The following is a 57,671-nucleotide window of genomic DNA, read 5'->3' on the forward strand; positions in this document are numbered from 1 at the left end:
CAGGTCGAGCACGGTTTTGACTTTACTGGCGATTTCGGCGGCCGGCACTTTGCGCATCTTCAGGCCGAAGGCGACGTTGTCGCGCACGGTCATATGCGGGAACAGCGCGTAGCTTTGGAACACCACGCCCAGACCCCGGGTGGCGGGTTTGGCGTGGGTGATGTCACGCCCGTCGAGCAGAATCTGCCCGCCGCTCACGTCGACGAAGCCGGCGATCATTTGCAGGGTGGTGGTCTTGCCGCATCCCGAAGGGCCGAGCAGGGAAACGAACTCGCCTTTTTCCACCGCAAGGTCGGTGGCGACCACCGCGTCGACGGCGCCGTAGCGTTTGCTCAAGGCGTTGAGTTGGAGAAATGCCATGTCTGCGTTCCACCTTTTTTGAGTCGCGTCGAAACGCGCTTTTTTGTTTTGGGCAGATGCGAAAAGAGTGTTGCGGGTGCGTTGGCGCTCGATCTCGAGTCGGCTGCCATTTGTTGTTCATTTCGCCCCTGTGGACGCAGATTAGGACGAAGACTAGGATGGGCGGAAGATAGGATTTCACTGAATGGACTATTATTTTCAGTTTTATTCATTCACTAGAATTTATGCCAGGGTTGAGTGTTATGGATTCCACTGAGCGGAATGAAGCGAGTAAAGAAGTCGGCGCGGGCGGGGTGTCTCGTCTGTTCGCGCTGCTGCGTACTCTGGGCGAGGTGCCGGAAGGCGGCGAACGCGTCACCCAGCTCGCGCAGCAGGTCGGCCTGTCGCAACCCACCACCCACCGCCTGCTGCGCAGCCTGATCGACGAAGGCATGGTCGAGCAGGACGCGCGCAGCAAACGCTATCGCTTGAGCCTGGAGTTCTTCGCGCTGGCAGCGAACGCGGGCAAGACCGGCAACCTGCGCGACCTGGTGCGGCCGAGCATGTTGCGCCTGAGTGCTTACCTGGGCGATTCGCTGTTCCTGCTGGCGCGTAGCGGCTTTGATGCGATCTGCCTGGACCGCAGCGAGGGGCCGTACCCGATCCGCACGTTTACCGGCGATATCGGTGGGCGCGTGGCGTTGGGCGTGGGGCAGGGCAGTTTGGCGATTCTGGCGTTCTTGCCGGAGGAAGAGCGTGAGACGGTGATTCGCTACAACCTGCCACGGCTCAAGGATTTTCACCTGTATGACGAAGTGCTGTTGCGCTCGGAGGTCGAGAACGTGTGGCGCCTGGGCTATGCAGCGCGCAATACCGGCGTGTTGGAAGGCATGGCGGGGGTGGCGGTGCCGATCCTCAATCGGGACGGGCATGCGGTGGCGGCACTGAGTGTGGCGACCATCAGTGATCGGTTGGGGCCGAGCCGGTTGCCGATGGTGGTGGAGTTGCTCAAACGCGAAGCGGCGGCGATCGGGCCGAGGATCAACCCGTTTGATCCGACGTTGCGCAGGCCGTCGCAGACCTTTGGTGGGTAACGTATCTGCGCCACGATGAAGAACCCGTGTGGGAGCGGGCTTGCTCGCGAATGCGATAGATCAGTTATGGATAGGTCAACTGACACACCGCTTTCGCGAGCAAGCCCGCTCCCACATTTTTCAGATTGCGGCCAATGCTACTGACGTGGCGGCCGTGCGAGTCTCCACCCCCAATTTCACATACACATGCTCCAGGTGCTTGTTCACCGTCCTGGGGCTCAACCCCAAAATATCGCCGATATCCCGATTGGTCTTGCCGCACGCCACCCAGCGCAGCACTTCCACCTCGCGCTCGGTCAGTTGGAACCTGGCCGACAACAGCCGCTGCGCCGGTGCGTCTTCCAGGGTCAACACACTCGGCTGCGTGGCCGCCCGTGCCGAGAGCAAAATGCGTGACGTGCGCAAATGCGCTGCCACCCGTGCCAATACCTCATCGGTCTGGATCGGCTTGGTCACATAGTCGCTGCCGCCCACTTCAAAGCCCTGCACCACATGCTTGCTGTCGGTCAGCCCGGTCATGAACACCACCGGGATGTCTGCGCTGGCGGGCTGCGCCTTGAGCCGGCGGCAGGTTTCGAAGCCATCCAGGCCGGGCATCATCGCGTCCAGCAGGATCAGGTCCGGGCGCCGTCGTTGCACGCGGTTCAGCGCGCTGAGGCCGTCGAGGGCGACCAGCACCATGTAGCCGGCGTCGTCGAGGGCATCGGAGAGCATGGCGAGGTTGTCCGGGGTGTCGTCGACGATCAGCACCACGCCGGGTTCAGTGCTGCGGGTGAGTGCATTCATCTTCGGCCTCCTTGAGGGTTCGGTTGAGTTCATCCAGGCGGAAACCCTTGAGCAAACCGCGGACTTTGCCGATGAAAGGTTCAGTGTCCGGGCGGTGTTCAAGGATCATGTCGAGTTTGTCGTGCAGGCCACGCACATAGCCGATGGCACTGAGTTCGGCGAGCGCGGCGAGGTCTTCAGGGCTGGGCAGCACACTGGGCGGCGGCGGTGCCTTGGAGGTCTTGGTGCGGCGCAGCCACTGCAAACCCAGATGCTGTTGCAGGCGCCCAAGCAGCTCCGGGGTGCGCACCGGCTTGGCCAGGTAGTCATTGCAGGCGGCGGCGATGCTGCGTTCGCGATCGTCGGTAAAGGCGTTGGCCGAGATCACGATGATCGGCGCGCTGGACAGCGCATTGCGGCGGATCAAGCGGCTGGTTTCCAGGCCATCAAGGGTCGGCATCGACAGGTCCATCAGGATCAAATCCGGCGCCAGCAACGCCACCTGGCGGATCGCGTCCTGGCCGTTACTGGCCTGGATCACTTCAAAACCCAAGGGTGTGAGCATGCCGCTAAGCACCTTGCGATGGTCAACGTGGTCGTCTACTACCAGGATGCGTCGGCGTTCACCTTGATAGCCGATGATGTCGTGCTCCACATGCACCACCGCTTGCGGCGCGCGCACCTGGGAGAGGAACAGCCGCACCTGGAAGCACGTGCCCTTGTCCAGTTCGCTGGTGACCCGCAGTTCGCCGCCCATCAACGAGGTGAGCATGCGCGTGATGGTCAGGCCCAGGCCCACGCCTTTGTCCTGGCGCATCAAATCGCCGCGTTCGAACGGCTGGAAAATCCGCTCGATCTGCTCCGGATCAATACCGATGCCGGTGTCGATGATTTCAAAATTGGCGGTCTCGCGCATGTAGCTGACCCGCAGGCACACCTCGCCGCTGTCGGTGAAATTCACCGCGTTGCCCAGCAGGTTGATCAGGATCTGGCGCACGCGTTTTTCATCACCGCGCACCACTGCCGGGATCTTGCCCACGCAGTCGAGGCGAAAGCGCAGGCCCTGGTCCTGCGCCTGCGGGGTGAACATCTGTTCCAGGTCGTGGATCAATTCCGGGAAGGGGATTTCAGTGAGTTCCAGGCGCAGCTTGCCGGCCTCGATCTTGGCCACGTCGAGCAGGCCGTCGATCAGCGACAGCAAATGCGAGCCGCTGCGCAGGATGGTCGCCAGGGCGTCCTGATGTTGTTCAGGCATGGCGTTGTCGCGCTGCAGGATTTGGGTGAAGCCGAGGATGCTGTTGAGCGGCGTGCGCAGTTCGTGGGACAGCCCGGTGACGTAGCGGCTCTTGGCGGCATTCGCGGCTTCCGAGGCTTCCTTGGCCTGTTGCAGGGCTTGGTCGGTGAGGCTGTGGGCGTCGATTTCCTGCATCAGGAGCAGGGTCTGGCGGTCGGATTCTTCCTGGGCGACACGCCGGCTTTCGCGCGTCAGCACCACCCACCAGGCGAGCACGGCGGCCAGCACCGAGAGCGTGAGAAACGCCTTGAAGAACGCCTGATACAGGGTCTCTGAATGGGGCAGCCCTTGGGCAGCCTGAACGTAGATCAGTGCCAGGGCCCCCGCGAGCAGCAGCACCAGGACCAATAACAACCCCAAGTAGTGGGCCAGCCGGGTGTGCAGGCGTGGCATCAAGGCGTTCGGCAGCAACCAGCGCAATGCACTTTCAAACTGGGTAACCAGCCGGGCGTGGGGTTTGCAGCGATCACCGCAACGCGCGTCCAGCGAGCAGCACAGTGAGCAGATGGGCGTGCTGTAGGCCGGGCAGAACGCCATGTCGGCGGTTTCAAACGGGTTGCTGCACAGGCCGCAGACCGCGTGGGTGGCGGGGGCGACCGGGTGAATCAGCTGTACATCACTGGTGCGGGCGATGTAGTACTTGCCCCGGGTCAGCCAGGCCAAGAGCGGCGCCATGATCAGCGCCGTGCCCAGCGCAACGAAGGGCGGCGCGGCGTGGGCCAGTGCGCCGAACAGGCCGAAGTGGGCGAGGATCGACAGCAATGAAGCGATCAGCATTGAGCCGACGCCCACCGGGTTGATGTCGTAAAGGTGCGCGCGCTTGAACTCGATGTGTTTGGGCGACAGGCCCAGGGGCTTGTTGATGACCAGGTCGGCCACCAGCGTGCCGATCCAGGCAATCGCGATGTTGGCATAGAGCCCCAGCACCTGGTCGATGACATCGAACACGCCAAGCTCCATCAGCATCAGCGCAATCGCCACGTTGAACACCAGCCATACCACGCGCCCGGGGTGGCTGTGGGTTACGCGGGCGAAGAAGTTCGACCAGGCCAGGGAACCGGCGTAGGCGTTGGTCAGGTTGATCTTCATCTGGGAAATGAACACGAACAGCACCATCGCGCCGAGTGCCCATTCCGGCGAGCTGAACACGTAGCGGAACGCGACGAGGTACATCTGCGTCGGCTCAGCGGCGCGCTCCATGGGGATTTCATGTTGCAGGGCAAGGAAGGCCAGGAACGCACCGGCGAACATTTTCAACGCCCCGGGGATAATCCAGCCGGGGCCGGCACAGAGCAGGGCGGCCCACCAACGCTTGCGGTTGGCGGCGGTTTTTTCCGGTAGAAAGCGCAGGTAGTCCACCTGTTCGCCAATCTGCGTCACCAGCGACAGCGCCACCGTGCAGGCGGCGCAGAACGCCAACAGGTTGAACCCGCCGCCGTCGCCACTGCGCCCGAGGAAACTGGTCCAGTCGCTGAAGGCATCGGGGTTTTTCCACCACACGAAGCCGTAGGGCAGCACCAGCAACAGCAGCCAGACCGGTTGTGTCCACAGTTGCAGGCGGCTGATCAGGGTTACGCCGTAGGCCACCAGCGGAATCACCAGCAGCGAGCAAATGACATAGGCGATGGCCAACGGGATATGAAAATACAGCTCCAGTGCCAGGGCCATGATCGCCGCTTCCAGGGCGAAGAACAGGAAGGTGAAGCTGGCGTAGATCAGCGAGGTGATGGTTGAGCCGATGTAACCGAAGCCGGCGCCGCGGGTCAGCAGGTCCATGTCCACGCCGTAACGTGCGGCGTAATAGCTGATGGGCAGGCCGGTGAGGAAGATCACCAGGCTGATCGCGAGGATCGCCCAGAAGGTGTTGGTGAAGCCGTAACTCAAGGCCAGTACACCGCCGATGGCTTCCAGCGCCAGGAACGACACGGCGCCCAGGGCGGTGTTGGCGATGCGCAGCTCCGACCATTTGCGAAAGGATTTTGGGGTGTAGCGCAGGGCGTAGTCTTCCATGGTCTCGTCGGCGACCCAGGTGTTGTAGTCGCGGCGGATCTTGACGATGCGCTGAGTGCCAGAGGTGGGGTGCACGGTGGGTGGCTCCGCAGAGTGGGCGAGTTTAAATGAGCAAGTTCCATGCCCCGATTCAAAATGTGGGCGCTGGCTTGCCTGCGATAGCGGTGGGTCAACCTCTGCAGATGCCGCCTGATATAACGCCATTGCAGGCAAGCCAGCTCCCACATTGATCGAGGCTGTTTGGGCGGGCGGGATCCTGCTCGAAAATGGTGCGCAGCGGCATACGTCAAATGACGTACACCGTTACGTCAGGCTGCGTATACCCGCGCTGGCCGGGTGCCGCCATGCTGGACCCCTCATTGCAGAGGAGTCGCCCCATGGCACCACGATTGATCCGCTCCACACCGCTGTTGGCCCTGTCATTGCTGGCGGCCGCTCTGTTCAGCCAGGGCGTACTGGCCGATAACGAAGGCCTGGCCGTGACCCCTACCGAAGTGACCGTCGGCCAGTTGCACTCAGCCACCGGCACCATGGCGATTTCCGAAACCGGCTCGATTCAGGCCGAGCGCCTGGCCATCGAGCAGATCAATGCCTCAGGCGGGATTCTGGGACGGCAGATCAAGGTAATCCAGGAAGACGGCGCCTCTGACTGGCCGACCTTCGCAGAAAAGGCCAAGAAGCTGCTGGTCAACGACAAGGTCGCCGCCGTGTTCGGCTGCTGGACCTCGGCCTCGCGCAAAGCCGTGCTGCCGATCTTCGAGAAAGAAAACGGCTTGCTCTACTACCCGACCTTCTATGAAGGCCTGGAACAGTCGAAAAACGTGATCTACACCGGTCAGGAAGCTACCCAGCAAATCCTTGCCAGCCTCGATTGGATCGCCAAGACCAAAGGTGCCAAGACGTTCTACCTGGTCGGCTCGGACTACATCTGGCCGCGCACCTCGATGAAAATCGCGCGCAAGCACATTGAAAACGTACTGCACGGCACCGTGGTCGGCGAAGACTATTACCCGCTGGGCAACACCCAGTTCGGCTCGCTGATCAACAAGGTCAAGCTGAAGAAACCGGACGTGGTGTTCGCGGCCGTGGTCGGTGGCTCCAACGTGGCGTTCTACAAACAACTGAATGCGGCGGGTGTGAACGCGTCCAAGCAAACCTTGCTGACCCTGTCGGTGACCGAGGATGAATTGCTCGGCATTGGCGGCGAAAACATGGCTGGTTTCTACGCCTCGATGAAGTACTTCCAAAGCCTGGACAACCCGAACAACAAAGCCTTCGTCGAAGCCTTCAAGGCCAAGTACGGCAAGGATGCGGTGATCGGCGACGTGACCCAGGCGGCCTACCTCGGCCCATGGCTGTGGAAAGCGGCGGTGGAGAAGGCCGGCAGTTTCGACGTGGATAAAGTCGTGGCCGCTTCGCCGGGCATCGAGCTGAAAACCGCGCCGGAAGGCTACGTGAAGATCCACGAGAACCATCACCTGTGGAGCAAGTCGCGTATCGGTGAAGTGCAGCCCAACGGCCAGTTCAAGGTGATCTACGAGTCGGATCTGATTGAGCCGAACCCGTTTCCTAAAGGCTACCAATAACTCCGGGGCTGGCACTGATCCAACTGTGGGAACTGGCTTTGTGTGGGCGCTGGCTTGCCTGCGACGCAGGCGACTCGGTCTTGCAGCCAGACCGAGGTGATGCCATCGCAGGCAAGCCAGCTCCCACATAAATCAACAGCAGATTGCATTTCAACCTCCCGCTCAGGAGACCATCATCATGGAATGGCTATCGGAATTTGGGGCCATCGCGGCAATGCAGGGGTTCAACGGCTTGTCCGTGTTCTGCGTGCTGTTGCTGATGGCATTGGGGCTGGCGATCATCTTTGGCCAGATGGGCGTGATCAACATGGCCCACGGTGAGTTCCTGACCATCGGCGCCTACACCACCTACGTGTGCTCCAGCCTTACGGCGCACTTTGCGCCGAGCTTCCAACCCTATTACTTCTTCTTTGCCATCGCCCTGTCATTCCTTGTCGCCGGCGCCGTCGGCTGGCTGGTGGAGTGGGCGATGATCAGCCGCTTGTACAAGCGGCCGCTGGACACGTTGCTCGCCACGTGGGGCTTGTCGCTGGTGATGCAGCAAACCTTCCGTTCGGTGTTTGGCGCCCGTGAAGTCAGCGCCGAGCCACCGGCCTGGCTGATGGGCTCGGTGAACTTCACCGATGCCATCGAAATCCCGCGCAACGGTTTGTTCATGATGGGCCTGACCTTGCTGCTGACCGCCGCGATCTTCCTCATGCTGTACCGCTCGCGCTGGGGCTTGCAGGTGCGCGCCACGGTACAGAACCGCCTGATGAGCCGCGCCGTGGGCATCAATACGCGCAAGGTCGACCGCATGACCTTTGCCCTCGGCTGCGGCGTCGCCGGTGTGGCGGGCGCGGCCTTCACCACCATCGGTTCCACCGGGCCTACGGCGGGCTCGCAGTACATCGTCGACACCTTCCTGGTGGTGGTGTTCGGCGGCGCGCAAAGCCTGTTCGGCACCATCGCCTCGGCGTTCGTGATCGCCCAGACCCAATCGCTGTCGGAGTTTTTCCTCAGTGGCTCGATGGCCAAGGTGCTGACCTTGTCGTCGGTGATCCTGATCCTGATGCTGCGCCCGCAAGGGTTGTTCTCCATCAAAGTGCGCAAGTAGAGGCGAGCAGATGAAGGCTTTAGACAAGCTGCTGGGCGGCCAGCAAAACCTGATCGGCATCGTGCTGTTGGCGCTGCTGATCCTGGTGGTATTCCCCCTGACCCTGGATGCGTTCCGCCTGAACATGGTCGGCAAGTACCTGACTTACGCGTTCGTCGCGGTGGGGCTGGTGTTGTGCTGGGGCTACGGCGGCATTCTCAGCCTGGGGCAGGGCGTGTTCTTTGGGGTGGGCGGCTACTGCATGGCGATGTTCCTCAAGCTGGAAGCATCGGACCCCGAAAGCACCAGGATCCAATCCACACCGGGCATTCCGGACTTCATGGACTGGAACCAGATCACTGAGTTGCCTTGGCTATGGCAGCCGTTCCACAGTTTCAGTTTTACCCTGGTGGCGGTGATCGCGGTGCCGGTGCTGCTGGCGTTCATCATCGGCATGGCGCTGTTCAAGCGACGCGTGGGCGATGTGTATTTCTCCATCGTCACCCAGGCCATCGCGCTGATCCTTACGGTGCTGATCGTCGGCCAGCAAGGCCTGACCGGCGGCGTCAACGGCATCACCGACCTCAAGACCCTGCTCGGCTGGGACCTGCGCACCGACAGCGCGAAAATGATCCTGTACTTCATCAACGCCGGCCTGCTGTTCGGCTGCATCTTTATTGGCCGCTTCATTCTCGCCTCCAAGCTCGGCCGGCTGCTGATGGCCATGCGCGACAAAGAGGAGCGGGTGCGTTTCTCCGGGTATGACGTGGCCAGCTTCAAGATTTTCGTGTTCTGTGTAGCTGCCGCGTTCTCGGCGATTGGCGGGGCGATGTTTGCCTTGCAGGTGGGCTTTATGTCGCCGTCGTTCGTCGGCATCGTGCCGTCGATCGAGATGGTGATTTTCGCCGCCGTGGGCGGGCGCATGTCGTTGCTCGGCGCGGTGTATGGCGCGCTCCTGGTGAACTACGGCAAGACCTACTTTTCCGAGTCCTTTCCTGAGCTGTGGCTGTACTTGATGGGCGGGCTGTTTATCGCCGTGGTCATGTACTTCCCCAATGGTTTGGCTGGCTTGTGGGACAGTCATGGTCGCCAGGCCCTGGCGAAATTGCTGCGGCGTAAACCGGTGATGAAAGTCGCCGCAACTGTGGCCAAGCCCAAGGCTGAAACCAAAATCCTGGAGACCCAGCCATGACCGCCGTCGGTTTTGAAATGAAGAAACCGGTGCTGGCCATTGAAGGCCTCACCGTCTCGTTCGACGGCTTCAAGGCGGTCGATAACCTCAACCTGTACATCGACCGCAATGAAGTGCGTGTGGTAATCGGGCCCAACGGCGCCGGCAAGACCACGGTGCTCGACCTGATCTGCGGCAAGACCCGCGCCACCAGCGGCAGTATCCAGTTCGACGGCCAGGAACTGACCAAGATGCGCGAGTACAACATTGTGCGCGCCGGGGTCGGGCGTAAATTTCAGAACCCGTCGATCTACGAAAACCTCACGGTGTTTGAAAACCTTGAGATGTCTTATCCCGCCGGTCGCAAGGTTTGGGGCGCACTGTTTTTCAAGCGCAACGCGCAAGTGATCGCGCGGGTGGAAGAGGTGGCGCGGGAAATCTTCCTCGGTGATTTGCTGCAACAACAGGCCGACCTGTTGTCCCACGGGCAAAAGCAATGGCTGGAGATCGGCATGCTGCTGATGCAAGACCCCGAGCTGCTGATGCTTGATGAACCGGTGGCGGGCATGAGCGTCAACGAACGCGCGCAAACCGCCGAGCTGCTCAAGCGCATCAGTCAGGGGCGTTCGGTGCTGGTGATCGAACACGACATGGAATTCGTCAAAAGCATTGCCCACAAGGTCACGGTGCTGCACCAGGGCAAGGTGCTCGCCGAGGGCAGTATGGAGTCGGTGCAAAGCAACCCTAAAGTTATCGAAGTGTATTTGGGCCACTGAGGAATCCGGCATGTTCAAGATTGACCAGTTGTCCTGCGGCTACGGCCAGAGCCAGATCCTCCACGACCTCGACCTGAACGTGGCCAAGCGTGAAATCGTCGCAGTGATGGGCCGCAACGGCATGGGCAAGACCACGCTGTTCAAAAGCCTGATGGGCATCCTGCCGCAGTGGAAAGGCCAGGTCAGCGTGGACGGGCAGGATGTGTCGGCACTGGAAACCCATGAGCGGGTGGCGCGCGGCATCGCCTATGTGCCCCAGGGGCGCATGATTTTCCCGAGCATGACGGTGCTGGAGAATATCCAGACCGGTTTGCCGGCGTCGGCGCGGGGCAAAGTGCCGGAGGATTTGTATGCCCTGTTTCCGGTGTTGCACGACATGCAGTCGCGCAAAGGCGGCAACCTCTCGGGTGGGCAGCAACAGCAGTTGGCGATTGCGCGGGCGCTGGCGACGAACCCGAAGGTGTTGTTGCTGGACGAGCCTACGGAGGGCATTCAGCCGTCGATCATCAAGGACATAGCACGCACGCTGAAAGAGATTCGCAACCTGCGGGACTTGACCATTGTGGTGTCCGAGCAAGTGCTGTCGTTCACGCTGGAAATCGCCGACCGATTCCTGGTGATTGAAAAGGGCCGCTTCGTGGTCGAAGAGACCCGGGATCGGGTGGATGAGGCGATCATAAGCCGCTACCTGTCTGTCTAACCAATACCGATCAAATGTGGGAGCGGGCTTGCTCGCGAATACGGTGTACCAGTCGACATATCTGTTAACTGACACACCGTATTCGCGAGCAAGCCCGCTCCCACAGTCGTTTTGCGTCCGCCCTGAAAAACTCATACGTCATCCAACGTATTCCCCGTTTCCCCCGGCTCCACGAGACTGGATCGAACGCACCAAGCCATCCGTCCAGGAGCCAGTCCATGACCGAAACGCTGATCAAAGTCGACCTCAACCAGCCTGTCACCGAAAACGAAAATATCCATAACCGCTGGCACCCGGATATCCCGATGGCCTGTTGGGTCAAGCCCGGCGATGACTTCATCCTGGAGACCTACGACTGGACCGCCGGCGCGATCAAGAACAACGACGACGCCAGCGATGTGCGTGATGTGGACCTGTCCACCGTGCATTACCTGTCAGGCCCGGTGGGCGTGCACGGCGCCGAACCGGGTGATCTGCTGGTGGTGGACTTGCTCGACATCGGCGCCAAGGCCGATTCGCAGTGGGGCTTCAACGGTTTCTTCTCGCGGCAGAACGGCGGTGGTTTCCTCACCGATCATTTCCCCAGCGCGCAAAAAGCCATCTGGGACTTCAAGGGTATGTTCACCAGCTCGCGGCACATACCAGGGGTTAACTTTGCCGGCCTGATCCACCCTGGCCTGATCGGTTGCCTGCCCGACCCGGTGATGCTCGCCGACTGGAACCGCCGCGAGCAGGAACTGATCGACACCAACCCCACCCGCGTGCCGCCGCTGGCGAATGCGCCGTTGGCGGCCACCGCGCATATGGGCAAGCTCAAGGGCCAGGCGCGTGACGCCGCCGCTGCGACCGGCGCGCGCACAGTACCGCCGCGTGAGCATGGCGGTAACTGCGATATCAAGGATTTGTCCCGCGGATCGAAGATCTTCTTTCCGGTCTACGTCAACGGTGCCGGGCTGTCGGTGGGCGACCTGCACTTCAGCCAGGGCGACGGTGAAATTACCTTTTGCGGCGCCATCGAAATGGCCGGCTGGGTGCATATGAAGGTCGAGCTGATCAAGGGCGGCATGGCCAAGTACGGGATCAAGAACCCGGTATTCAAGCCGAGCCCGATCACCCCGAACTACAAGAACTACCTGATTTTCGAAGGCATCTCGGTGGACGAGCAAGGCCAGCAACACTACCTGGACGTCAACGTCGCGTACCGCCAGGCCTGTCTGAATGCGATCAACTACCTGACCAAGTTCGGCTACTCACCGGCCCAGGGTTACGCGTTGCTCGGTTCGGCGCCGGTGCAGGGGCACATCAGTGGCGTGGTGGACATTCCAAATGCCTGCGCCACCTTGTGGTTGCCGACGGAAATCTTTGAATTCGACATCAACCCCAATGCCAATGGCCCGACGAAATTCCTCGACGGCAGTATCGACCTGCCCATCGCCCCGGACCTGTAGCCATGCCGACCTACGAATACGCCTGCCCAACGTGCGGCACTTTCACGATGCTGCGGCCAATCGCCCAGCGCAACGAACCCAGCCAGTGTCCCTACTGTGAGGGGCCGGGCGGGCAACTGAGGGTGTCGGCACCGGCGCTGCAAACCCTGTCGGCCAACCAGCGCAAGGCTATGGCCGGCAACGAGCGCAGCGCCCACGCGCCGCAAACCGTCGGTGAGTATCAGGAAAGCCGAAAGCACCCAGCGGGTTGCAGCTGCTGCAGCACCAGCAAGCAGGTGGAACCGAGTAAGGCCAACCCTTTGGGCCTCAAGACCAGGACCGGGCCACGGCCGTGGATGATCAGTCACTAGACCAGGAGCGTTGTTATGCGTCATGGCGATATTTCCAGCAGCCCGGACACCGTTGGTGTCGCGGTGGTGAACTACAAGATGCCGCGCCTGCATTCCAAGGCCGAGGTCATCGATAACGCAAAGAAAATTGCCGAGATTATTCTCGGCATGAAGCAGGGCCTGCCGGGTATGGACCTGGTCGTGTTCCCGGAATACAGCACCATGGGCATCATGTACGACCACGATGAGATGATGGCCACCGCCGCAAGCATTCCTGGCGAAGAGACGGCGATTTTCTCGGCGGCGTGCCGTCAGGCAAATACGTGGGGCGTGTTTTCCCTGACTGGTGAGCGTCACGAAGAACACCCGCACAAGGCGCCTTACAACACGCTGGTGCTGATAAACAACCTCGGGGAAATCGTGCAGCGTTACCGCAAGTGCATTCCCTGGTGTCCTATCGAAGGCTGGTACCCAGGGGATCGCACCTACGTGTGCGAGGGGCCCAAAGGCATGAAGATCAGCCTGATCATCTGCGACGACGGCAATTACCCGGAGATCTGGCGCGACTGCGCGATGAAGGGCGCCGAGTTGATCGTGCGCTGCCAGGGCTACATGTACCCGGCCAAGGAGCAGCAGGTGCAAATGTCCAAGAGCATGGCCTGGGCGAATAACTGCTATGTGGCCGTGGCGAATGCGGCGGGGTTCGACGGGGTGTATTCGTACTTCGGCCACTCGGCGATCATCGGGTTTGATGGGCGCACATTGGGGGAGTGTGGTGAGGAGGAGATGGGCATTCAATACGCCCAGCTTTCGGTGTCACAGATCCGCGATGCGCGGGCCAACGACCAGTCGCAGAATCACTTGTTCAAGCTGCTGCACCGTGGCTACACCGGCATGCACGCCTCGGGCGATGGCGACAAGGGTGTGGCCGACTGCCCCTTCGAGTTCTACCGCACCTGGGTGCTGGACGCGCAAAAGGCCCAGGAGAATGTCGAGAAAATCACCCGCAGCACGGTGGGCGTCGCCGCGTGCCCGGTGGGGCAGTTGCCCCATGGCGGAAAAGAAAAATCAGTGGGGTAGGGCATGCGCTTTACCTTTGAACCGGCCCAGGTGATGGCATTGCTGCGTAGCCGTATCGTTGGGCAGGAGGCCGCGCTGGCCCAGGTTGAGAGTTTGCTCAAGGTGGTCAAGGCCGACATCGGTGAGCGGGACCGGCCCTTGAGCGTCAACCTGTTCATGGGGCCGACCGGCGTCGGTAAAACCGAAATCGTGCGCCTGCTCGCTCAGGCGTTGCACGGTCGCACCGACGGCTTTTGCCGTATCGACATGCACACCCTGGCCCAGGAGCATTACGCCGCCGCACTGACCGGCGCGCCGCCGGGGTACGTGGGCAGCAAGGAGGGCATCAGCTTGTTCAACAGCGAGTTGATCCAAGGCAGCTACAGTCGACCCGGTATCGTGTTGTTCGATGAACTGGAGAAAGCCAGCCAGGAAGTGGTGCGCAGCCTGCTCGGCATTCTGGAAAACGGCCAGCTGACGTTGGCCGGTGGTACGCGCACCCTGGACTTTCGCAACAGCCTGATCTTCATGACCAGCAATATCGGCGCGCAACAGGCACGTCGTCATCGTCAGCGGTTTGCCCAGGGCTGGCGGCGCTTGCTGCGCGTCTTTGTGCGGGACGAGGCGGCCGTGCTCGAAGACGCGTTACATAGCCACTTCGAGCCTGAGTTTCTCAACCGTATCGACCGCATCCTGATGTTCGAACCTATCGACAGCCGCTGGCTGGACGCGCTGTTGGAGGTGGAACTGGAGAAACTCAACCTGCGCTTGGCGGCGCATCAGCGTTCGTTAAGCGTGGATGCGCCGGCAAGGATGTGGCTGTGTCGCCAGCACGATGCACGGTTCGGCGCACGGGCGTTGGGCCGCCGCCTGCGGGTAGAGCTGGAGCCGGCGATTGCCGAGTGCCTGCTGAGAGACCCCACGGTGCAAGGGATGCGGGCGACACTGCACGGCGAGCGTTTGAACGTTTCACGAAAATAACCTTGCGTACCGAAAAATTAAGGCTAATATGATCCGGGTAAAACAAATAAAGCCCGGGTAATAATCCATGTCTACGCAAAACACTCCCCGTTGCACCGCCTTTGTCCAACAGCAGCGCGTGGCCGCTGGTAGTTATCCCGAAGTTGCGACTGTTTTGGCAGGCCTTGACCTGCCGATGGGCAGCTTCCTGGTGTTCGACGACGCTACCGGCACCCAGGTCGATTACCCGTGGCCACTCGGTTACGTGCCAGCGCAACCCGCACACACTGAAACCGATGACGAGCCGCCCGTGGCCCCCTCGGTCGGTCGCCCAAAGCTGGGCGTGGTCGCGCGGGAGGTCACGTTGTTGCCTCGCCATTGGGAGTGGCTGGGCCAGCAACGCGGCGGCGCTTCAGCGGCCTTGCGCCGGTTGGTGGATGAGGCGCGCAACACCAGCGCCTCCCGTGATCAGATGCGCCAGGCCAAAGAATCCAGCTACCGTTTCATGAATGCCATCGGCGGCAACTTGCCGGGTTTTGAAGACGCTTCACGTGCGCTGTTTGCTGAGGATGCGGCCGACTTTTCGCGCAAGGTCGCGCATTGGCCGGTAGACGTGCAGACTTACCTGGCCTGGCTGTCGCGCAATGCTTTCCCCGTCTAACAATAATTCCGGGACTCGAACCACCATGGAAGTCACTCAACAACGGCCGCTGTGGCAGATCTACCTGATTTTTCTGGCACCGATGGTGCTGTCCAACTTTCTGCAAAGCTTTTCCGGCACCCTCAACGGCATCTATGTCGGGCAAATGCTGGGCACCCAGGCGTTGGCGGCGGTGTCGGGGATGTTCCCCATCGTGTTTTTCTTTATTGCCTTGGTGATTGGCCTCGGGGCGGGTGCTTCGGTGCTGATCGGCCAGGCGTGGGGCGCCCAGGAAACGGGGCTGGTCAAGGTGATTACCGGTGCGACCCTGACACTGGGGGCGCTGGTGGGGTTGATCGCGGCAGTTCTTGGTAGCCTGTTCGCGCGCCCGGCGTTGCAGGCGTTAGGTACACCGATTGACGTACTCGACGATGCGGTGGGGTATGCCCAGGCAATGATGCTGATCATGCCGCTGCTATTGGTCTTCATCCTCTACACCCAACTACTGCGCGGCGTCAGCGACACGATTTCACCGCTGCTGGCGCTGATGGTCTCGACCCTGGTCGGCCTGCTGCTGACGCCGGCGCTGATTCGCGGCTGGGTCGGCCTGCCGCCCATGGGCATCCAGAGCGCGGTGTATGCCAGCCTGGTGGGTAATGCCTTGGCCATGTTGTTTCTGATACTGCGCCTGCGCCATAAAAATCATGTGATGGCGCCGGACCGTGAACTGTTCGCGGCATTGCGCCTGGACCGGGTCATCCTCGGCAAAGTCCTGCGTATCGGCTTACCGACAGGTTTACAGATGGTGGTGCTGTCGCTGTCGGAGCTGGTCATTCTGGCCCTGGTCAACAGCCACGGCTCCCAGGCCACGGCGGCGTATGGTGCGGTAACGCAGATCGTCAACTATGTGCAATTCCCGGCGCTGTCGATTGCGATTACCGCATCGATCCTCGGCGCACAGGCGATTGGCGCCGGGCGCCTGGAGCGCATCGGACCGATCCTGCGCACCGGGTTGTTGATCAACATTTGCCTCACCGGCGGCCTGATTCTGCTCGGTTACCTGCTGTCCCACTGGCTGCTGGGCTTGTTCATCACTGATGACACGGCGCGGATCAAGGCTGAGCACTTGCTGCACATCATGCTGTGGAGCGTTCTGGTCTTTGGGTTCCAGGCCGTGATCGGCGGAATCATGCGTGCCAGCGGCGTGGTGCTGATGCCGGTCGCGATTTCGATCTTTTGCGTACTCTGCGTGGAGCTGCCGATGGCGTACCTGTTCAATGCGCACTTCGGCCTCGAAGGAGTATGGATGGCGTTTCCGGTGACGTATCTGGCGATGCTCGCATTGCAGACGGCCTATTACCGTTTGGTGTGGCGGCACAAGCAGATCAAACGGCTGGTGTGATGGGCTGCTTCAGGCCTTGCAGCAACAGTTCCAGGCTCGACAGGCCCTCTTCCAGGCGATCGCTTGGGTGTTCATCCCGGGCGATCCACAAGGCGGTATTGACCAGGCTGCCATTGATCAATTGAGCCAGCGCGACGCTGGGGGCTTGCAGGATGGCACCGGTCTGCATCAACGCCTCCAGCAATTGGCGCAACGATTCCACACAATGTTGTTGGCAGCCTGTATCGCCTAATACGGCAGGCGCATCCTGCAACACAATGCGTTGGATCTCGCCATCCTGGGCCATGCGCAGATAGGCTTGGCAGCGATCACAAAAACCGCGCCAGGGGTCCTGGGCCTGTTCGGTGATGTGCTGCAAGCGTGCGTCCATCTCACTGTCGAGTTGCGCAACCACCGCGGCCAACAAACCTTTCTTGTCACCGAAGTGGTGGTACAACGCGCCTCGAGTCAGGCCGGCGCGAGCGGTAAAATCGTCCATCGACGTGTTGGCGAACCCATGCGTGGCGAAGGCCGCGCGGGCACTGGCGATCAGCCGGGCGCGGGTGTCGTCGATGATTTCGGTACGGACTCGGCTCATTGATAAGGCTCGCATTGGGCTAGTGAGTGATTGACATACGGTGCGTATGTTACGCATGCTCCGACACATACGCGCCGTATGTATATTGCCTTGATAACTGCAGATAGCAAGTTTCAAGGCGCAAAGGAAGAGGTTAAGCAGGATGGCAAATCCCTATGCCGAGTTGTTCCAGGTCCCAGGTAGCAGGGCTTTTGTCTTGGCGGGCATGCTTGCGCGCATGCCGATATCGATGACGGGCATCGGCCTGATTACCATGCTTTCGCAAGTACACGGTGGCTATGGCCTGGCGGGCGCGGTGGCGGCGGTGTTCGCCCTGGCAACGGCGTTTTGCGCGCCGCAGGTGTCGCGGCTGGTAGACCGGCACAGCCAGGGCAAGGTACTGCCGATCGCCGCAATGATCGGTGGCGGGGCGTTGCTGCTGTTGTTGCTGTGCACGCGCTTGCAGGCGCCGAGCTGGACCTTGTTCCTGTTCGCCGCCTTGGCCGGTTGTATGCCGAATATGTCGGCCATGGTGCGGGCACGTTGGACCGAGTTGTTGCGCGGTCAGCCCAGGTTGCAAACCGCGTTTGCCCTGGAGTCGGTGCTGGATGAGGTGTGTTTCATCATTGGCCCGCCGATCTCCGTAGGCCTGTGTGTCGTGCTCTTTCCGGAGGCAGGACCTTTGGTAGCGGCAGTGTTGCTGGCCGTGGGTGTCACGACCTTCGTGCTGCAACGCGCTACAGAACCACCGGTGCATGAGCACACGGGGCATCACGGCGGTTGGCTGATCGCCTCACCTTCGGTGCTGATCCTGATGATCCTGCTGCTGGCCATGGGCGTGATCGTCGGCGTCGTGGATGTGGTCAGCGTGGCCTTTGCCCAACATCAAGGCCAACCGGCAGCGGCAAGCATCGTGCTTTCGGTGTATGCCATCGGTTCGTGCCTGGCGGGTTTGGCATTTGGCATCCTTAAGCTCAAGGCGCCGTTGCCCCGCCAGTTTCTGTTCTGCGGCGTGGCAACGGCGTTGACCACTTTACCGTTACTGCTGGTGACCAATATCACCGGGTTGGCGGTGGCGATCTTTATTTCCGGTTTGTTCTTCGCCCCGACCTTGATCGTGTCCATGGCCCTGGTGGAGCAGGTCGTGCCGCCCAGCCGCCTGACCGAAGGCATGACCTGGCTGATCACCGGCCTGAGCATCGGCGTGGCCATTGGCGCTGCCAGCTCCGGTTGGATGATCGATCATTTCGGTGCTACCAGCGGATTTTGGGTGGCGTTGGTGGCCGGTGCGATTGTGCTGGGCTCGGCAGCACTTGGGTATCGGCGGTTGGGGCCGTCAACCGAGCACGGGTAGAGGTTCTGTGCAGTGATGTTGCAAAAACTCATTCAACGCCTGGCGCGTCAGGTCATTGAGCGTGACTTTTTTACGGGTCGCGGCCAGTGCCGCCGCCAAATGCAGGTCATGGCCGACCCGTACGTTGAATGAGCCCTTGCAAGGCTTCTCCGGCGTTTGCCCCAGTGTGTGGCATGTCGCGAGGTAGTCATCGACTGCCTCACGGAACGCAGCGTCCAACTCTGCGACGGTTTTCCCTTCGTAACTGACCAAGGCCTTGATAAACAGAATCTTGCCGAACAGGCAGTTGTCTTCGAGGCTGGCTTCGATAGAGCCGATGTAGCCTTTGTATTTCAGTTGGTTGTTCACTGAATCAGTTCTCCTGATTTCAATTGTTCGATGATCTGGCGCCGAATGTAGTGTTTCAGTTCGTGGCCGGGGTGAGGCTTGTGCAAGCTGATCATTGCACTGGGGTCGCCGATGTCGAACTTGACGCGGCTTCCAGCCCCTTCAATCTGTGTGTAGCCCAAGCGATGCAGCAGCGTTACGAGCTCTGGCCAGGTAAAGGCCATGTGCTCGTTGAGCAGTTTGGCGAGCAGCTTTTCATTTTTTGACACGGCGATCCCTGCGTGTAACTAAATGTAGTTGCAAAAAGTGGTGTCCGTCAATGCTAACTCGGGTTTGTGTGTCTTTCCCAAGATTGATGTAACCCTTGATGACACCTCGCTCCACGCCTCCCACCCCCCGCTAATTTTTCCCCGCCCGGTTCGTTTTATAGGGACGACGTGCCTTTGTGCTTCCCGCCTATTGCTCCGGACTCCAAGAAATGAATGCTGAAGACTCCTTGAAACTTGCTCGCCGGTTTATCGGGTTGCCCCTGGAAAAACGCCAGGTTTTCCTACAGGCCCTGCAAAAAGAAGGCGTGGACTTTTCCCGGTTTCCGATTCCTGCAGGGGTGGACGTGGAGGACCGCCAGGTGCTGTCCTACGCGCAGCAGCGCATGTGGTTTCTCTGGCAACTGGACCCGGCCAGTGGTGCCTACAACTTGCCCGGCGCCGTGCGGCTAAAGGGTGAACTCAACCTCGGGGCGCTGGAGCAAGCGTTCGCCAGCCTGGTGGCTCGGCATGAAACCTTGCGCACGGTGTTCCAGCGCCAGGCCGATGAGCGCCTGATTCAGGTGGCGATAGAGCCGTCGCTGGCCGTCGAGCGTCTGGACTTCAGCACCTTGGTCCCCGATAAGCGCGAGCAGGCCGTCAATGACGCGGCAACACGTCAATCGCTGCTGCCGTTTGATCTGGAGCACGGCCCGTTGCTGCGTGTGCAGTTGCTCAAGCTCGACGCGCAGGAGCACGTGCTGCTGCTGACCCTGCACCACATCGTCTCCGACGGCTGGTCGATGAATGTGCTGATCGACGAGTTCATCCGCTGCTATGACGCCCACGAGCGCGACGAGGCGCCGCAATTGCCGGCGTTGCCGATCCAGTACAGCGACTACGCCCTTTGGCAGCGTCGCTGGCTGGAAGCGGGGGAGCAGGCACGTCAGCTGGAATACTGGCAGGCGCGTCTTGGTGATGAGCATCCGGTATTGGAGTTACCGACGGATCGCTCGCGCCCGGCCATGCCCAGCTATCAGGGCACGCGCCATAACTTTTCGATCGACGCGGGCCTGGCCATGCAACTGCGCAGTTGCGCGCAACAGCACAACGTCACGCTGTTCATGCTGCTGCTGGGCGCCTTCAACGTGCTGTTGCATCGCTACACCGGGCAGGGCGATATACGTGTTGGCGTGCCGATCGCCAACCGCAACCGCAGTGAAGTCGAAGGGCTGATCGGTTTCTTCGTCAACACCCAAGTGCTGCGCACGGAGCTGACCGGGCAGACCCGTGTTGCCCAATTGCTGCAAAGCATCAAGGAGCACGCGCTGGGCGCGCAGGACCATCAGGAGTTGCCATTCGAACGCTTGGTGGAAGCACTGAAAGTCGAGCGCAGTCTCAGCCATACGCCGCTGTTCCAAGTGATGTACAACCATCAGCCGGTGGTCGCGGACATCGCCTCGGTCAGCACCGCCTCCGGTCTGGAGCTGGCACTCGTGGAGTGGCAGGGCCGTACCACGCAGTTCGACTTGACCCTCGATACCTATGAAAAGTCCGGCACCCTGTACGCCGCGCTGACCTACGCGAACGACCTGTTCGACGCGCCCTCCATTGCGCGCATGGCCCGGCACTGGATCAGCCTGTTGCAGGCCATGGTGGCCGATGGGGAACAGCGTATCGGCGAGCTGCCGATGCTGGATGTTGATGAGCAGCAAAGCCTGGTACATCGCTGGAACCAGACCGCCGAGGCGTACCCGACCGACGTGGGTATTCATCAACTGATCGAAGACCAGGTGCAGCGCACGCCGCACGCGCCAGCCCTGGTATTTGGCGCCACCACGTTGACCTATGCCCAGCTCGACACCCGCGCCAACCAGTTGGCCCATGCCTTGCGTGAGCGAGGTGTCGGCCCGGATGTGCTGGTGGGGGTCTGCGTCGAGCGTTCCGTCGAAATGGTGGTGGGTTTGCTTGCGATCCTCAAGGCGGGTGGCGCCTACGTGCCGCTGGACCCGGAATACCCTCGGGAGCGCCTGGCCTACATGATCGAAGACAGCGGCATCACGCTGCTGCTCAGCCAGCACAGCCTGTTGGCGTTGCTGCCCGCTGAAGGCCTCCAGGTGATTGCCCTGGACCAAGCGCCGGCCTGGCTCGAGGGCTACAGCATCGAAGCGCCTGCCGTGGATATCCACGCGCTCAACCTGGCCTACGTCATCTACACCTCCGGCTCCACCGGCAAACCCAAAGGCGCCGGCAACAGCCATCGTGCGTTGGTCAACCGTCTTTGCTGGATGCAACAGGCCTATGGCCTGAATGCCAGCGATGCAGTCCTGCAGAAAACCCCGTTTAGTTTTGACGTCTCGGTCTGGGAGTTCTTCTGGCCGCTGATGACCGGCGCACGTCTGGTCGTCGCCGCGCCTGGCGAACACCGCGAACCCGCGCGCCTGATCGAAACCATTGGCCGTCACGCCATCACCACCTTGCACTTTGTGCCGTCGATGCTGCAGGCGTTTATCCATGAGCCGGGCGTACACGCCTGCACCTGCCTCAAGCGTATCGTTTGCAGTGGCGAAGCCTTACCGCTGGATGCGCAAGTGCAGGTGTTCGCCAAGCTGCCAGGGGCCGACTTGTTCAACCTGTATGGCCCCACCGAAGCCGCGATCGACGTGACCCACTGGACCTGTGTGGATGAAGGTGCCGACAGCGTGCCCATCGGCCGCCCGATCGCCAACCTCGCCACCTATGTGCTCGACGCCGAGCTGAACCCGGTGCCGGCCGGTGTGTCCGGCGAGCTGTATCTGGGCGGCACTGGCCTGGCGCGCAGTTATCACCGCCGCCCGGCGCTGACCGCCGAGCGGTTTGTGTCGAGCCCGTTCGTCAACGGCGAGCGCCTTTACCGCACCGGCGACCGCGTGCGTCAGCGAGCCGACGGCGTAATCGACTACCTCGGCCGTCTCGATCATCAGGTCAAGCTGCGCGGCTTGCGTATCGAGTTGGGCGAAATTGAAACACGCTTGATGCAGCATCCCTCGGTGCGTGAGGCGGTGGTGCTGGTACAGGGCGGTAAACAATTGGTCGCCTACCTGGTACTCGAGAACGAAGAGCCCACGGACCTCAAGGCGTGGCTGCTCAGCAGCTTGCCGGAGTACATGGTGCCGACTCACTTCGTGACCCTGGCAAAACTGCCGGTGACCGCCAATGGCAAGCTTGACCGCAAGGCGCTGCCGCTGCCCGATGCAGCGCCGCAACAAGCGTTTATTGCTCCTTCGACTGAGCTTCAAATAGCCTTGGCTGCGATCTGGGGTGATGTGCTCGGCGCCCCGCAAGTCGGCCTGGACGACAACTTCTTTGAGCTGGGCGGCGATTCGATCATCTCCATCCAGGTGGTCAGCCGCGCCCGCCAGGCGGGGATTCGCCTCAGCCCTCGCGACCTGTTCCAGTACCAGAGCGTGCGCAGCCTGGCGCTGGTGGCGAGCTTTGAACAGGCGACCGTTATTGATCAAGGCCCGGTGACCGGCGAAGCAATCCTGACGCCCGTGCAGCACGGCTTTTTCGCCCAGGCAATCCCGGCCCGTCACCATTGGAACCAGTCGCTGCTGCTCACGCCGCGCGAAGCGCTGGAGCCTGCTCGGCTGGATGCAGCCCTGACGCACCTGATCAACCATCACGATGCGCTGCGCCTGCGTTTTACGCAGCAAGCCGCTGGCTGGCAACAAGCCCACGGCGCTCCGATCACGCAATCCGCACTGTGGCGATCCACCGTCAGCACCGACGCCGAGCTGGCTGCGCTATGCGATGAAGCCCAGCGCAGCCTGGACCTGGAGCACGGCCCACTGTTACGCGCAGCCTTGGTGCAGATGGTCGATGGCAGCCAGCGCCTGCTGCTGGTGGTCCATCACCTGGCGGTCGACGGTGTTTCCTGGCGCATCCTGCTTGAAGACCTGCAACAGGCTTATCGCCAAGCCGCATTGCCGGCCAAGACCAGCAGCTACCAGCAGTGGGCGCAGCAGTTGCAGGCCCATGCGCACACTCTCCAGGACCAACTGCCTTTTTGGCAGGCGCAGTCCTGCGACGCTGACCTGCCGTGCGACAACCCTCAAGGTGGCCTGCAGAATCGCCTGGGCGCCAAGCTCGAAACCCGTCTCGATGCCGAGCAAACCCGCCAACTGCTGCAGGACGCGCCGGCGGCCTATCGCACCCAGGTCAATGACCTGTTGCTGACCGCGTTGACGCGGGTGATCAGCCGTTGGAGCGGCCAGGCCGGCGCGTTGATCCAGCTGGAAGGCCATGGTCGCGAAGACCTGTTTGACACCCTCGATCTAAGCCGCACTGTCGGTTGGTTTACCAGTTTGTTCCCGGTGCGTTTGCAGGCCCATGGCGATCTGTCGAGCGCGATCAAGTCGATCAAGGAGCAACTGCGCGCCGTCCCGGACAAGGGCGTGGGCTACGGCCTGCTGCGCTACCTGGGCAACCCGCAATCGCACAAGACCCTGGCTGGTTTGCCCGCGCCGCGCATTACCTTCAACTACCTGGGGCAGTTCGACCGCCAGTTCAACGACTCGGCACTGTTCGTACCGGCCGCGCAAGGCAGCGGCCAGGCTCAAGACCCTGAAGCCCCATTGGCCAATTGGTTGACGTTGGAAGGGCAGGTGTACGGCGGGGAGCTGTCCCTGCAATGGGGCTTCAGCCGTGAGATGTTCAAGGCTGCGACCATTCAGCGCCTGGCGGATGAGTACGCCACGGAACTCAAGGCGTTGATCGAACATTGCTGCGAAACGCCGGCAGGGCAGGTGACGCCGTCGGACTTCCCGCTGGCACGCCTCACCCAACAGCAGCTGGACGCACTGCCCGTACCCGGCCCGCAAATCGCTGACCTTTACCCACTATCGCCAATGCAACAGGGCATGCTGTTCCACACGTTGTATGAGCCCGAGGCGCAGGCCTATATCAACCAGCTTCGCCTGGATATTGAAGGCCTGGATCTGCTTGCCTTCGGCCGTGCGTGGCAAGCGGCGCTGGACCGGCATGACATCTTGCGCAGCAGCTTCCACTGGCTGGGCCTGGACAGTGCCCACCAGGTGATCCAGCGTCAGGTCGACGTGCAATTGCAAGTGATCGAAGACGTGGCTGTCGACTTCGATGCGCTGGCCGATGCCGAGCGTTCACGCGGTTTCGAGCTAAACGCCGCGCCGCTGTTTCGCCTGATGTTGGTTCGCGGCGCCGGGTCCACCTGGCACTTCATCTTCACCAGTCATCACATCCTGATGGATGGCTGGAGTAACGCGCAGCTGCTTGGCGAAGTCATTGCCCACTATGCAGGCCAGGCGCTGGCGGCGCCGCTGGGGCAGTTCCGCGATTACCTCGGCTGGCTGCAACAGCAACCCAGCGGCGAGACCTTCTGGAAAAATGCCCTGGCGCCGTTGCAAGCGCCAGCGTTGCTGGCCCAGGCCCTGCGGGCACCGGTCGACGGCGTGGGCATGGCTGACCATCAAGTGGCATTGGGCAACGACTTTACCCAGGCCCTCGGCGAGTTCGCCCGCCAACAAAAAGTCACGCTCAATACGGTGCTGCAAGGCGCCTGGAGCCTGTTGCTGCAACGCTACACCGGCCAGGATTGCGTGGCGTTCGGCGCCACCGTCGCCGGGCGTTCAGCGCCATTGCCGGGAATCGAGCAGCAACTGGGCTTGTTCATTAACACCTTGCCCATCATCAGTGCCGCCTCGCCCGCTCAATCGGCCAGCGCTTGGCTCAGTGAGTTGCAAGCCCTGAACCTCAGCTTGCGCGACCATGAACACGTGCCGCTCTACGACATACAGGCGTGGGCCGGTCAGCAAGGCGCGGCGTTGTTCGACACCTTGCTGGTGTTTGAAAACTTCCCGGTGGCCGAAGCGCTCAAGCAAGGCGCGCCCGCAGGCCTGACATTCGGCCGGCTGCACAACCATGAGCGCACTCACTACCCGCTGACCCTGGGCGTCGAGCTGGGTGTCAGTCTGCGCCTGGAATTCAGCTACGACCGAGCCCGCTTCAGCGAGCAACAGGTCACGCGGTTGGGCGCTAACCTGCGTCACCTACTGACGCAACTGGTGGCGGACGCGCACGTACCTTTAGGCAACTTGCAGCTGCTGGATGCCGACACACGACACGAGGTGCTCGCACTCAGCCAATCGCTCGGCGGTGCCCAGCGTCATCAGCGTGTGCACGAGCGCATCGCCGCGCAGGCCCACGCCACACCTGACGCACTGGCGGTACAGGCGGGCCGTGAGCGCCTGAGCTATGCCCAGCTCAACGCGCGAGCCAACCGTATGGCCCACCGCCTGGTGGAACTCGGCGTAGGGCCGGGCCAACGGGTGGGCCTGGCCAGTCTGCGTGGGCCGCAGTTGATCGTCAGCCTGCTGGCGGTGCTCAAAACTGGCGCGGCCTACGTGCCGCTGGACCCAAAATACCCGGCCGAACGCTTGGCCTACATGCTGGCGGACAGTCGCCTGGACCTGCTGCTCAGCCAAACCGGCTTGCTCACCGATCTGCCGCTGCCGCAAGGGCTGATGCGCGTGGCGTTCAGCGCGTGCGGTGAAGAGCTGGCCAATTACCCGGCGACCAATCCAGCCAACTCGGCGGCGGCTGCCGACCTGGCCTACGTGATCTATACCTCCGGGTCTACCGGCCAGCCCAAAGGCGTGGCCATCGACCATGCCGCCCTCGGCCAGTTCTGCGACAGCGCCGAGGCGTACAGCCGCCTGTGTGCCGAAGACCGCGTGCTGCAATTTGCGACGTTCAGTTTCGACGGGTTTGTCGAGCAGTGCTACCCGCCGCTGTGTGTGGGCGCTGCCTTGATCATGCGCGGCGATGAACTGTGGGACGTCGGGCAGCTGGCACAGGAGATCGTCGAGCAGGGTGTGACCCTGGCCGACTTGCCGGCGGCCTACTGGTACCTGCTGGCCAAGGAATGTGCGCTGGACCGCCGCACCTTGGGCAACCTGCGCCAAGTGCATGTGGGCGGCGAGGCCATGTCGGTGGAAGGCGTGCGCGCCTGGCACGCGGCGGGGCTGGGCGATGTGCGCTTGGTCAATACCTATGGGCCGACCGAGGCGACGGTGGTGTCCAGCGTGCACGAGTGCCAACTGGCGGATGCCAGTGATGCGTTCGGTGTGCCGATTGGTCGGGCGATCGCAGGTCGCTCGCTGTATGTGCTCGACAGCGGGTTCGAGCTGCTGGCCACCGACGGCGTCGGCGAGTTGTGCATTGGCGCCGAAGCGGGCCTGGCCCAGCGTTATTTCGACCGCCCGGCATTGACTGCTGAACGCTTCCTGCCGGACCCGTTTTCCAGTGTGCCGGGCGCACGGCTTTACCGCAGCGGCGACCTTGCCCGTTACAACGAGGCAGCGGTGTTGGAGTACGTCGGGCGTATCGACCATCAGGTGAAAATTCGCGGCTACCGCATCGAAATGGGCGAAATCGAGGCCTGCCTGCAAGCCTTGCCGCAGGTGCGTGAAGCCGCCGTCATCGCCCAGCCGAGCGCTATCGGCATGCAATTGGTCGCCTATGCAGTGCCTGCCCATGGGCAGACTCTGGATGCGCAAACGCTGGCGGCAACCTTGCGCCAATCGTTGCCGGACTACATGGTACCGGGCCACTGGGTGCTGCTCGCCGCGTTGCCGTTGAACCACAATGGCAAGCTTGATCGCCGTGCGCTGCCGGCGCCCGACCTGAACCTGCGTCAACAGGCTTATGTGGCGCCACAAAGCCCACTGCAAATGCAGTTGGCAACGATCTGGCAAGTGGTGTTGCAGGTCGAGCAGGTGGGCCTCACGGATCACTTCTTCGAGCTGGGTGGCCATTCATTGCTGGCCACCCAGGTGATTTCCCGTGTGCGGCATGAGTTGAAGCGTGAAGTCCCGCTGCGCGCACTCTTTGAGCAACCGACGCTGGAAGTATTCGCCACGCTGTGTTCAGGCTTGCATCAGCAGAGTGCGCAACCGCTGGTGGCCCTGGAGCGCGGGCAGCCGATGGCGCTGTCGTTCGCCCAGGAACGCCAATGGTTTTTGTGGCAGTTAGACCCTGCCAGCGCGGCGTATCACGTGCCCACGGCGTTGCATCTGCGCGGCGAACTGGATATCGGCGCGCTGGAGCGTGCATGCCAGGCGCTGGTGTTGCGCCATGAACCGTTGCGCACCACTTTTGTTGAAGACGGTGAGCAGACCTGGCAGGTAATCCATCCCGCTCTGGCAATGCCTGTCGAGCAGGCGAGGGCAGAGGCTGCGACGCTCCAGCAGTGTGTGGAGCAGGAAATTCAGCGCCCATTCGACCTGCGCAGCGGCCCGCTGATGCGCGTCAAACTGCTGGTGATCGCACCCGAACACCATGTGCTGGTCATCACTCAACACCACATCATCTCCGACGGTTGGTCGATGCACGTGATGGTGGATGAGCTGGTGGCGCTGTATCAGGGCCAGGCTCAGTTGCCGGCACTGCCGATCCAGTACGCCGACTATGCCGTGTGGCAACGCAACTGGATGGCGGCAGGTGAAAGACAGCGCCAGCTCGACTACTGGCAACGGCGCCTGGGCGATGAGCATCCGGTGCTGGAACTGCCCCTGGACCACCCGCGTCCGGCGGTACAGAGTTATCGGGGCGCGCGGCAGCAGGTCCAGCTTGACCCTGCGCTGGTGAACGACCTGAAGGCGCTGGCCCAGCGTGAGGGCGTGACACTGTTCATGCTCTTGCTGGCCTCGTTCCAGACCCTGCTGCATCGCTACAGCGGCCAGTCCCGGCTGCGCGTCGGGGTGCCGATCGCCAACCGCAATCGCCTTGAAACCGAGCGGCTCATCGGCTTTTTCGTCAACACTCAGGTGCTTCAGGGCGACCTCGATGGGCACATGGCCTTCAGCCAATTGCTTGCCCAGGTCAAGCAGCGCGCCCTGGAGGCGCAGGCCCATCAGGATCTGCCATTCGAGCAGTTGGTAGAAGCGCTGCAACCGGAGCGCAGCCTCAGCCATAACCCACTGTTCCAAGTGATGTTCAATCATCAGGACACCCTGCGGGCCGGCCCTGTGCGCCTGCCAGGCCTGGCGTTGCAGCCGCTGGATTGGGCAGGCCACACCACGCAAGTTGACTTGAGCCTCGAAACCGAAGAATCCGCTGAAGGCCTGTGGGCGTCACTGACCTACGCCACCGACCTGTTCGAACCCGCGACCGTGGAGCGCTTGGCGCAGCATTGGCAGAACCTGTTGCGCGCCGTCGTGAGTGATGCTTCGCAAGTGTTGGATGAACTGCCGATGCTCAGCGCGCAGCAATGGCAACAGACCGTGCATGGCTGGAACGACAGCACCGTCGATTACCCACAGACGCGCTGTGTGCATCAGCTGTTTGCAGCGCAAGTGTTGGCAACGCCGGGCGCGAGTGCACTGCAATTCAATGGCGACGCCCTGAGCTACCGCGAACTCAACTGCCGCGCCAACCGCCTGGCTCATCGTCTGATTGCGGCGGGCGTTGGCCCTGACGTGTTGGTGGCCGTGCATGTCGAGCGCTCGGTAGACATGGTGGTTAGTCTGTTGGCGACCCTCAAGGCGGGTGGCGCTTATGTGCCGCTCGACCCGCAGTTCCCGGCAGATCGACTGGCCTTCATGCTGGAAGACAGCCGCGCCCGGGTGTTGCTGACCCAACCACACTTGAACGGTCGCCTGGCACAACCGGACGGTCTGCAGGTGCTGTGGGTGGACGCGGTAGACGCGAGCGGTGCCGACCATGACCCGCAGGTAAATATCACGCCGGAGCATTTGGCTTACGTGATCTACACCTCCGGTTCCACCGGCAGGCCCAAGGGTGTGATGGTCCGTCATCAGGCGCTGTGCAGCTTTGCCTGCGGCATGGCCGGTAGCCTGGAGATTGGCTCCGACGCGCGGGTGCTGTCGCTGACCACTTTCTCGTTCGACATCTTCGCCCTGGAACTCTACGTCCCACTGATCGTCGGCGGCACGGTGCTGCTGAGCGGCCAGGCACTGGCCCTCGACCCGGAGGCGATTATCGATCTGGTGCACAACCAATCCGCCCGTGTGCTGCAGGCCACCCCATCGACCTGGCGCATGCTGCTGGAAAGCCCGCGCGCCCACCTGTTGCAGGGCATCAAGTGCCTGTGTGGCGGCGAAGCGCTGCCGGTCGACCTTGCCCAAGGCTTGCTCGATCTGCGGGGCCCCGTGTGGAATCTCTATGGCCCGACGGAAACCACTGTCTGGTCGGCTGCCCATCGTCTGTCAGAAGCGCAGCCTTTTGTCGGGCGACCGATTGCCAACACCTCGTTGTTCATTCTCAACGCCGGGCTGACGCCATGCCCGCAGGGCGCTGCCGGTGAATTGTTGATCGGCGGCGTTGGCCTGGCGCGCGGCTATCACGCGCGACCATCGCTGACCGCAGAACGCTTTGTGCCCAACCCTTATGGTGCCCCGGGCGAACGCCTGTACCGCAGCGGCGACCTCGCACGCTATCGCCCCGACGGCGTGGTCGAGTACATCGGTCGGGTTGATCATCAGGTCAAGGTGCGCGGCTTCCGTATCGAGCTGGGCGAAATCGAAGCCTGCCTGCGCGAACACGCGGCAGTGCGTGAAGTCGTGGTGCTGGCTGAGAACGACCGCTTGATCGCCTACCTGGTGACTTTCGCTGCCGAACAGCAGGCAGCGCTGCGTAACCAGTACAAGGCAGCGTTGCGCGAGCGCCTGCCGGACTACATGGTGCCCGCACAGCTTATATTCCTTGATAGCCTGCCATTGACCCCGAACGGCAAGCTCGACCGCAAGGCGCTGCCCAAGGCAGATACCGAGCTGTTGCTCGAAGCCTTTAAGGCGCCTGTCAGTCAGCGCGAACAGCAAGTCGCGGCCATCTGGGCTGATGTGCTGGAGGTGCCGCAAGTGGGCCTCGACGATCACTTCTTTGAGCTGGGCGGACACTCGCTGCTGGCCACGCGAGTGGTGTCGCGAGTACGCCAGGCACTGGCGCTGGAAGTCGCGCTCAAGACCCTGTTCGAACAGCCTGTGCTCAGTGACTTTGTGCGTGCATTGGGCGAGGAGGGCGTCACCGCACCGGCCCTGCTCAAGGCCGACCGCACACAACCCTTGCCGCTGTCTTACGCCCAGGAGCGGCAATGGTTCCTCTGGCAACTAGACCCGCAAAGCTCGGCGTACCACATCCCCAGTGCCCTGCGTTTGAAAGGCGCGCTGGACGTGGCCGCGCTGCAACGCAGTTTTGACACGCTGTTGGCGCGTCATGAAAGTCTGCGCACGCATCTGCGTCAGGAGGCCGGCGGCGCGGTGCAAGTGATTGAAGACCTGGGCTTGATCGAAATCGAACGTTGCGATACCAACGAAGCCGGGCTAAAGGGGCAGGTGGCCGAGGCCGTCGCCCAACCGTTCGACCTGCTGCGTGGGCCGTTGCTGCGGGTCAAGTTGTTGCGCCTGGCCGACGACGATCACGTCGTGGTGCTGGTACAGCATCACATCGTCTCCGATGGCTGGTCGATGCAGTTGATGGTCGAGGAGTTGGTGAAACTGTATGCGGCTTTCAGCGACGGCCACACGCCGCAGTTGCCGACCTTGCCGATTCAGTACGCCGACTACGCGCTGTGGCAGCGCAATTGGATGGAAGCCGGCGAGAAAACGCGCCAGCTGACTTACTGGCGTGAGCAGTTGGGCGGCGAGCAGCCGGTATTGGAGCTGCCGTTCGACCATCAGCGCCCAGCGATGCCAACCCATCGTGGTGCGCGTCTCGGTGTTGAGTTGAAGCCGCAGCTGTTGGCCGGTTTGCGCAGCCTGGCGAACCAGGCTGGAGTCACGTTGCCGATGGTGTTGCTGGCGGCCTACCAGGCCTTGCTGCATCGCTACAGCGGCCAGGAAGACGTGCGCGTCGGGGTGCCAATCGCCAACCGCAACCGCCTTGAAACCGAGGGGCTGATTGGTTTCTTCGTCAATACACAGGTGCTCAAGGCTGACATCAACGGCCAGATGAGCGTGGCGCAACTGTTGCGTCAGGTGCGCCAACGGTCCCTGGAAGCGCAGGCTCATCAAGACCTGCCGTTCGAGCAACTGGTGGAAGCGCTGCAGCCCGAACGCAGCATGAGCCTGAGCCCGTTGTTCCAAGTGCTGTTCAACCACCGCGTGACGTCGGCAGGCATTCATTTGCAGCGTTTGTCCGGGTTGCAGGTCGAGGTGTTGAGCTGGGATGAAGGCGTCGCCCAGTTCGATTTGGCGCTGGATGTGGAGGAATCCCGCGAGGCGTTGCGTGCATCCCTGAGTTACGCCACCGATCTGTTTGCACACACCACCATCGAACGCATGGCCGGGCATTGGCAGAACCTGTTGCAGAGCATGGTGGACGATCAGCAGCAGGCCATCGGGCAACTGAACCTGCTCAGTCTTGATGAGCAACAACACATTCTGCACCTGTGGAATTGCACTGGTTCGGGCTTCTCGGCCAAGCGCCTGGTGCACGAAATGGTCGCCGACCGTGCTCGGGAAACACCCGATGCGGTGGCGGTGAAGTTCGATGCGCAAACGCTGACGTACGGGGAGCTCGACGGCCAGGCCAACCGCCTGGCGCGTGCGCTGATCGCCCGTGGTGTGGGCCCGGAAGTGCGCGTGGCCATCGCCATGCCGCGCAGTGCCGAGATCATGGTGGCGTTTCTGGCCGTGATGAAATCGGGTGGCGTGTATGTGCCGCTGGACGTGGAATACCCGCGTGATCGCCTGCTGTACATGATGCAAGACAGCCGCGCGCAACTGTTGCTGACTCACACCCGCGTGTTGCAGCAATTGCCGATACCTGAAGGGCTGAACACACTGGCGATAGATCGCACCGAGGACTGGGCCGATTACAGCAACACCGCACCAGAGGTCGCACTGGACGGCGACAACCTCGCCTACGTGATCTACACCTCCGGCTCCACCGGCATGCCCAAGGGCGTGGCGGTGTCGCACGGACCGCTCGTGGCGCATATCATCGCCACCGGCGAACGCTATGAAACCGGCCCGGCCGATTGCGAACTGCACTTCATGTCCTTCGCCTTTGACGGTTCCCACGAAGGCTGGATGCACCCGCTGATCAACGGCGCCAGCGTGCTGATCCGCGATGACAGCCTGTGGCTGCCGGAATACACCTACGCGCAAATGCACCGCCATAACGTGACGATGGCGGTGTTCCCGCCGGTGTACCTGCAACAACTGGCCGAGCATGCCGAACGCGACGGCAACCCGCCGGCCGTGCGCGTGTATTGTTTTGGTGGTGATGCGGTGGCGCAGGCGAGCTACGACCTGGCCTGGCGTGCGCTCAAACCGACCTACCTGTTCAACGGTTACGGCCCCACCGAAACCGTGGTCACGCCGCTGCTGTGGAAGGCGCGCAAGGGCGACACTTGCGGCGCGGTCTATGCGCCTATCGGCACGTTGCTGGGCAACCGTAGTGGCTACGTATTGGACGCGCAGTTGAACCTGCAACCGATCGGCGTGGCCGGTGAGTTATACCTGGGCGGCGAGGGCGTGGCCCGGGGTTATCTGGAGCGTCCGGCGCTGACCGCGGAGCGTTTTGTGCCGGACCCGTTCGGCAAACCCGGCAGCCGTGTGTACCGCAGCGGCGACTTGACCCGTGGCCGCCCGGACGGCGTGGTGGACTACCTGGGCCGTGTCGACCATCAAGTGAAGATTCGTGGTTTTCGCATCGAGCTGGGTGAAATCGAGGCCCGTCTGCGCGAGCAGGACAGCGTTGGTGAAACCGTGGTGGTGGCGCAGGAAGGGCCGACCGGCAAGCAGCTGGTGGCGTATGTCGTACCGGCCGATCCCGCGCTGATCAACCAGGCCGAATTCCGTGACACCCTGCGCCGTGCGCTCAAGACCCGACTGCCGGATTACATGGTGCCCACGCACTTCATGTTCCTGGCGCAAATGCCGCTGACTCCCAACGGCAAACTCGACCGTAAAGGCTTGCCCGCGCCGGATGCGAGCCTGATGCAGCAACGCTATGTGGCACCCGAAACCGAACTGGAGCAGCAGATTGCGGCGATCTGGGCCGAAGTGCTGCGCCTGCCGCAAGTGGGCCTGGATGACAACTTCTTCGAAGTCGGCGGCCATTCCTTGCTGGCGATCCAGATTACTTCGCGGGTCCAGGTCGAGTTGGGCCTGGAAGTGCCATTGGTCGAAGTGTTCCAGACCGAAACGTTGCGTGCCTATGTGCAGGCCGCCGCCACTTTCCGCGCGGGCAGCGTGGAAGATTTTGATGATCTACGTGACTTTTTGAGCGAACTAGAGGCGATTTGAACCATGCTTTCCAACCCGAATATCGATCTGGTCTCGCGCTTTCTTCGCCTGCCGCTTGAACAACGCCAGCAGTTTTATCAGCGCCTGCAAGCGCGCGGCATGAGTTTCGCGCAATTGCCGATCGCCCCCACCCGGCATGATGTCGACACATTGCCATTGTCTTACGCCCAGGAACGCCAGTGGTTTCTCTGGCAGCTCGACCCGGACAGCCCCACCTATCACATTCCTGGGGCGCTGCGCCTGCAAGGCCAGCTCGACCTCGCGGCGTTACAACAGAGTTTCGACCGTTTGCTGGCCCGCCACGAAAGCCTGCGTACCCGCTTGGTACAGGACGGTGAGCAGCTGTTGCAGGCGGTAATGCCTGAAGCCAGGGTTGAAATCGTGCAGATGCAAACGGACGAACAGCAATTGATGGCGCGGGTGGAAGCGGAGGTTGCACGTCCTTTCGATCTGCTCCAGGCGCCGCTGTTGCGCGTGACACTGTTGCAACTGGCCGAAGATGAACATGTGCTGGTGATGGTCCAGCACCACATCATTTCCGATGGCTGGTCGATGCAGGTGATGGTCGAGGAACTCGTGCAGCTCTATGCGGCCTGCTGCCAGTGCCGCACCCTGGCGTTGCCGGACTTGCCGATCCAGTACGCCGACTATGCCCTGTGGCAGCGCGGCTGGATGGAAGCGGGGGAGAAGGCCCGTCAGTTGGCGTACTGGCAGGCACTGCTGGGCGGTGAGCAGCCCGTGCTGGAGTTGCCCCTCGACCATCCGCGACCCGCCCAACAAAGCCATCGCGGCAACAGCCTGCAGGTGCATCTGCAACCGGCACTGGTCAGCGACATCAAGCGCCTTGCGCAGCAAGAGGGCGCCACCCCGTTCATGTTGCTCCTGGCTTCGTTCCAGACCTTGCTCTATCGCTACAGCGGGCAGTCGGACATCCGTATCGGCGTGCCAAATGCCAACCGTAACCGTGTCGAAACCGAGCGGCTGATTGGCTTTTTCGTTAACACCCAGGTGCTCAAGGCCGACCTTGACGGGCAGATGACGTTTGTCGAACTGCTGCAGCAGACCAAGCGGCGCTCACTGGAGGCCCAGGCGCACCAGGACTTGCCGTTCGAGCAACTGGTGGTGGCGTTGCAGCCCGAGCGGAGCCTGAGCCACAACCCGTTGTTCCAGGTGATGTTCAATCACCAGACCGACGCCCAGGGCGGGCGCGAGGGGCAGCAATTACCCGGCTTGCGCGTTTCGGAGCTGGACTGGGACAGCCAAACCACGCACTTCGACCTCAGCCTGGACACCCATGAATCCCCGGAAGGTATCTGGGCGGCGCTGACCTACGCCACTGACCTGTTCGATGCCGCGACAATAGAGCGTTTGGCGCAGCATTGGCAGAACCTGCTGCACGCAGTGGTGAGTGCACCGCACAGCCGTCTCAGTGACGTGGCGATGCTGAGCGCAACCGAACAAACGGTGATACGCAAGGAATGGAATGCCCCGGCCACCGGCGGCGAACTGCAGGCGGTGCATCAGCTGTTCGAGGCCCAGGCCCAGCAGCACCCGCAACGCCAGGCCTTGGCCCTGGATGAGCAGACCCTCAGCTATGGCGAGTTGAATCGCCAGGCCAACCGTCTGGCCCATTACCTGATCGCCCACGGCGTAGGCCCGGAGGTGCTGGTCGGCATTGCCGTGGAGCGCTCGTTTGCCATGGTGGTGAGCCTGCTGGCGGTGCTCAAGGCGGGCGGCGCGTACGTGCCGCTCGACCCGCAATACCCGCGTGAGCGCTTGCTGCATATGCTCGACGACAGTGGCTTACAGCGGGTGTTGACTCAGTCGTCCCTGCGTGAGCGTTTGCCACTGCCTGAACACGTGTCGGCCCTGGACATCGATGTGGCCGATGCGCAACTGGCGCAGTGTGCCGAGCACAATCCCGGGCTCGACTTCGAACCGCGCAGCCTGGCTTACGTCATTTACACCTCAGGTTCTACTGGTAAACCCAAGGGCGTGGCGATCAACCATGCGGCTTTGAGTGAGTTCGCAAAGATCGCTGCGGGCTACTCGTGCCTGACGCCGGATGACCGGGTGTTGCAGTTTGCGACCTTGAACTTCGACGGTTTCGTCGAGCAGTTGTACCCGGCGCTGACCGTCGGCGCCAGCGTGGTCCTGCGTGGCCCGCAGCTGTGGGACGGTGCCGAGCTGTACCGGCAGATTATCGCCCAGGGCATCACCCTGGCCGACTTGCCGACGGCCTACTGGAAACTTTTCCTGCAGGATTGCCTGGCGGCCGGCCCACGCGCTTACGGCGCACTGCGCCAGGTGCATATCGGCGGCGAAGCCATGCCGCTGGATGGCCCGGCTCTGTGGCGTCGCGCGGGGCTCGGGCATGTACGCCTGCTCAATACCTACGGGCCTACCGAGGCGACGGTGGTGTCCAGCGTGCTGGACTGCAGCGACGATGCGACCGTGATCGGCGCCAGCGCCAGCCCTATCGGTCGGGCGCTGCCGGGGCGTGCGTTGTATGTGCTCGACCGCGATTTGGATCTGCTGCCGGTCGGTGCCGTGGGTGAGCTGTATATCGCCAGTGAAAGCGGCCTGGCGCGTGCCTATCTGCAGCGACCTGCACTGACCGCCGAACGTTTTGTCGCCGACCCGTTCAGCCGCTTGGGCGAGCGCCTGTACCGCACCGGTGACCTGGCACGCTGTCGCGCCGATGGGGTGATCGAGTACGTCGGGCGAGTCGATCACCAGGTGAAAATCCGTGGTTTCCGCATCGAGCTGGGTGAGATCGAGGCGTTGCTATTGGCCCAGACAGGCGTGCGCGAAACGCTGCTGCTGGCCGCTGACAACCAGTTGCTGGCTTACGTGGTGCCCACACAAGCGCTGTCCGAGCCAGAACAGCTGGCCGCCGGTGAGCAGCTCAAGGCCCGCCTGCGCGAGCAATTGCCGGATTACATGGTGCCGGCGCACCTGATCTTCCTCGCCCGCATGCCGTTGAACCCCAATGGGAAGCTGGACCGCCAGGCCCTGCCCAAACCCGATGCCACTTCGGTCCAAGCCGACTGGCAAGCGCCTGTCACCGCTCTACAGCAACAAGTTGCCGGGATCTGGGCCGATATCCTCGGTACTGAGCGTGTGGGCCTGACTCAGCACTTTTTCGAGCTGGGTGGGCATTCCCTGCTCGCCATGCAGGTGGTCTCGCGCATGCGCCAGGCGCTGAACCTCGAAGTGCCACTCAAGATGCTGTTTGAGCAGCCGCGCCTGGATGGATTTGTCGCGGCCATTGAAGCCCATTCCCCGACCGCGCCCAAAGCTCCCGCGTTGCTGCCGGTGGGGCGTGACCAGCCGTTGCCGTTGTCGTATGCCCAGGAGCGCCAATGGTTCCTGTGGCAACTGGAGCCGCAAAGCGCCGCATATCACATACCTAGCGCCCTGCGCTTGAAAGGGCGGTTGGACACGGCGGCGTTGCAGCGCAGTTTCGATACGTTGGTGGCCCGTCACGAAAGCCTGCGTACCCATTTGCGCCAGACGCACGATGGCGCCGTGCAGGTGATTGACCCGGTGGCGTCGTTGCCGATGGTGCGTGCCGATGTCGAGGAGGCCCAACTCAAGGCGCGCGTCGAAGCTGAAATCGCCCGGCCGTTTGACCTGCAACAAGGACCGTTGCTGCGCGTGACGCTGCTGCGTCTGGCGGCTGACGAACATGTGCTGGTGCTGGTTCAGCATCACATCGTGTCTGATGGTTGGTCGATGCAGTTGGTGGTGGAGGAGCTGGTGCAGCTTTACGCCGCTTACAGCCAAGGGCAGGGCGTGCAATTGCCGCAACTGCCGATCCAGTACGCCGACTACGCCGTGTGGCAACGCAACTGGATGGACGCGGGCGAGAAAGCCCGTCAACTCGCGTACTGGCGCGAGGTGCTGGGCGGTGAGCAGAGCGTGCTGGAATTGCCATTCGACCATCCACGCCCGGCCGTGCAGAGCCACCGTGGCGCACGCTTGCCGATCGAGCTGGCCCCGACACTGGCCCACGACCTCAAGGCACTGGCCCAGCAACAAGGCGTGACGCTGTTCATGCTGCTGCTGGCGTCATTCCAGACCTTGCTGCACCGCTACAGCGGCCAGGAAGAGATCCGCGTCGGCGTGCCGATTGCCAACCGCAATCGCAGCGAGACCGAGCGCCTGATCGGCTTTTTCGTTAACACACAGGTGCTCAAGGCCGACCTGCATGGCCAGATGAGCGTTGAGCAGTTGTTGCAGCACACGCGTCAGCGCGCGCTGGATGCCCAGGCGCATCAGGACCTGCCGTTCGAGCAATTGGTGGAAGCCCTGCAACCGGAACGCAGCCTGAGTCACAACCCTTTGTTCCAAGTGATGTTCAACCACCAGACCGATGTGGGCCAGGCCCAGGTCCAGCATCAATTGCCGCAACTGCGGGTCGAAGGGCTGGACTGGGAGAGCAAGACGGCGCATTTCGACCTGGACCTGGATATCCAGGAATCCACCGAAGGCATCTGGGCCACCTTGGGTTATGCCCAGGACCTGTTTGAAGCCGACACCGTGCACCGTATGGCCCGCCATTGGCAGAACCTGTTGCAGGGCATGGTTGCCAACCCTCAGCAAACCCTCAGCCAATTGCCGCTGCTGGACACTGCTGAGCAGCAACAGATTCTACAGCTATGGAATTGCACCGACTCGGGCTTCTCGGCCAAACGCCTGGTGCACGAATTGGTCGCCGACCGTGCTCGGGAAAACCCGAATGCAGTGGCGGTAAAATTCGATGCGCAAACGCTGACGTACGGGGAACTCGATCGCCAGGCCAATCGCCTGGCGCGTGCGCTGATCGCCCGTGGTGTGGGCCCGGAAGTGCGCGTGGCCATCGCCATGCCGCGCAGTGCCGAGATCATGGTGGCGTTCCTGGCCGTGATGAAATCGGGTGGCGTGTATGTGCCGCTGGACGTGGAATACCCGCGTGATCGCCTGCTGTACATGATGCAGGACAGCCGCGCCAAGCTACTGCTGACACACTCGGCGGTGCAGCAGCGGCTGCCGATTCCGCAAGGCCTGGAAGCGCTTGCGGTTGATCAGGCCGAGGCCTGGGCCGAGGTTGACGACACCGATCCACGGGTCGCACTGGACGGCGACAACCTCGCCTACGTGATCTACACCTCCGGCTCCACCGGCCTGCCCAAGGGCGTGGCGGTATCGCACGGCCCGCTCGTGGCGCATATCATCGCCACCGGCGAGCGCTATGAAACCGGCCCGGCCGATTGCGAACTGCACTTCATGTCCTTCGCCTTTGACGGCTCCCACGAAGGTTGGATGCACCCGCTGATCAACGGCGCCAGCGTGCTGATCCGCGATGACAGCCTGTGGCTGCCGGAATACACCTACGCGCAAATGCACCGCCATAACGTGACGATGGCGGTGTTCCCGCCGGTGTACCTGCAACAACTGGCCGAGCATGCCGAACGCGACGGCAACCCGCCGGCCGTGCGCGTGTATTGTTTTGGTGGCGACGCGGTGGCGCAGGCGAGCTACGACCTGGCCTGGCGTGCGCTCAAGCCGACCTACCTGTTCAACGGTTACGGCCCCACCGAAACCGTGGTCACGCCGCTGCTGTGGAAGGCCCGCGAGGGCGACCCTTGCGGCGCGGTCTATGCGCCTATCGGTACGTTGCTGGGCAACCGCAGCGGCTACGTATTGGACGCGCAGTTGAACCTGCAACCGATCGGCGTGGCCGGTGAGTTGTACCTGGGAGGCGAGGGCGTGGCCCGGGGTTATCTGGAGCGTCCGGCGCTGACCGCCGAGCGTTTTGTGCCGGACCCGTTCGGCAAACCCGGCAGCCGCGTGTACCGCAGCGGCGACTTGACCCGTGGCCGCCCGGACGGCGTGGTGGACTACCTTGGCCGTGTCGACCATCAAGTGAAGATTCGTGGTTTTCGCATCGAGCTGGGTGAAATCGAGGCCCGTCTGCGCGAGCAGGACAGCGTCGGTGAAACCGTGGTGGTGGCCCAGGAAGGGCCGACCGGCAAGCAGTTGGTCGCCTATGTGGTGCCGTTGGACCCGGCGTTGATCGACGATGCCGTGGCGCAATCGAACGGCCGTGAAGCGCTGCGACGCGCCTTGAAAACCCGCCTGCCCGACTACATGGTGCCCACGCACCTGATGTTCCTGGCGCGCATGCCACTCACGCCCAATGGCAAGCTGGATCGCAAAGGCCTGCCGCTGCCGGACGTGAGCCTGATGCAGCAGGTGTATGTGGCGCCACAGAGTGAGTTGGAGCAGAAGATCGCCGCGATCTGGTCCGACGTGCTGCGCCTGCCGCGCGTGGGGCTGCATGACAACTTCTTCGAACTGGGCGGCGACTCGATCATTTCGATCCAGGTCGTCAGCCGAGCGCGCCAAGTGGGTGTGCGGTTCACGCCCAAGGACCTGTTCCAACACCAGACGGTCCAGAGCCTGGCGGCCGTCGCCCGCGAAGGCGAGGGCGCGGTGCTGCTTGATCAGTCGGCGCTGACCGGCGAGCTGTTGCTGCTGCCGATCCAGCATGCGTTTTTTGCCGATGACATCCCGGCGCGTGAGCACTGGAACCAGTCCGTGGTGCTGCAACCGCACCAGTGGCTGGAGGTGCCTGTGCTGGTGGCCGCTCTACAGGCGCTGATTGTGCATCACGACGCCCTGCGCACCACGTTTGCCCAAAGTGTAAATGGCTGGAGTGCGGCGTATCGAAGTGCAGACCAGCATCAGGCCGAACAGGTGCTGTGGCAGACCACCCTCACGACCCTCGAAGAACTTGAAGCCTTGGGCGAGGAAGCCCAGCGTAGCCTCGACCTGAGTCAAGGCCCGTTGCTGCGCGCGGTGTTGGTGGGCATGGCCGATGGCTCACAGCGTTTGTTGCTGGTGATCCATCACTTGGTGGTGGACGGTGTGTCCTGGCGCATCCTCCTGGAGGACCTGCAAACGGCCTACCGCCAAATTGCCCAAGGCGCAGCGGTGGTGCTGCCCGCCAAGACCAGCTCCACGCGCGCATGGGCCGAGCGGCTGCAAGCTTACGCCGGCAGCCCGGCGCTGGCGCAGGCGTTGACGTGGTGGCAGACCCAGCTACACGGCAGCCGCGCCGGTTTGCCGGGCGCCGACCCGCAGGCCAGCCTGAGCAACCGTCATACATTGAGTGTGACGACCCAGTTGGACCCAGGGTTTACCCGACGTTTGTTGCAGGACGCTCCCAGTGCCTACCGTACCCAGATCAACGACCTGCTGTTGACGGCCCTGGCGCGCGTCATTGTGCGCTGGACCGGTGACACGTCGATGTTGATCCGCTTGGAGGGCCACGGCCGCGAGGACTTGTTCGATGAGATCGACCTGACCCGCACTGTGGGTTGGTTTACCAGCCTCTATCCCTTGCAACTGACGCCGGCCGATTCCCTGGCGGGTTCCCTTAAACACATCAAGGAGCAACTGCGCGCTGTACCCGACAAAGGCCTTGGCTTTGGTGCCTTGCGTTACCTGGGTAATGCCGAGGCGCAACAGGCATTGAGTGCATTGCCGCGCCCACGTATCACGTTCAACTACCTGGGGCAGTTCGACGGCAGTTTCGAGGGCGGCGAACAGGAAGGTTTGTTCGCGCCTTCCGGTGACGCCAGTGGTGCCGAGCAAAGCCTTGACGCGCCGCTGGGCAACTGGCTGGAAATCAATGGCCAGGTCTACGCAGGCGAATTGAAGTTGAACTGGAGTTTCAGCCAAGAGATGTTCGCGCAAGCGACCGTGCAGCAGTTGGCGGACGAGTACGCGTTGGAACTCAAGGCCTTGATCGAGCATTGCTGTGCTCCGGCAAATCAAGGCGTAACGCCGTCGGACTTCCCCCTGGCGCGCTTGTCTCAAGGCCAGCTGGATGCGCTGCCACTGAACTTCTCTGAGGTGGAAGACCTGTATCCGTTGTCGCCGATGCAGCAAGGCATGTTGTTCCAGTCGTTGTATGGCGAAGGTTCGGGCGACTACATCAACCAGATGCGCATCGATGTGGACGGGCTGGATGTCCCGCGTTTCCGCCAGGCCTGGCAGGCAGCTGTCGACCGGCATGAAATTCTGCGCAGTGGTTTCCTCTGGCAAACCGATGTCGAGCAACCGTTGCAGGTGGTCTACAAGCAGCGGCGCATACCGCTTGAAGCGCTCGATTGGACGGACCGCGCGGATTGCTCTGCGGCCCTCGATAGCCTGGCCGAATCGGCGCGGGCCCAGGGTTTCGTGCTGGAACAGGCGCCGCTGCTGAGCCTGTCGGTCATACGCACTGGGGTGTCGAGTTATCACCTGATCTATACCAACCACCACATCCTGATGGACGGTTGGAGCGGTTCGCAGTTGTTTGGTGAGGTGTTGCAACACTACGCCGGCGAGCCGCTGGCTGCGCCGACGGGGCGCTATCGCGATTACATCGCCTGGTTGCAGGCGCAGAACAAGGCCGTCAGCGAAACCTTCTGGAAAGACCAGTTGGTCAACCTGCAGGCGCCTACGCGGCTGGCATGCGGCCAGTCGAGCGAGGTGCAGACGGCCCCGGCGGCCAACGGTGAACATCGCCTGAGCTTTGATGCCGCGCATACCGAGCGTCTCAAAGTGTTCGCCCAGAGCAACAAGGTCACCCTCAATACGCTGGTGCAAGCCGCCTGGCTGTTGCTGCTGCACCATCACACCGGGCAGGCTACCGTCGCGTTCGGTGCCACCGTGGCAGGCCGACCAGCCGAGCTGCGCGGTATCGAGCAGCAAGTCGGTTTGTTTATCAATACGCTGCCCGTGGTGGCCACGCCTGAGGCGCAGATGCCAGTCAGCCAGTGGCTGCAACACGTCCAGTCGCAGAATGTGCGCTTGCGTGAGCAAGAACACACGCCGCTGTTCGAGATCCAGCGTTGGGCCGGTCTGGGCGGGGAGGCGCTGTTCGACAGCATCCTGGTGTTCGAGAATTACCCGGTGTCCGAGGCGTTGGAGCAGGGCGCGCCGTCGGGTTTACGCTTTGGCGCCGTGCACAGCCTGGAGCAGACGCACTACCCGTTGACCGTGCTCCTGGGCATGGGCGAAAGCCTGGGGCTTGAATTCAACTACGACCGCCAGGCCTTCAGTGCCGCGCATATCCAGCGCCTGGCCGAGCACTTCCAGCAGCTGTTGAGTGCCTTGATTATGGATGCCGACCAGTGCCTGGCCGCGCTGCCTTCGGTGGCATTGGCCGAGCGCCAGACGCTGCAGGCCTGGAACGCCACGGCGCAAAGCTACCCGCTGCACCAGAGCGTGCATCAATTGATCGAGGCGCAGGTGGTTCGTACGCCAGACGCTACGGCCCTGGCGTTTGCCGGGCAGCACCTGAGTTACGCCGAGCTGAACCGTCGGGCGAACCGCCTGGCGCATCGCTTGATCGCGGCCGGCGTGGGGCCGGACGTGCTGGTGGGCCTGGCGGTGGAGCGCTCCATCGAGATGGTCGTCGGTCTGCTGGCCGTGCTCAAGGCCGGTGGCGCCTACGTGCCGCTGGACCCGGAATACCCGCGTGACCGACTCGCCTACATGATGCAGGACAGTGGCGTAACGTGGCTGCTGACCCAGGCTCATCTGCTGGAACAACTGCCGGTTCCGGCGGGCGTTCAGCACCTGGTGCTGGAGACGGGCGAGGCGTGGCTTGAGGGTTATAGCGCGCACAATCCTGACATCGCCGTCGATGGCGAAAACCTGGCGTATGTGATCTACACCTCGGGCTCTACCGGGCAGCCCAAGGGCGCCGGTAATCGGCATTCGGCGCTCACCAATCGGCTCTGCTGGATGCAGCAGGCGTATGGCCTGGAGGCCAGCGATAGCGTGTTGCAGAAAACCCCGTTCAGCTTTGACGTGTCGGTGTGGGAGTTCTTCTGGCCACTGATGTCCGGCGCGCGCCTGGTGGTGGCCGCGCCCGGGGCACATCGCGATCCGGCCAGGTTGGTCCGCCTGATCAACGCCGAGCAGGTCACCACGCTGCACTTCGTGCCGTCCATGTTGCAAGCGTTCTTGCAGGACTCGGCGGTAAGTGCCTGCCATAGCCTGCAACGCATTGTCTGCAGCGGTGAAGCATTGCCCGTGGATGCCCAGCAGCAGGTGTTTGCCAAGCTGCCCGGTGCCCAGTTGTACAACTTGTATGGGCCGACGGAAGCCGCCATTGATGTGACCCACTGGACCTGTGTCGATGAAGGGCATGATGCGGTGCCGATTGGTCGGCCCATCGCCAACCTGGGTTGCTATGTGCTCGACGGCAACCTGGCGCCGGCGCCGGTGGGCGTGTTGGGTGAGCTGTACCTGGGCGGCATCGGGCTGGCGCGGGGTTATCACCGTCGGCCGGCGCTGACCGCTGAACGTTTTGTGACTGACCCGTTCGGCAGTGGTGCGCGCCTGTACCGTACCGGCGACCTGGCGCGCTATCGCGACGATGGTGTGATCGAGTACGCCGGGCGCATCGACCATCAGGTCAAGCTGCGCGGGCTGCGGATCGAGTTGGGTGAAATCGAGGCGCGTCTGCTGGAGCATGCCTGCGTGCGTGAAGCCGCCGTGCTGGCCGTGGACGGCACGCACCTGGTGGGTTACCTGGTGTTGCAGGAACCGTGTGCGGACTGGAAAGCCTTGCTCGGCGCTCACCTTGCTGCGCAACTGCCGGATTACATGGTGCCCGCGCAATGGGTGGTGCTGACACAGATGCCGTTGAGCCCGAATGGCAAGCTCGATCGCAAAGCGCTACCCAAACCTGAAGCAAACGCTGCGCAGGACTATCAGGCACCGCAAAGCGACATTGAGCAGCAGGTCGCGGCGATTTGGAGCGAGGTGCTCGGTGTTGAGCGCGTCGGGCTGAACGACAACTTCTTTGAGTTGGGTGGCCATTCATTGCGCGTGCTGCTGCTCAAGGAGCGCATCAGGCAGGTCAGCGGGGTCAATCTGTCCGTCAGCCAGTTGATGCTCAACCCCACCGTGCGTGGGCAGGTCAATTGCGTGCAGGGCGAGGTACGCAGCGAGTTGATCGTCAAGCTCAACAGCCAGACCCAAGGCACGCCGCTGTTCATGTTCCACCCAAGTTTCGGCTCGGTGCATTGCTACACCGCCATTGCCCTGGCACTCAGGGAGCAGCGCCCGGTGTTCGGTGTGATCTGCCGTGCGCTGGTGGAAGAGGGCGCACCGGTGCCTGAATGGCAGGCGATGGTTGACGATTACACCGCGCAATTGTTGAAGGCTCAGCCACAGGGTGCCTATCGCCTGGCCGGCTGGTCACTGGGCGGCAACCTGGCGATGGAAGTCGCCTACGCACTGGAGCAAGCCGGGCGTGAGGTCGAATTTGTCGGCTGGATTGATTCGGCGCCACCGCAGTGGCTCAAGCCTTATTGGGACGCGGTGGTGATCGAGGATGATCGTGAAGTATCAGCCAATGAGCGCCGTGCGGCGTTGCTTGGGGTGATGTTCCCGGCGTTTGCCGAGCAGATTGAAGGGGCTTGGCAACAGTGCCGGCGTCAGGCTGCGGATGAAGCCGGGCAATGGCAGGCGTTTGTAGCCTGGGCCGAACAGACCCTGGGTGAGGCCTTCAACGGCATCAAGGACGAGTTGCTGCGTGGCAATGAAGCGCAGATTTCCTGGGAGGTTGACCGCGCACTCAGCGAGCGCATGACAGCGGCTGACTTCAAGCCGATCCAGGCTCCGGTCAGTTGCTGGTGGGCTTCTTTGAGCCGCGCGGGACACTTCAAGGACCTGATCGAACAGAACATGGCCGGTGTGATTGGCCAGGGGCGCATCGAGCGTTCGGTGATGATCGAGACTGATCATGACGGGATCATCGACAGCGCCGCGTTCATCAATAGCCTGGTGGCTGCCATGGAGTAAGGGGCTGTTGTACGAATAAACCCGGATCATTGATCCGGGTTTTTTTGGGCTTTGTTTCAGGTGGTGCATGCATAAAAATGCCCGATGAAAGCAGGGCTTTCATCGGGCGTTGAGTTGATCGCCTGGGCGATCAAGGCCTCCGGTCAGAAGTTCCAGCGGGTGCTGACCATCACGTTGCGCGGCTCGCCGTAGGCCGCCGAGTTATAGAAGCCCACGTTGGTGTAGTAAGTCGTGTCGAAGATGTTGTTGAGGTTGATGGTGGCCGAGAGGTTCTTGGTCAACTGGTAGCGGGTCATCAGGTCCACCACTGTGTAGGACGACTGGGTAATGTCCTGGTTTTTTTCGAGCGGCGAGTTATAGATTTCGTACCAGCCCTTGCTCTGCCAGCGCACGCCGCCGCCGACGGTGAACTTGTCCAGGTCACCCTTGAGCTTGTAGGTGGTGTTCAGGTTGACCTGATGCTCCGGCTCGAAGGTGGAGATTTTCTTGCCGTCTTCGTCGCGTACGATCTTGTGGGTGTAGCCACCCTGGACTTGCCAGCCCGGGGCCAGCTCACCGGAGATCTCCGCTTCGTAGCCTTTGGTGACGGCCTTGGAGCCCTTAAACGCGTAGTTGTTCGGCGTTGGGGTCTGGTTGTTGTAGGCATCGTCCGAAATAGCGCGGTTGGTCTCATGCACTTCGAAGTAGGCAATGCTGGTGTTCAGGCGGCCTTCCAGGAACTCGCCCTTGAGGCCGAACTCGTAGTTTTGCCCCTCGTCCGGTTCCAGCAGTTTTTGGTCGCGGTCCTTATAGGTGCTTTCCTGGGGTTGGAAAATATCGGTGTAGCTGGTGTACAGCGAGAAGTTGTCGTTCAAGTCGTAGATGACGCCGGCATATGGGATGAACCGGCCGGTTTCTTTGTAGGACGGGTTATTACCGGTGACGTGGTAGTTGGCGACGCGTCCGCCGAGGATCACGTTAAGGTCATCCATCACGTTCAAACGTGTGGTCATGTAGTAGCCGTTCTGGCGAATGGTGTCGTCGATGTACTGCTGGACCGGGCCGTAGATCGGCCTGTCGATCTTGCCATTCCAGTTGTAGAAGTCCACTTTGTTGCCGCCTGGCCATTCCGGCGACCAATAACCCTTGCCCTGCCAGCGCGAGGTACCGATCGAGCCGCCCACCACCAGTTCATGGTCGCGGCCGAACAGGCTGAAAGGCCCGGTGGCGTACAGATCGGCCGAGGTGCTTTTGGTTTCTCCGGTGTACTTCTGCCCGTTGATCGACGCGGTGCCATCGGACTGAGGCTCAACGAACTGGATCGAGCCCAGGTCGGCGTGGTAGCCGTTGATCTTATGGTCGAGTTGGAACTTGGTGACCCAGCCGTCGCCCATGTCATGTTGCAGCATGGCAAAGGCGGTACGGGTATTTTGCTCCCAGGAACTCCAGGTGGTGCCGTTGTTATAGGAGCGCGGCATCTTGTTGATGCTGCCGTCGTATTTCACCAACGGGAAGGCACCGGACCAGCTGGAGCCTTGTGGAATGTTGTCCTGATAGTCGAAGCCCACCGTCAGCATGGTGTCGGGGGACAGGTCGAATTCGGTAATGCCGTAGTAGGTTTCGGTCTTGCGTGAGTAGTGGTCCATGAAGGACTTTTTGTCTTGATACGCCGCCACTGCGCGACCACGGACGTTGCCGCTGTCGGTCAAGGGGCCGCTGACGTCGACTTCGCTGCGGTAATTGTCCCAGGAACCTGCGCCCAGCTGGACATGGCCCTTGAATTCCGAGGTTGGCTTCTTGCGGATCAGGTTGATGGTCGCGCCCAGGGAACCCGCACCGTTAAGCAGGCCGGTGGCGCCCTTGAGTATTTCGACGCGGTCATAGATGGCCATGTCGCTTAGGGTGTTACCCGCCGAATAGCCGACGTTGCGCACGGTGGAGGGAATGCCGTCGTACTGGAAGCTGTTGACCGAGAAACCACGGGAATAGTAGTTGGTGCGGTCGGTGTCATAGGCCGACACGGTGATGCCCGGGGTGTGGCGCATCACGTCATCAACGTTATTCAGGCCGAAGTCCTGAATGTGCTGACGGGTGATGACAGTGATCGACTGCGGCGTTTGCCGAGGCGTCAGGGTTAGCCGTGTGGCTGTGGCAATGGTGCCCGGCGTGTAGGAGCCGGAGTCCTCGGTAATGTTGCCCAACGCGTTGCCGGTCACTTGGGTCGGGCTCAGTTCCAACGCTTCGGTTGTACCGGCAGCGGTCACGGTCAGCGAGTTGCCACTGAGGCTGTGAGTGGTCTCAGTCCCACCCAGCAAGGTATCAATTGCCCGCTGCGTTTCCATTTTGCCCTTCACCGCGCGACTGTTCTTGCCCTGCACATCGCTCGGGCTGTACAGCACCTGCACGTTGGTCTGACGACCGAATTCCTGCAGCGCGCTCCCCAGCGACTGTGAAGGAATATCCAGCTCGATCTCCTGCGCCTGCGCATAGCCTGCAACCGGCAGCGATATCGCCAGGGCCAGGGCGCTCGGAAGAAGATTAATGTTCAGGGCCCGGCGCATGGATAGCGCTTTGCTCAGAGGGCTGAGACCGAGTCTTGCTGGCATGGATGCTTTCTCTTCTATGTGTAAGTGGGCAAGTTATAGGTGTTTATTGATTCTGGTTCTCATTAACACTAGTGAGACGTTCCTACTTGGGAAAACCGGAAAAGAAATTTCAGGCAGGCTCCATTTCGTGCACCACCTGGCCGGCGCGCAGGCGTACCAATTGGTCGGCGATGTCGAAATAGCGGTCGTCGTGGCTGATCACAATGATGGTTTTGCCCAGGCGCTTAAGGTCCGGCAGCAGCTCGGTGTAGAAGATCCGGCGAAAGGCCGGGTCCTGGTCGGCGGCCCATTCGTCGAACACCAGCACCGGGCGTTCTTCGAGCCACGCGTTGACCAAGGCCAGGCGCTTGCGTTGGCCGGTAGACAGGTCGGTGGTGCTGAACACGCCATCCTTCACGCTGACCTTGTGCGCGATCTCCAGGCGTTCCAGGTATTTGGCGGCACTGTCCAATGACTGGGTGGCGCTGCCCTGCACCAGGTCATCGAACAGGTAATAGTCGGAAAAAATCGTGGTAAACAGCTGGCGATAATCATCGCGCTCGGGGTCGGTCACGGCCTCGCCGTTGAGCCGGATCTCGCCGGCCTGGGGCGGGTAGAGGCCCAGCAACAGTTTGATCAGGGTGGTCTTGCCGCTGCCGTTTTCGCCGACGATAAATACGATATCGCCTTGCTTGATGCTCAGGTTGATCGGCCCCAGGTGGAACCGTTCGCTGCCCTCAACCGCCGGTGGGCTGTAGCTCACGCCGCGCAGTTCCAGGCTGTTGACCACCGGTTTGGGGGCTTCGCTGTCGTCCATCAGCAGGTGCGGTTCGGGGGAGGAGAAGCGCTGCGACAACTCGCTGATACGGCCAAAGGCAATCTTCGCCTTGCCCACCACCGGCAGGTAGCCCAGCAGGTGTTCCAGCGGGCCTTTCATGTACAGCAGCACCAGCACGAAGCCGGTGATCACGGTAGGGTCCGGGTTCGGGTTGTAGGCCTGCATCGCCAGGGCCAGGCCGATCACCACAAAGAACAGCATCGAGCCAAACGTCTTGGCCAGGATGTAAATGTTGACCGAGCGCACCTGGATGTCGCTGATGCGGTCGGCGGTTTCCTGGATGCGATGGGTGTTCATGCGAAAACGCCGTGGCCGGTGCATGCGCAGTTCCTTGGCGCCAGAAGCGATCGCGTTGTAATAACGCTGCAGTTCATCCTCATGACTGCGTGCCAGGTCGAAGCCCTGGATGCCTTTACCACCGGCGATGAACTGCACGGCACTGCCGATAATGATCGCCACTACCATCATCAGGAACATCGGCACCGACAGATAGGCCAGGTAACCCAGGCAACCGAGGGTGACCGTGGCAGCGATGGCCAACGGCGTGAAGGCGAAGGAAAAGTCGCTGATGGTATCGACATCATGGGTCAGCACCGGGATCAGGCGGTGCGAGCGATACTGCTCGATCTGCCCGATGGGCGCCGACAGCACTTTCTCGCCCAGGTCTTTGCGCAGGGCGGCGATGATGCGTTGGCCGACGTAGTTGGTGCCGATATCCGAAATGATCGAGCTGATCAATGCCAGCACACACAGCGCCGCAAAGGTCAGGACCACGCCTTGGGTCATGCCGTTGGCCGAATGCAGGGCATTATTGATGGTGGCCAGCAGCAGGGTGATGGCCAGGCCGCCGACCATGCCGAGGGCGACGGAGACGGTCACGATGGTGCGAAAGGGCCTGAGCAAGGCGAGCAGCCCCTTGAAGGCGCTGCGTTTGGGGTCGGTCATAAATACATCCCGGAGAGTGAAAAGAGGGGCTGGGCACACAGACCCTTACCCATGACAAACGAAGCGTCGGCGCGAGTATTTAGCTCGGCGCGCCCGACGGCAGTGGCGAGGTATAAATTGCCGCTGGGCTGGTTCGTTCTTGTGCTGTAGGCGCACGTGTATTGGCGTTGTGCGCAGTCCATTCAGCGAGAGCGAAAAATGACCAAAAAGAACCTGGTGTATGTGTGGTCCCTGAGAAATGCCGCCGCCGACAAGGCAGGGCAGCCGGTGGCTTACAAAGACCACGAGCGCTACATGAAATCGGTGCTGGAGTTTCTGGTGGGGTCGCTGAACGACACACCGCTGGGCGAGGCGTATAACCTGGTCGGCGTGATCTACGACGATGACGAGCAGAACCCACGGGACCAGCAGTTGGTCAGCGATTACGGCTTTGCCTATAAGCCCGGCCGCCAGTGGCTTTACCCGGCGGACTTGCGGGTGCAGGGGCACCCGGTCAACGACCTGTTGCTGAGTGTGCCATCCACCTATCGCCGCCTGCCTCGCGGCAGCGCCGAACACATCGCCGGCAAGCAGGATTTCGAGCGACGCTTGCACGACACGCTCGTGGAGTTGAAGGCTGATGTCGTGGTGTTGGATGGTTTGTTGGTGATTCTGGATGAGCTGGTACGGCCGGGCGCACCGTTTGCGCGGCGCATCATGAACATTCACCCGGGCATTACCCGCATCGAATCGCCGTACGAGCGCCGTGGGGCTTACGCCACCTGGAACGCCTTGTATGGCGCGCGCGGGCAAACCGTGGTGGATTGGGCGACCAAGGCAACCACGCCGTCGGAGCCGCTATACCTTACCGGGGCGTCGTTCCACTACGTGGACAACGGCATCGACTCCGGTGAAGTGTTCCACGACGTGCTCAAAACCGAGATTTCGCCGGAAGACACCATCCTTGAGTTGCGCTGGAACAACTTCAACAACAGCCTGTTCCCGGCGTTGCATGAGGGCTTGGAATTGCTGGCCAGGCAGGCCTGATTCAGCCGAGCTGCAGCTGATGTATGCAGGGCAAAATGTGGGAGCGGGCTTGCTCGCGAAAGCGCTGTGTCAGTCGCCGGATGTATCGACTGATTCACCGCCTTCGCGAGCAAGCCCGCTCCCACATTTGAGGGTGTCGGCCTTAGAGATCGCGCACTACACGAAAGCCAATCCAGTCACCGCGCGTCTGCGGGTAGATGTTGTTCCGGTTGCCCGAGCGCGAAAATACCGGCGCTTCGCCCCAGTCATTGCCGCGAATCTGGTAGCTCTCGCAGTTCGGCTCCATCCAGGCGCTGCCGTCGGTAGGCGCGCCGATGTAGTTGGGGTGTTCACAGTCGGCCACACGCTCATACACATTGCCATGCATGTCATACATGCCAAATGCATTCGGCGGGTAACTGCCGACCGGCGAAGAGTAGCTGTAGCCATCCGCCGGCCCGTAGGTATTGGCATGTTCGGCGATGCTGTAGCCCTTGCCTGCATCGAAAGGAAACGGGAACGGTCCGGTTGAACCGGCGCGGGCGGCGTATTCACGCTGCGCTTCACTGACCATGTGGTACGTCTGCCCGGTTTTTTTCGACAGCCAGGCGACGTAGTTCTTTACGTCGTCCATGTCCATGCATACCGCCGGTTGGCGCGGCCCCTGCGGGTAGCGCGGTTTACTGGCGATGCATTCGCGGCCGGGGCGCGTATCGCCATCGGCGATCTTGACCCCGCTCTGGCGGATATAGCTGTCCCATTCACCGGCGGTGATGTGGAAGCGGCTCATGGCGAAGGGTTTGGCGAAGGTCACGTCGTGCATCGGGCCTTCGTCGGGCTCGCGGCCGACTTCGTCTTCGGGGGTGCCCATGGTGAACGTGCCGGCCGGCAGTACCACCATTTCCGGGCAGTCCTTACAGTCCTTGAATACCTTGCCGGGCTGCGGCGTAGCGGCCTGGGCCAGATTGGGCAGCGCTGCAGCGCACAGGGCGGTCAGCGCCAGGGCTGCCAGGGGGTTGAGTCGGGATGGATTCATGTGGGCATCTCGTTCAAAGGAAAAAGTGGCCGTCACAACCGTTGGCTCAGCAAGGTCATGAAGTGCTGGATCTCGTCCGAGCTGTTAAGCAGGCCGGGGGAGGTGCGAATCACTGGGCCGACATCGCGGTCTACCGCATCGATCACCACACGGTTTTTCATCAGGTAGGCGGCTACGGCGTCGCTGTCCTGGCCCTTGACGCGGAAGAACGTAAAGCCCGCTGAAAGCTCGGTGCTGCGCGGTGTCACCAGCTCGATCTGCGGGTGGGCCAGCAGTTGGTTTTTCAGCTCCGTGTTCAGTTCGTGAATACGCGCCTGCACCGACGCCTTGCCCAGCTGCAGGTGGAGTTTGAAGGCCTCGTCCGCCGCCCAGCGATGCTCGAAAGCGTGGAAGCCCCCGGGGGTCATGGTGGTGGCAAAATTGGTGTCTTCGGAGAAGGTCGGCACCATCGGCGTCACGTCTTTGTTCTCGGCATCGCGAGCGCAGACCAGCCCGGTGCCGCGTGGCCCGAACATCCATTTATGGGTGCCGGCGATAAAGAAATCGCAGTGCATGGCCGGAAAGTCGAGGTCCTCCACGCCAAAGCCATGCACGCCATCGACCACATAGAGAATGCGGTCCTTATCGTCACGGTTGCGGTTGAGTGCCTCCACCAACCTGCCGATCTCGCCGATGGGCAGCTTCACGCCACTGCCGGATTGCACCCAGGTCATGCCCAGCACACGGGTATTGGGGCGGATAGCGCGTTTGATGTTGCCGAGCACTTCGTCTACGGACACCTGGTGGGCATTTTCGAATAACCGAATTCGCCGTACCTGCGTGCTTTGCCGGGCGACGCGAAAGTCCAGGACGTTCTGTGTGGCGTAGTGCTCGTGCTCGGTGGTCAGAATTTCCTGGTCAGCCCGCAGCTTGATGCCGCCGTAGATCATCGCCAGGCCTTCCGACGTACTGCCGGTCAGCGCGATCTGAGGCGGTGTGGCGTTCAGGTAGCGACCCGCCCATTCGCGCACCTGGCCCTCACGTTTCCAGGTTTCCTCAAGGCCCCAGTCCATCGCCAGGCCCGGGTTGCGGTCGATCTGCTGGCGGTAGCGGTCAATGGCTTCGCGCACGGGCTTGGGATGTGAAGTCACCAGGAAGTTGGAAAAGTGCAGGTAGTCCGGGTCTTGGTTGAACAGTTGTTTGAGCCCCGTCCATGGGTCGTTCGTAGCGGGTGCCGGTTCGCCTGCCAAGGCCTGTGGGAGGAGGGCGGCGCCCAGCGGCAGGCTGGCGGCGAATACGCCGGCCTGCTTGAGAAATGTACGGCGGTCGGTCATGGACTTGCTTCTAGGTGATTAGCGGTTGGCCAATGGCTTGGCGGCTTTTTGTACCTGGTCCCACACCCGCAGGAAGTTGCCTCCCCACAGCTTGGCGATATCGGCTTCGGAGTAACCGCGCTGGATCAGCTCGGCGGTGACGTTGCGCACCTCGCCGACGTTCTCCCAGCCCTGGATGCCGCCGCCGTCGTTGAAGTCCGACGAGATACCGACATGATCGATGCCGATCTTGCGCACGGTGTAGTCGATGGCGTCGCCCCAGTCCTTGAGGGAGGCCTTGGGTTCTTCGTCGAGAATCGCGTACAGCGCGCTGGCGTACTGGCCGAACTTCTGCTCGGACCAGGCGGCGATAATTGCGTCGCCAGGCATCAAGGCCATGGCCAGGTTGGGCAGCGGCGGCAAATCGAAACGCGCGCGCAGGGCGTTGAGTTTGTCCTGGGTCGGTTGGCTCAGCGGGCGCAAATAGGCCGGGAAGCCCACCACCTGTACCACGCCGCCGCTGTTCTTGATCAGCTGCAATTCCTTGTCGCTGAGGTTGCGCGGGATATCCACCGACGCGCGTGGCGCCGAGTGGGACGCCACCATCGGTGTGCGGCTCAACTGCGCCACTTGCTCCACGGCCTTGGTCGACATTTGCGACACGTCGATGATCACGCCCAAGTCATTCAGACGATGCACCGCTTGCTGGCCGATATCCGACAGCCCTTCGAGGGCGTCGGTCGAGTCATTGAAAAACGGCAGCGGGCGCGACGAATCGGACCAGGCGTTGTTGCCGATGTAGCTGAAGCCGAACATGCGCATGCCGCGCGCCGTCCACAGGTCCAGCTGGTTCAGGTCGTTGCCCAGCGGGTAGGCGTTGAGCATGCTGATAAAGATCGCAAACTTGCCCTCGCCATGCAGGCGCCGGAAATCGTCCGGGGTGTAGGCGATGCCCACTTGATTAGGAAAGTCGCGCACCATGCCGGAGATGATCTTGTAGCGCACCTCTTGCTCGTGACGGGCCTCTTCGACAAAACCATCGCTGGGTTTGTGCGGCGCATTGGCGCCGTTCCAGATTTCCGGCCAGCCGAAAATCGTCAGGGCGGCGCCCGACAAACGCCCGCGTGCTGCCTTGGCCAGGTCGAACTGGCCGCTGCCATCTTTGTCGGCCTCATTACCGGCCGTGCCGAAATCCAGGGGCACCGTGATATGGCTGTCAAACGACAGCAGGCGGTCCTGCATGTCATTGGCTTGCTTGATCACCTCCAGCGGGTAACCGGCATTGCCGCGGAACCAGTGGTCCCAAACCAGAAAGCCGGCTCCGGCGCCGATGGCCAGTGCCAGCGGCAGGCCGATATACAACGCCTTTTTCGAACGTGGTTTTGTCATTGCCATCTCAGTCAGTTGAGGCCTTTGCTATCAGGGAAGAACGAGCGATGGCGGGTGAAATTTAGGCCCAGGCCAGGCGACAGTAAATTTGTCGCAGCCGCCAACGTTCTAGCTCTGATTAAGCCGTTTTCTAAGGTAGACAATGACCATCTCTCGACGTGGGTTCATCGCAGGCCTGGCGCTGACGGGCGCTGCCGTGCCGGCGGCCTTTTATGCCCATCGCGAGCTGACGCGTGAAGAAGAGTTCCCCATCACGGCGGGCGAGGCCACGGTGGACTTGGCCGACACCGCAGGCCAGCACTTGGCGAACACCCTGCGCGGCGTCTGGGACCTGCGTCTGGAAGGTCGTGACGCCGGCCTCAAGGGCTTGCCGCTGCAAGGCCTGCAATTGCTGCTTGATATCGCCCCGCGTGGCCGTGGTTTGCGCGGTTACCTGGACACCGCTGAAAATTTGCGTGGCGAGGGTGAGCCGCGTTACCGCGTATTGGGTGACCTGCTGACAGGCGAGGGCGCGTTGCTCTATTGGCGCCTGATCGACCGCGAGACGGCCAATGGCGCGCCCGCCTATGAATTCAAGATGCGCCTCGACGAAGTCTGGGCCGACTTCGCCAACGCCGGCAGCGGGACCTTAAGTGGGCAGATCCTCGACCTCAATCGGCCCTTGGCCCTGACCGAACGCGACAACCGCTTTATCGCCCACAAGCAACTGTTTCCCGAGGCTCGCGAGCGTATCGGGCTCAACCCGAGCTTGTTGGCTTGGCTGATCTCTCCCGAACACCGGCTGTTTCACCAGCTGTGGCATGCCTCCCGTGACCAGTGGCACAAGCTGTCCGAGGAAAAACGTGACGCCTTGCGTGGTATCGGCTGGCAACCCGGGCCGCGCGGTCAGGAGCGCGACGCCCGCGGCAAACGCAAAGACCGTAATGGTTCAGGTATCGACTTCTTTTACATGCACCGCCATATGCTCGGCACCGCGCGTTCCCTGCAAGACCTGCCGTCGTGGCCGCAATTCCCCGAGCCGCAGCCCGCCTTGGAGCGCGATCGCCTGGGCTTTGTGCGGTACTTCGATAATCATGATGGCTTTGCACTTCCGCCCAGTTGGTCGGCGCCGGACGATGGCGACTACACCCAGTGGGTCAGCGATATCAAGGCGGCCGAGACCTACCACAGTAACTTCCAGGTGTGGGAATCCCACTACCGCGACCCGCGTTACCTGGCCAAGCTGACCTTGGGCCAGTTAGGTTCCGAAATGGAACTGGGCCTGCACGACTGGCTGCACATGCGCTGGGCCTCGGTGCCCCGTGACCCGTCCAACGGCGCACCGGTGCCGTTCGCCCGCGACCCTGCGGACTTTGCCGCGCGTTGGTATGCGCCGGAGAACGACTTCCTCGGCGACCCGTTTTCATCCCATGTAAACCCGGTGTTCTGGCACTTTCACGGCTGGATCGATGACCGTATCGAGGACTGGTTCCGCGCCCATGAGCGGTTTAATCCAGGCGAGGTCAGCCGGCTTGAGGTCAACGGTGTGGCCTGGTTTGCGCCGGGGCGCTGGGTGGAAGTGGGTGACCCGTGGCTGGGGCCGGACACCCATGGCTGCAGTACCACGCCGGGTTTGCAGATGGGGCGGTCGATGGAAATGGACCCGGAAACCATGAAGCTGGCGCTGCGGATTACATTTGCGGCCGAAGAAGAGGGGCTGCAGGCATTGTTCAAGCGCGTGCCGCAGCGGCCCTGGTATGCGCGGCACTTGAAGGTCAAGTGAGCCCAGGAACGTTTGGCCAAAGGTCCGCCACAAGGAACAAACGTTCGGCTTCCTCCCAGTCCTCGCCGTTCTGAACCAGCCTTACCAGCAGTTGCGCCGGCGCCATTGGCTCGAGTTCGGCCAGCCACCCTTGCATCTGTTCTTCACGCCACACTTCACTCGCCGGGTAGTGCGCCGGCGCCAACCACGCATGCCGGGGCAGGGGTTGCCAACGCCCCGGCGGGCTCGCGCTGACGAAGTCCCGCCAGTCGCGCTGATGCAACCAGCGCCCGCGCAAATGCTGCGGATGGGCGCCTCGGGGCGGTTCGGCCTGGCCCGGCCACGGATAGAGCAAATACCCGCCCAGCCATAAGTGTGCATCGAACTGCTGAATATCCAGTGCCGCCAACGCTTCGCGGCTTTCCGGACGTGCCGAGATCGGCAGTTGATGTTGGGCAAGGTGCGCCAGCTTGCGGTCCAGCCGGTCATGGCAGCCGGGGCCGAGCCATTGCGCGGTGTTATGGCCGTTGCCGTCTTGCGGGCCCAGATAGAGTTTGATCGCCAGTTCCAGGTGGTGCACGCCGTCGCGGTCGCGCAGCAGCATATCCAGCTCACCCAAGGTATGCCCGGCGCGGCGGATCGGCAGGTTGGCAGCCAGCAACTCCACACCCGGTGCATGCTGCACGGCGAATTGCCACAGGCGCTCGTAGTACAGGCCCAGACGGCGGGTGCGTGCCAAGCTCAGCCAATGCTGCAGGGCGCTGCTGTCCTGATCGAGTGTACGTAACCAGTGTTCGAGAAGATGGGGCGCCTGCACCCAGTCGCTGCCGGCCAGCGGATGGCGTTGCGGCCAAGGCGTTTGGGCGAGCATGGGGGGCGCGATCATCACCCACGCCAAATCGCGCACCTCGGGGTGCCGCAACTGGCGGGGCAGGTTGAGCAAGTCTGGGAACACAGTCATGGTCCGAGCATAGCCTTTTAAGCGCTGTACGGGTGGCTGAGAACCATTGTCATCCAGGCGGGCGGCGACAAAGGATTTTGCCTGACGCAGCCTTTCGCCCATAATCGTTCTTTTTGCCACACCCCAAATCCCGCAGGAGCCCCATGGAGCAATTTCGCAATATCGGCATTATCGGTCGCCTGGGCAGTACCCAGGTGCTGGACACCGTCCGCCGGCTGAAAAAGTTCCTGTTGGAACGCCACCTGCATGTGATCCTCGAAGACACTATCGCTGAAATCCTCCCGGGCCATGGCCTGCAAACCTCGTCGCGCAAGATGCTCGGCGAAGTGTGTGACATGGTGATTGTGGTGGGCGGCGACGGCAGCCTGCTCGGCGCGGCCCGGGCCCTGGCGCGGCATAACGTGCCGGTGTTGGGGATCAACCGTGGCAGCCTGGGGTTTCTCACGGATATCCGCCCGGATGACCTGGAAGTCGAAGTCGCCAAGGTGCTCGACGGCCATTACCTGGTGGAAAACCGCTTCCTGTTGCAGGCCGAAGTGCGCCGCCACGGTGAAGCCATCGGCCAGGGCGATGCCCTCAATGACGTGGTGCTGCACCCGGGCAAATCCACGCGGATGATCGAGTTC

At 62.0% G+C, this 57,671-nt stretch carries 30 protein-coding genes (2 of these 30 cut by a window edge); 18 read left to right on the plus strand and 12 right to left on the minus strand.

Annotated elements, in window-relative coordinates; all coding sequences use genetic code 11:
- Positions 1-360: the start of an ABC transporter ATP-binding protein gene (locus ACLBW8_RS16590; RefSeq protein ID WP_064452761.1), read on the minus strand. 669 nt of this gene lie to the left of the window's left edge; the window shows 360 of its 1,029 coding nt (coding positions 1-360); its start codon is at positions 358-360; its stop codon lies beyond the left edge, outside the window.
- Positions 361-602: 242 nt separating this feature from the next.
- On the opposite strand from ACLBW8_RS16590, the gene ACLBW8_RS16595 reads away from it, so the two are divergent.
- Positions 603-1,433: an IclR family transcriptional regulator gene (locus ACLBW8_RS16595; protein WP_447805861.1), complete on the plus strand. Its 831-nt coding sequence runs from the start codon at positions 603-605 to the stop codon at positions 1,431-1,433.
- A 120-nt stretch (positions 1,434-1,553) separates the two neighbouring features.
- On the opposite strand, the gene ACLBW8_RS16600 is transcribed toward ACLBW8_RS16595, so the two are convergent.
- Positions 1,554-2,219 carry a response regulator gene (locus tag ACLBW8_RS16600; protein WP_053256610.1) on the minus strand — a complete coding sequence of 222 codons (666 nt, stop codon included), beginning with the start codon at positions 2,217-2,219 and terminating at the stop codon, positions 1,554-1,556.
- Positions 2,194-5,577 carry an ATP-binding protein gene (locus ACLBW8_RS16605; protein WP_447805862.1) on the minus strand — a complete coding sequence of 1,128 codons (3,384 nt, stop codon included), beginning with the start codon at positions 5,575-5,577 and terminating at the stop codon, positions 2,194-2,196. Before ACLBW8_RS16605 ends, ACLBW8_RS16600 begins: the two co-directional genes overlap by 26 nt.
- A gap of 302 nt (positions 5,578-5,879) precedes the next feature.
- Here ACLBW8_RS16605 and urtA point away from each other — a divergent pair, with 302 nt between their 5' ends.
- The 11 genes from urtA (at position 5,880) to ACLBW8_RS16660 (ending at position 16,648) form a co-directional block, all read left to right on the plus strand.
- Positions 5,880-7,088, plus strand: coding sequence for an urea ABC transporter substrate-binding protein (gene urtA, locus ACLBW8_RS16610; RefSeq protein WP_064452758.1), 1,209 nt, complete (start codon positions 5,880-5,882; stop codon positions 7,086-7,088).
- A 178-nt stretch (positions 7,089-7,266) separates the two neighbouring features.
- On the plus strand, positions 7,267-8,184 hold the full coding sequence (gene urtB, locus ACLBW8_RS16615) for an urea ABC transporter permease subunit UrtB (protein WP_053256607.1): 918 nt from the start codon (positions 7,267-7,269) through the stop codon (positions 8,182-8,184).
- 10 nt (positions 8,185-8,194) lie between these two features.
- Entirely contained in the window at positions 8,195-9,355 is a 1,161-nt protein-coding gene (urtC, locus tag ACLBW8_RS16620) for an urea ABC transporter permease subunit UrtC (protein WP_447805863.1), read from the plus strand.
- Positions 9,352-10,110 carry an urea ABC transporter ATP-binding protein UrtD gene (gene urtD / locus ACLBW8_RS16625; protein WP_003218258.1) on the plus strand — a complete coding sequence of 253 codons (759 nt, stop codon included), beginning with the start codon at positions 9,352-9,354 and terminating at the stop codon, positions 10,108-10,110. Before urtC ends, urtD begins: the two co-directional genes overlap by 4 nt.
- A 10-nt stretch (positions 10,111-10,120) precedes the next feature.
- The gene (gene urtE / locus ACLBW8_RS16630) at positions 10,121-10,810 is read left to right on the plus strand and encodes an urea ABC transporter ATP-binding subunit UrtE (protein WP_447805864.1); all 690 of its coding nucleotides are present in this window, start codon (positions 10,121-10,123) and stop codon (positions 10,808-10,810) included.
- Between the two features lie 218 nt (positions 10,811-11,028).
- On the plus strand, positions 11,029-12,258 hold the full coding sequence (fmdA, locus tag ACLBW8_RS16635) for a formamidase (RefSeq protein ID WP_048728217.1): 1,230 nt from the start codon (positions 11,029-11,031) through the stop codon (positions 12,256-12,258).
- A 2-nt stretch (positions 12,259-12,260) separates the two neighbouring features.
- Positions 12,261-12,608: an FmdB family zinc ribbon protein gene (locus tag ACLBW8_RS16640; protein ID WP_447805865.1), complete on the plus strand. Its 348-nt coding sequence runs from the start codon at positions 12,261-12,263 to the stop codon at positions 12,606-12,608.
- A gap of 15 nt (positions 12,609-12,623) precedes the next feature.
- Complete coding sequence (locus ACLBW8_RS16645) at positions 12,624-13,667, plus strand: aliphatic amidase (protein ID WP_064452752.1); 1,044 nt, start codon at positions 12,624-12,626, stop codon at positions 13,665-13,667.
- A 3-nt stretch (positions 13,668-13,670) separates the two neighbouring features.
- Positions 13,671-14,627 carry an AAA family ATPase gene (locus tag ACLBW8_RS16650; protein ID WP_447805866.1) on the plus strand — a complete coding sequence of 319 codons (957 nt, stop codon included), beginning with the start codon at positions 13,671-13,673 and terminating at the stop codon, positions 14,625-14,627.
- Between the two features lie 67 nt (positions 14,628-14,694).
- A complete protein-coding gene (locus ACLBW8_RS16655; protein ID WP_447805867.1) occupies positions 14,695-15,267 on the plus strand; it encodes a DUF2239 family protein in 573 nt (190 codons plus the stop codon).
- A 25-nt stretch (positions 15,268-15,292) separates the two neighbouring features.
- Positions 15,293-16,648, plus strand: a complete 1,356-nt coding sequence (locus ACLBW8_RS16660; RefSeq protein WP_447805868.1) for an MATE family efflux transporter — start codon at positions 15,293-15,295, stop codon at positions 16,646-16,648.
- Here the strand turns inward: ACLBW8_RS16660 and ACLBW8_RS16665 are convergent.
- Positions 16,632-17,225 (minus strand): TetR/AcrR family transcriptional regulator, encoded by a 594-nt coding sequence (locus ACLBW8_RS16665; RefSeq protein WP_447805869.1) that lies wholly within the window; start codon positions 17,223-17,225, stop codon positions 16,632-16,634. The two genes, ACLBW8_RS16660 and ACLBW8_RS16665, sit on opposite strands and share 17 nt — an antisense overlap.
- Positions 17,226-17,367: 142 nt before the next feature.
- On the opposite strand from ACLBW8_RS16665, the gene ACLBW8_RS16670 reads away from it, so the two are divergent.
- Positions 17,368-18,558 (plus strand): MFS transporter, encoded by a 1,191-nt coding sequence (locus tag ACLBW8_RS16670; protein WP_447805870.1) that lies wholly within the window; start codon positions 17,368-17,370, stop codon positions 18,556-18,558.
- Here ACLBW8_RS16670 and ACLBW8_RS16675 read toward each other — a convergent pair.
- Together ACLBW8_RS16675 and ACLBW8_RS16680 are read right to left on the minus strand one after the other, a co-directional pair.
- Positions 18,541-18,906 carry a type II toxin-antitoxin system HicB family antitoxin gene (locus ACLBW8_RS16675; protein ID WP_447805871.1) on the minus strand — a complete coding sequence of 122 codons (366 nt, stop codon included), beginning with the start codon at positions 18,904-18,906 and terminating at the stop codon, positions 18,541-18,543. The two genes, ACLBW8_RS16670 and ACLBW8_RS16675, sit on opposite strands and share 18 nt — an antisense overlap.
- Positions 18,903-19,154 (minus strand): type II toxin-antitoxin system HicA family toxin, encoded by a 252-nt coding sequence (locus tag ACLBW8_RS16680; protein ID WP_447805872.1) that lies wholly within the window; start codon positions 19,152-19,154, stop codon positions 18,903-18,905. The genes ACLBW8_RS16675 and ACLBW8_RS16680 overlap by 4 nt, the downstream gene beginning before the upstream one ends.
- Positions 19,155-19,363: 209 nt before the next feature.
- Between ACLBW8_RS16680 and ACLBW8_RS16685 the strand changes: the two genes are divergently transcribed.
- Together ACLBW8_RS16685 and ACLBW8_RS16690 are read left to right on the plus strand one after the other, a co-directional pair.
- Positions 19,364-33,418: a non-ribosomal peptide synthase/polyketide synthase gene (locus tag ACLBW8_RS16685; protein ID WP_447805873.1), complete on the plus strand. Its 14,055-nt coding sequence runs from the start codon at positions 19,364-19,366 to the stop codon at positions 33,416-33,418.
- A 3-nt stretch (positions 33,419-33,421) separates the two neighbouring features.
- Entirely contained in the window at positions 33,422-45,274 is an 11,853-nt protein-coding gene (locus ACLBW8_RS16690) for an amino acid adenylation domain-containing protein (protein ID WP_447805874.1), read from the plus strand.
- Between the two features lie 143 nt (positions 45,275-45,417).
- Here ACLBW8_RS16690 and ACLBW8_RS16695 read toward each other — a convergent pair whose 3' ends face one another.
- Both ACLBW8_RS16695 and ACLBW8_RS16700 read right to left on the minus strand, forming a co-directional pair.
- Entirely contained in the window at positions 45,418-47,859 is a 2,442-nt protein-coding gene (locus tag ACLBW8_RS16695; RefSeq protein WP_447805875.1) for a TonB-dependent siderophore receptor, read from the minus strand.
- A gap of 109 nt (positions 47,860-47,968) precedes the next feature.
- Positions 47,969-49,621, minus strand: a complete 1,653-nt coding sequence (locus ACLBW8_RS16700; RefSeq protein WP_447805876.1) for a cyclic peptide export ABC transporter — start codon at positions 49,619-49,621, stop codon at positions 47,969-47,971.
- Positions 49,622-49,819: 198 nt separating this feature from the next.
- On the opposite strand from ACLBW8_RS16700, the gene ACLBW8_RS16705 reads away from it, so the two are divergent.
- The gene (locus ACLBW8_RS16705) at positions 49,820-50,647 is read left to right on the plus strand and encodes a formyltransferase family protein (protein ID WP_447805877.1); all 828 of its coding nucleotides are present in this window, start codon (positions 49,820-49,822) and stop codon (positions 50,645-50,647) included.
- A gap of 142 nt (positions 50,648-50,789) precedes the next feature.
- On the opposite strand, the gene pvdO is transcribed toward ACLBW8_RS16705, so the two are convergent.
- Genes pvdO through pvdM form a run of 3 tightly spaced genes read right to left on the minus strand, consistent with a single transcriptional unit; the run spans position 50,790 to position 54,343 of the window.
- Positions 50,790-51,662: a dihydropyoverdine dehydrogenase gene (pvdO, locus tag ACLBW8_RS16710; RefSeq protein ID WP_447805878.1), complete on the minus strand. Its 873-nt coding sequence runs from the start codon at positions 51,660-51,662 to the stop codon at positions 50,790-50,792.
- 32 nt (positions 51,663-51,694) lie between these two features.
- On the minus strand, positions 51,695-52,975 hold the full coding sequence (pvdN, locus tag ACLBW8_RS16715; protein ID WP_447805879.1) for a pyoverdine-tailoring periplasmic protein PvdN: 1,281 nt from the start codon (positions 52,973-52,975) through the stop codon (positions 51,695-51,697).
- Between the two features lie 18 nt (positions 52,976-52,993).
- Positions 52,994-54,343: a pyoverdine-tailoring dipeptidase-like protein PvdM gene (gene pvdM, locus ACLBW8_RS16720; protein WP_447805880.1), complete on the minus strand. Its 1,350-nt coding sequence runs from the start codon at positions 54,341-54,343 to the stop codon at positions 52,994-52,996.
- A gap of 142 nt (positions 54,344-54,485) precedes the next feature.
- Between pvdM and pvdP the strand changes: the two genes are divergently transcribed.
- A complete protein-coding gene (pvdP, locus tag ACLBW8_RS16725; protein WP_447805881.1) occupies positions 54,486-56,105 on the plus strand; it encodes a pyoverdine maturation tyrosinase PvdP in 1,620 nt (539 codons plus the stop codon).
- On the opposite strand, the gene ACLBW8_RS16730 is transcribed toward pvdP, so the two are convergent.
- Positions 56,098-57,045, minus strand: a complete 948-nt coding sequence (locus ACLBW8_RS16730) for a DUF1853 family protein (protein WP_447805882.1) — start codon at positions 57,043-57,045, stop codon at positions 56,098-56,100. The genes pvdP and ACLBW8_RS16730 overlap by 8 nt on opposite strands.
- 143 nt (positions 57,046-57,188) lie before the next feature.
- Between ACLBW8_RS16730 and ACLBW8_RS16735 the strand changes: the two genes are divergently transcribed.
- Positions 57,189-57,671: the 5' portion of an NAD(+) kinase gene (locus ACLBW8_RS16735; RefSeq protein ID WP_010210870.1), read on the plus strand. 408 nt of this gene lie beyond the right edge of the window; only the first 483 of its 891 coding nucleotides appear in the window; its start codon is at positions 57,189-57,191; its stop codon lies beyond the right edge, outside the window.

The organism is Pseudomonas sp. M5A4_2d, from assembly GCF_053345295.1.

Coding starts and splice junctions, on each gene's coding strand:
- ACLBW8_RS16650 (WP_447805866.1), top strand. CDS start 13,671: ATGCGCTTTACCTTTGAACCGGCCCAGGTGATGGCATTGCTGCGTAGC.
- ACLBW8_RS16695 (WP_447805875.1), bottom strand. CDS start 47,859: ATGCCAGCAAGACTCGGTCTCAGCCCTCTGAGCAAAGCGCTATCCATG.
- urtA (WP_064452758.1), top strand. CDS start 5,880: ATGGCACCACGATTGATCCGCTCCACACCGCTGTTGGCCCTGTCATTG.
- pvdO (WP_447805878.1), bottom strand. CDS start 51,662: ATGAATCCATCCCGACTCAACCCCCTGGCAGCCCTGGCGCTGACCGCC.
- urtE (WP_447805864.1), top strand. CDS start 10,121: ATGTTCAAGATTGACCAGTTGTCCTGCGGCTACGGCCAGAGCCAGATC.
- ACLBW8_RS16700 (WP_447805876.1), bottom strand. CDS start 49,621: ATGACCGACCCCAAACGCAGCGCCTTCAAGGGGCTGCTCGCCTTGCTC.
- pvdN (WP_447805879.1), bottom strand. CDS start 52,975: ATGACCGACCGCCGTACATTTCTCAAGCAGGCCGGCGTATTCGCCGCC.
- ACLBW8_RS16690 (WP_447805874.1), top strand. CDS start 33,422: ATGCTTTCCAACCCGAATATCGATCTGGTCTCGCGCTTTCTTCGCCTG.
- fmdA (WP_048728217.1), top strand. CDS start 11,029: ATGACCGAAACGCTGATCAAAGTCGACCTCAACCAGCCTGTCACCGAA.
- ACLBW8_RS16595 (WP_447805861.1), top strand. CDS start 603: ATGGATTCCACTGAGCGGAATGAAGCGAGTAAAGAAGTCGGCGCGGGC.
- urtD (WP_003218258.1), top strand. CDS start 9,352: ATGACCGCCGTCGGTTTTGAAATGAAGAAACCGGTGCTGGCCATTGAA.
- pvdM (WP_447805880.1), bottom strand. CDS start 54,343: ATGACAAAACCACGTTCGAAAAAGGCGTTGTATATCGGCCTGCCGCTG.
- ACLBW8_RS16660 (WP_447805868.1), top strand. CDS start 15,293: ATGGAAGTCACTCAACAACGGCCGCTGTGGCAGATCTACCTGATTTTT.
- ACLBW8_RS16730 (WP_447805882.1), bottom strand. CDS start 57,045: ATGACTGTGTTCCCAGACTTGCTCAACCTGCCCCGCCAGTTGCGGCAC.
- ACLBW8_RS16655 (WP_447805867.1), top strand. CDS start 14,695: ATGTCTACGCAAAACACTCCCCGTTGCACCGCCTTTGTCCAACAGCAG.
- ACLBW8_RS16645 (WP_064452752.1), top strand. CDS start 12,624: ATGCGTCATGGCGATATTTCCAGCAGCCCGGACACCGTTGGTGTCGCG.
- pvdP (WP_447805881.1), top strand. CDS start 54,486: ATGACCATCTCTCGACGTGGGTTCATCGCAGGCCTGGCGCTGACGGGC.
- urtB (WP_053256607.1), top strand. CDS start 7,267: ATGGAATGGCTATCGGAATTTGGGGCCATCGCGGCAATGCAGGGGTTC.
- ACLBW8_RS16685 (WP_447805873.1), top strand. CDS start 19,364: ATGAATGCTGAAGACTCCTTGAAACTTGCTCGCCGGTTTATCGGGTTG.
- urtC (WP_447805863.1), top strand. CDS start 8,195: ATGAAGGCTTTAGACAAGCTGCTGGGCGGCCAGCAAAACCTGATCGGC.
- ACLBW8_RS16640 (WP_447805865.1), top strand. CDS start 12,261: ATGCCGACCTACGAATACGCCTGCCCAACGTGCGGCACTTTCACGATG.
- ACLBW8_RS16670 (WP_447805870.1), top strand. CDS start 17,368: ATGGCAAATCCCTATGCCGAGTTGTTCCAGGTCCCAGGTAGCAGGGCT.
- ACLBW8_RS16705 (WP_447805877.1), top strand. CDS start 49,820: ATGACCAAAAAGAACCTGGTGTATGTGTGGTCCCTGAGAAATGCCGCC.
- ACLBW8_RS16600 (WP_053256610.1), bottom strand. CDS start 2,219: ATGAATGCACTCACCCGCAGCACTGAACCCGGCGTGGTGCTGATCGTC.
- ACLBW8_RS16665 (WP_447805869.1), bottom strand. CDS start 17,225: ATGAGCCGAGTCCGTACCGAAATCATCGACGACACCCGCGCCCGGCTG.